60 protein-coding genes (1 of these 60 only partly in view) are annotated in these 57671 nt (G+C 37.9%); 16 read left to right on the forward strand and 44 right to left on the reverse strand.

What is annotated here, in order from left to right:
• The 4 genes from CEQ21_RS26015 to CEQ21_RS26030 all read right to left on the reverse strand — a co-directional run.
• Positions 1-100 carry the start of an RsfA family transcriptional regulator gene (locus CEQ21_RS26015; RefSeq protein WP_185767040.1) on the reverse strand. It extends 464 nt beyond the left edge of the window, so only the first 100 of its 564 coding nucleotides appear in the window; its start codon is at positions 98-100; the stop codon falls past the left edge of the window.
• A 179-nt stretch (positions 101-279) separates the two neighbouring features.
• Positions 280-735 carry a 2-thiouracil desulfurase family protein gene (locus tag CEQ21_RS26020; RefSeq protein WP_185767041.1) on the reverse strand — a complete coding sequence of 152 codons (456 nt, stop codon included), beginning with the start codon at positions 733-735 and terminating at the stop codon, positions 280-282.
• A gap of 125 nt (positions 736-860) precedes the next feature.
• Positions 861-1034 carry a 50S ribosomal protein L32 gene (gene rpmF / locus CEQ21_RS26025; protein ID WP_016200993.1) on the reverse strand — a complete coding sequence of 58 codons (174 nt, stop codon included), beginning with the start codon at positions 1032-1034 and terminating at the stop codon, positions 861-863.
• A gap of 98 nt (positions 1035-1132) precedes the next feature.
• Positions 1133-1642 carry a YceD family protein gene (locus CEQ21_RS26030; protein ID WP_185767042.1) on the reverse strand — a complete coding sequence of 170 codons (510 nt, stop codon included), beginning with the start codon at positions 1640-1642 and terminating at the stop codon, positions 1133-1135.
• 313 nt (positions 1643-1955) lie between these two features.
• On the opposite strand from CEQ21_RS26030, the gene CEQ21_RS26035 reads away from it, so the two are divergent.
• Entirely contained in the window at positions 1956-3164 is a 1209-nt protein-coding gene (locus CEQ21_RS26035) for a nucleotidyltransferase (RefSeq protein ID WP_185767043.1), read from the forward strand.
• Between the two features lie 32 nt (positions 3165-3196).
• Here CEQ21_RS26035 and CEQ21_RS26040 read toward each other — a convergent pair whose 3' ends face one another.
• Positions 3197-3988, reverse strand: a complete 792-nt coding sequence (locus CEQ21_RS26040; RefSeq protein ID WP_185767044.1) for a patatin-like phospholipase family protein — start codon at positions 3986-3988, stop codon at positions 3197-3199.
• 136 nt (positions 3989-4124) lie between these two features.
• Between CEQ21_RS26040 and ylbJ the strand changes: the two genes are divergently transcribed.
• A complete protein-coding gene (ylbJ, locus tag CEQ21_RS26045) occupies positions 4125-5351 on the forward strand; it encodes a sporulation integral membrane protein YlbJ (RefSeq protein WP_185767045.1) in 1227 nt (408 codons plus the stop codon).
• Positions 5352-5391: 40 nt separating this feature from the next.
• Here the strand turns inward: ylbJ and coaD are convergent, their stop codons facing one another.
• The 12 genes from coaD to CEQ21_RS26105 all read right to left on the reverse strand — a co-directional run bounded on the left by coaD (position 5392) and on the right by CEQ21_RS26105 (position 14090).
• Positions 5392-5883, reverse strand: a complete 492-nt coding sequence (gene coaD, locus CEQ21_RS26050; RefSeq protein WP_127734861.1) for a pantetheine-phosphate adenylyltransferase — start codon at positions 5881-5883, stop codon at positions 5392-5394.
• Positions 5884-6456, reverse strand: a complete 573-nt coding sequence (gene rsmD / locus CEQ21_RS26055; protein ID WP_185767429.1) for a 16S rRNA (guanine(966)-N(2))-methyltransferase RsmD — start codon at positions 6454-6456, stop codon at positions 5884-5886.
• A gap of 400 nt (positions 6457-6856) precedes the next feature.
• A complete protein-coding gene (locus CEQ21_RS26060; RefSeq protein WP_127734864.1) occupies positions 6857-7132 on the reverse strand; it encodes a YlbG family protein in 276 nt (91 codons plus the stop codon).
• A 148-nt stretch (positions 7133-7280) separates the two neighbouring features.
• A complete protein-coding gene (locus CEQ21_RS26065) occupies positions 7281-7727 on the reverse strand; it encodes a YlbF/YmcA family competence regulator (RefSeq protein WP_185767046.1) in 447 nt (148 codons plus the stop codon).
• Between the two features lie 92 nt (positions 7728-7819).
• The gene (locus CEQ21_RS26070; protein ID WP_185767047.1) at positions 7820-8224 is read right to left on the reverse strand and encodes a hypothetical protein; all 405 of its coding nucleotides are present in this window, start codon (positions 8222-8224) and stop codon (positions 7820-7822) included.
• Between the two features lie 92 nt (positions 8225-8316).
• Positions 8317-8556, reverse strand: a complete 240-nt coding sequence (locus CEQ21_RS26075) for a YlbE-like family protein (RefSeq protein ID WP_185767048.1) — start codon at positions 8554-8556, stop codon at positions 8317-8319.
• 15 nt (positions 8557-8571) lie between these two features.
• On the reverse strand, positions 8572-8994 hold the full coding sequence (locus tag CEQ21_RS26080; protein WP_185767049.1) for a YlbD family protein: 423 nt from the start codon (positions 8992-8994) through the stop codon (positions 8572-8574).
• A 131-nt stretch (positions 8995-9125) separates the two neighbouring features.
• Positions 9126-10163, reverse strand: a complete 1038-nt coding sequence (locus tag CEQ21_RS26085) for a CAP domain-containing protein (RefSeq protein ID WP_328593495.1) — start codon at positions 10161-10163, stop codon at positions 9126-9128.
• 126 nt (positions 10164-10289) lie between these two features.
• The gene (locus CEQ21_RS26090; protein WP_185767050.1) at positions 10290-10757 is read right to left on the reverse strand and encodes a DUF420 domain-containing protein; all 468 of its coding nucleotides are present in this window, start codon (positions 10755-10757) and stop codon (positions 10290-10292) included.
• Positions 10758-11083: 326 nt separating this feature from the next.
• Positions 11084-12001: a heme o synthase gene (cyoE, locus tag CEQ21_RS26095; RefSeq protein ID WP_185767051.1), complete on the reverse strand. Its 918-nt coding sequence runs from the start codon at positions 11999-12001 to the stop codon at positions 11084-11086.
• Between the two features lie 359 nt (positions 12002-12360).
• Positions 12361-13596: an FtsW/RodA/SpoVE family cell cycle protein gene (locus CEQ21_RS26100; protein ID WP_185767052.1), complete on the reverse strand. Its 1236-nt coding sequence runs from the start codon at positions 13594-13596 to the stop codon at positions 12361-12363.
• 212 nt (positions 13597-13808) lie between these two features.
• Positions 13809-14090, reverse strand: coding sequence for an Fpa/YlaN family protein (locus tag CEQ21_RS26105; RefSeq protein ID WP_127734886.1), 282 nt, complete (start codon positions 14088-14090; stop codon positions 13809-13811).
• A gap of 217 nt (positions 14091-14307) precedes the next feature.
• Between CEQ21_RS26105 and CEQ21_RS26110 the strand changes: the two genes are divergently transcribed.
• Complete coding sequence (locus tag CEQ21_RS26110; RefSeq protein ID WP_185767053.1) at positions 14308-14802, forward strand: peptidyl-prolyl cis-trans isomerase; 495 nt, start codon at positions 14308-14310, stop codon at positions 14800-14802.
• A gap of 134 nt (positions 14803-14936) precedes the next feature.
• Here CEQ21_RS26110 and CEQ21_RS26115 read toward each other — a convergent pair whose 3' ends face one another.
• A complete protein-coding gene (locus tag CEQ21_RS26115; protein ID WP_185767054.1) occupies positions 14937-16277 on the reverse strand; it encodes a PhoH family protein in 1341 nt (446 codons plus the stop codon).
• A gap of 170 nt (positions 16278-16447) precedes the next feature.
• Here CEQ21_RS26115 and CEQ21_RS26120 point away from each other — a divergent pair, with 170 nt between their 5' ends.
• Together CEQ21_RS26120 and CEQ21_RS26125 are read left to right on the forward strand one after the other, a co-directional pair.
• Complete coding sequence (locus CEQ21_RS26120) at positions 16448-17047, forward strand: YhcN/YlaJ family sporulation lipoprotein (RefSeq protein WP_185767055.1); 600 nt, start codon at positions 16448-16450, stop codon at positions 17045-17047.
• A gap of 79 nt (positions 17048-17126) precedes the next feature.
• Positions 17127-17327 (forward strand): YlaI family protein, encoded by a 201-nt coding sequence (locus CEQ21_RS26125; RefSeq protein WP_127734899.1) that lies wholly within the window; start codon positions 17127-17129, stop codon positions 17325-17327.
• Positions 17328-18230: 903 nt separating this feature from the next.
• Here CEQ21_RS26125 and typA read toward each other — a convergent pair.
• The 3 genes from typA to CEQ21_RS26140 all read right to left on the reverse strand — a co-directional run bounded on the left by typA (position 18231) and on the right by CEQ21_RS26140 (position 21447).
• Positions 18231-20066, reverse strand: coding sequence for a translational GTPase TypA (typA, locus tag CEQ21_RS26130; RefSeq protein ID WP_185767056.1), 1836 nt, complete (start codon positions 20064-20066; stop codon positions 18231-18233).
• Positions 20067-20255: 189 nt separating this feature from the next.
• Positions 20256-21056: an inositol monophosphatase family protein gene (locus tag CEQ21_RS26135; protein ID WP_185767057.1), complete on the reverse strand. Its 801-nt coding sequence runs from the start codon at positions 21054-21056 to the stop codon at positions 20256-20258.
• Positions 21057-21252: 196 nt separating this feature from the next.
• Complete coding sequence (locus tag CEQ21_RS26140; protein ID WP_127734908.1) at positions 21253-21447, reverse strand: hypothetical protein; 195 nt, start codon at positions 21445-21447, stop codon at positions 21253-21255.
• 317 nt (positions 21448-21764) lie between these two features.
• On the opposite strand from CEQ21_RS26140, the gene CEQ21_RS26145 reads away from it, so the two are divergent.
• Entirely contained in the window at positions 21765-22379 is a 615-nt protein-coding gene (locus CEQ21_RS26145) for a YktB family protein (protein WP_185767058.1), read from the forward strand.
• A gap of 50 nt (positions 22380-22429) precedes the next feature.
• Here CEQ21_RS26145 and CEQ21_RS26150 read toward each other — a convergent pair whose 3' ends face one another.
• Positions 22430-22702, reverse strand: a complete 273-nt coding sequence (locus CEQ21_RS26150; protein WP_185767059.1) for a UPF0223 family protein — start codon at positions 22700-22702, stop codon at positions 22430-22432.
• 413 nt (positions 22703-23115) lie between these two features.
• Between CEQ21_RS26150 and CEQ21_RS26155 the strand changes: the two genes are divergently transcribed.
• Together CEQ21_RS26155 and CEQ21_RS26160 are read left to right on the forward strand one after the other, a co-directional pair.
• Positions 23116-24585, forward strand: coding sequence for an aminotransferase class I/II-fold pyridoxal phosphate-dependent enzyme (locus CEQ21_RS26155; protein WP_185767060.1), 1470 nt, complete (start codon positions 23116-23118; stop codon positions 24583-24585).
• Positions 24586-24677: 92 nt separating this feature from the next.
• Positions 24678-25040, forward strand: a complete 363-nt coding sequence (locus tag CEQ21_RS26160) for a hypothetical protein (protein WP_185767061.1) — start codon at positions 24678-24680, stop codon at positions 25038-25040.
• A gap of 372 nt (positions 25041-25412) precedes the next feature.
• On the opposite strand, the gene CEQ21_RS26165 is transcribed toward CEQ21_RS26160, so the two are convergent.
• From CEQ21_RS26165 to CEQ21_RS26190, 6 genes are all read right to left on the reverse strand, one after another.
• Positions 25413-25667 (reverse strand): hypothetical protein, encoded by a 255-nt coding sequence (locus tag CEQ21_RS26165; RefSeq protein ID WP_310649059.1) that lies wholly within the window; start codon positions 25665-25667, stop codon positions 25413-25415.
• 200 nt (positions 25668-25867) lie between these two features.
• A complete protein-coding gene (gene lpdA / locus CEQ21_RS26170) occupies positions 25868-27277 on the reverse strand; it encodes a dihydrolipoyl dehydrogenase (RefSeq protein ID WP_185767062.1) in 1410 nt (469 codons plus the stop codon).
• 4 nt (positions 27278-27281) lie between these two features.
• Entirely contained in the window at positions 27282-28601 is a 1320-nt protein-coding gene (locus tag CEQ21_RS26175; protein ID WP_185767063.1) for a dihydrolipoamide acetyltransferase family protein, read from the reverse strand.
• A gap of 68 nt (positions 28602-28669) precedes the next feature.
• Positions 28670-29647 (reverse strand): alpha-ketoacid dehydrogenase subunit beta, encoded by a 978-nt coding sequence (locus tag CEQ21_RS26180; protein ID WP_144452322.1) that lies wholly within the window; start codon positions 29645-29647, stop codon positions 28670-28672.
• Between the two features lie 3 nt (positions 29648-29650).
• Positions 29651-30766 carry a pyruvate dehydrogenase (acetyl-transferring) E1 component subunit alpha gene (pdhA, locus tag CEQ21_RS26185; RefSeq protein WP_185767064.1) on the reverse strand — a complete coding sequence of 372 codons (1116 nt, stop codon included), beginning with the start codon at positions 30764-30766 and terminating at the stop codon, positions 29651-29653.
• Positions 30767-31347: 581 nt separating this feature from the next.
• Positions 31348-32037, reverse strand: a complete 690-nt coding sequence (locus tag CEQ21_RS26190) for a YkyA family protein (RefSeq protein ID WP_235907337.1) — start codon at positions 32035-32037, stop codon at positions 31348-31350.
• A gap of 298 nt (positions 32038-32335) precedes the next feature.
• Here CEQ21_RS26190 and def point away from each other — a divergent pair, with 298 nt between their 5' ends.
• The 3 genes from def (at position 32336) to rnjA (ending at position 35510) form a co-directional block, all read left to right on the forward strand.
• The gene (def, locus tag CEQ21_RS26195; protein WP_185767065.1) at positions 32336-32890 is read left to right on the forward strand and encodes a peptide deformylase; all 555 of its coding nucleotides are present in this window, start codon (positions 32336-32338) and stop codon (positions 32888-32890) included.
• Between the two features lie 740 nt (positions 32891-33630).
• Positions 33631-33843 carry a DNA-dependent RNA polymerase subunit epsilon gene (locus tag CEQ21_RS26200; protein ID WP_185767066.1) on the forward strand — a complete coding sequence of 71 codons (213 nt, stop codon included), beginning with the start codon at positions 33631-33633 and terminating at the stop codon, positions 33841-33843.
• Complete coding sequence (gene rnjA / locus CEQ21_RS26205) at positions 33843-35510, forward strand: ribonuclease J1 (RefSeq protein WP_185767067.1); 1668 nt, start codon at positions 33843-33845, stop codon at positions 35508-35510. The genes CEQ21_RS26200 and rnjA overlap by 1 nt, the downstream gene beginning before the upstream one ends.
• Positions 35511-35546: 36 nt before the next feature.
• On the opposite strand, the gene CEQ21_RS26210 is transcribed toward rnjA, so the two are convergent.
• The 5 genes from CEQ21_RS26210 to CEQ21_RS26230 all read right to left on the reverse strand — a co-directional run bounded on the left by CEQ21_RS26210 (position 35547) and on the right by CEQ21_RS26230 (position 41272).
• Complete coding sequence (locus CEQ21_RS26210; RefSeq protein WP_185767068.1) at positions 35547-36206, reverse strand: potassium channel family protein; 660 nt, start codon at positions 36204-36206, stop codon at positions 35547-35549.
• A gap of 141 nt (positions 36207-36347) precedes the next feature.
• Positions 36348-38174 carry an ABC transporter ATP-binding protein gene (locus CEQ21_RS26215; RefSeq protein WP_185767069.1) on the reverse strand — a complete coding sequence of 609 codons (1827 nt, stop codon included), beginning with the start codon at positions 38172-38174 and terminating at the stop codon, positions 36348-36350.
• A 17-nt stretch (positions 38175-38191) separates the two neighbouring features.
• Positions 38192-39937 (reverse strand): ABC transporter ATP-binding protein, encoded by a 1746-nt coding sequence (locus CEQ21_RS26220; protein WP_185767070.1) that lies wholly within the window; start codon positions 39935-39937, stop codon positions 38192-38194.
• Positions 39938-40200: 263 nt separating this feature from the next.
• Positions 40201-40665, reverse strand: coding sequence for a TlpA family protein disulfide reductase (locus CEQ21_RS26225; protein WP_185767071.1), 465 nt, complete (start codon positions 40663-40665; stop codon positions 40201-40203).
• Between the two features lie 64 nt (positions 40666-40729).
• Positions 40730-41272, reverse strand: a complete 543-nt coding sequence (locus CEQ21_RS26230) for a peroxiredoxin (RefSeq protein ID WP_185767072.1) — start codon at positions 41270-41272, stop codon at positions 40730-40732.
• A gap of 279 nt (positions 41273-41551) precedes the next feature.
• Between CEQ21_RS26230 and CEQ21_RS26235 the strand changes: the two genes are divergently transcribed.
• Entirely contained in the window at positions 41552-42409 is an 858-nt protein-coding gene (locus CEQ21_RS26235) for a mechanosensitive ion channel family protein (protein WP_185767073.1), read from the forward strand.
• Between the two features lie 70 nt (positions 42410-42479).
• Here the strand turns inward: CEQ21_RS26235 and CEQ21_RS26240 are convergent, their stop codons facing one another.
• The 6 genes from CEQ21_RS26240 to CEQ21_RS26265 form a co-directional block, all read right to left on the reverse strand.
• On the reverse strand, positions 42480-43610 hold the full coding sequence (locus CEQ21_RS26240) for an N-acetyldiaminopimelate deacetylase (RefSeq protein WP_185767074.1): 1131 nt from the start codon (positions 43608-43610) through the stop codon (positions 42480-42482).
• 93 nt (positions 43611-43703) lie between these two features.
• Positions 43704-44414: a 2,3,4,5-tetrahydropyridine-2,6-dicarboxylate N-acetyltransferase gene (gene dapD, locus CEQ21_RS26245; RefSeq protein WP_185767075.1), complete on the reverse strand. Its 711-nt coding sequence runs from the start codon at positions 44412-44414 to the stop codon at positions 43704-43706.
• 123 nt (positions 44415-44537) lie between these two features.
• Complete coding sequence (locus tag CEQ21_RS26250; RefSeq protein ID WP_185767076.1) at positions 44538-45434, reverse strand: LysR family transcriptional regulator; 897 nt, start codon at positions 45432-45434, stop codon at positions 44538-44540.
• Positions 45435-45562: 128 nt separating this feature from the next.
• The gene (cbpB, locus tag CEQ21_RS26255) at positions 45563-45997 is read right to left on the reverse strand and encodes a cyclic-di-AMP-binding protein CbpB (protein WP_185767077.1); all 435 of its coding nucleotides are present in this window, start codon (positions 45995-45997) and stop codon (positions 45563-45565) included.
• Positions 45998-46066: 69 nt separating this feature from the next.
• Complete coding sequence (locus CEQ21_RS26260) at positions 46067-46210, reverse strand: hypothetical protein (protein WP_185767078.1); 144 nt, start codon at positions 46208-46210, stop codon at positions 46067-46069.
• 104 nt (positions 46211-46314) lie between these two features.
• Positions 46315-46551, reverse strand: coding sequence for a YkuJ family protein (locus CEQ21_RS26265; protein ID WP_127734982.1), 237 nt, complete (start codon positions 46549-46551; stop codon positions 46315-46317).
• A gap of 242 nt (positions 46552-46793) precedes the next feature.
• On the opposite strand from CEQ21_RS26265, the gene CEQ21_RS26270 reads away from it, so the two are divergent.
• Positions 46794-47027, forward strand: coding sequence for a glutaredoxin family protein (locus CEQ21_RS26270; protein ID WP_127734985.1), 234 nt, complete (start codon positions 46794-46796; stop codon positions 47025-47027).
• A gap of 49 nt (positions 47028-47076) precedes the next feature.
• Here CEQ21_RS26270 and CEQ21_RS26275 read toward each other — a convergent pair whose 3' ends face one another.
• A complete protein-coding gene (locus tag CEQ21_RS26275) occupies positions 47077-47694 on the reverse strand; it encodes a DUF3993 domain-containing protein (RefSeq protein WP_185767079.1) in 618 nt (205 codons plus the stop codon).
• A gap of 170 nt (positions 47695-47864) precedes the next feature.
• Entirely contained in the window at positions 47865-49082 is a 1218-nt protein-coding gene (locus tag CEQ21_RS26280; protein WP_185767080.1) for an EAL domain-containing protein, read from the reverse strand.
• Between the two features lie 210 nt (positions 49083-49292).
• Between CEQ21_RS26280 and CEQ21_RS26285 the strand changes: the two genes are divergently transcribed.
• Positions 49293-50021: a C39 family peptidase gene (locus CEQ21_RS26285; RefSeq protein WP_185767081.1), complete on the forward strand. Its 729-nt coding sequence runs from the start codon at positions 49293-49295 to the stop codon at positions 50019-50021.
• 75 nt (positions 50022-50096) lie between these two features.
• Here CEQ21_RS26285 and CEQ21_RS26290 read toward each other — a convergent pair whose 3' ends face one another.
• Positions 50097-52241, reverse strand: coding sequence for a putative bifunctional diguanylate cyclase/phosphodiesterase (locus tag CEQ21_RS26290; RefSeq protein ID WP_185767082.1), 2145 nt, complete (start codon positions 52239-52241; stop codon positions 50097-50099).
• Between the two features lie 308 nt (positions 52242-52549).
• Here CEQ21_RS26290 and CEQ21_RS26295 point away from each other — a divergent pair, with 308 nt between their 5' ends.
• Both CEQ21_RS26295 and CEQ21_RS26300 read left to right on the forward strand, forming a co-directional pair.
• The gene (locus CEQ21_RS26295; RefSeq protein ID WP_150909393.1) at positions 52550-53017 is read left to right on the forward strand and encodes a YkyB family protein; all 468 of its coding nucleotides are present in this window, start codon (positions 52550-52552) and stop codon (positions 53015-53017) included.
• Positions 53018-53139: 122 nt separating this feature from the next.
• Positions 53140-54531 (forward strand): IS3 family transposase, encoded by a 1392-nt coding sequence (locus CEQ21_RS26300; RefSeq protein WP_185767083.1) that lies wholly within the window; start codon positions 53140-53142, stop codon positions 54529-54531.
• A 62-nt stretch (positions 54532-54593) separates the two neighbouring features.
• On the opposite strand, the gene CEQ21_RS26305 is transcribed toward CEQ21_RS26300, so the two are convergent.
• Both CEQ21_RS26305 and CEQ21_RS26310 read right to left on the reverse strand, forming a co-directional pair.
• On the reverse strand, positions 54594-55499 hold the full coding sequence (locus tag CEQ21_RS26305) for a chemotaxis protein (protein ID WP_185767432.1): 906 nt from the start codon (positions 55497-55499) through the stop codon (positions 54594-54596).
• A gap of 554 nt (positions 55500-56053) precedes the next feature.
• A complete protein-coding gene (locus CEQ21_RS26310; RefSeq protein WP_185767084.1) occupies positions 56054-57358 on the reverse strand; it encodes an MFS transporter in 1305 nt (434 codons plus the stop codon).
• Positions 57359-57671 lie beyond the last annotated feature (313 nt).

Below are 57671 nucleotides of genomic sequence, written 5' to 3' on the forward strand. Positions count from 1 at the left end.
CTTGAAGCTGCGTACCACCCTCTCTAATTAATCGTAGCACTACTTCTGCTAGCAGTATGTCCTCATCCTTTGACCAAGCATCTTGTCTTGTTGTTGTCATCAGTAAATCCCTCCTAGTGTTTTTACCATACATATGCATCTACTAGAAAAGATAGACTGATATTTGCTCTTTTAGAAAAAAAATGTTTAAAATACAGCTAGAAAGATAACTGACATGTCTTAATAGGGCTTGAACTTGCCCCGTTATGCGCTCATATAAGGCAGCTATTCCAAACAAAGCTAGTCTATTAAGGCTAATTCCAGCTCTGATATAACTTGTATTCCTTCTCTTCTTAGCAGCGCTGTTGTAACTCCTGCACCGTTACACTTAATCCCTTCAAAATTACCATTATATATTTGGCTGCTGCCACAGGATGGACTGTTTTCTTTAAGAACAACTGTATTTGCTTGGAGCTGCTGTACGATTTCAAGAGTCTTAAAGGCACCTGCCAAATACAGCTCTGTCACATTAATTCCCTTTTTATCTACTACAGCCGCTGTGCCATCAAGAACATCGTAGCCATTGCCTCCTTTAATTTCAGCAGGCTCCCTTGGTGTCTGAAATCCTCCTAGCAATTCTGGACAAACAGCTACTGCACGTCCGTTTTCGATTAGCTCTGTGATTTTTTCATCAAGACTGTCTGTGCCGTTATATCTTACTTTCATTCCTGCTAAACATGAACTGACTACAATCATACCAGAAAACCCCTCCTGCAATTCGCTACTAGGTATTTCTATTATACATAAAATAACAATAATTTTTTCTTAAAAATCACAAAAAAGCACCAGACTATTGTCCGGTGCTTTTTTGAAAAGGAAAATTAGTTGCTTACAACTTCTTTACCTTTGTATGTTCCGCAAGCGCTACATACGCGGTGAGCAAGTTTCATTTCACCACAGTTAGGGCATTCTACCATACCAGGCACTTGTAATTTAAAATGTGTACGACGTTTTCTTTTTGCAGTTTTAGATGTTCTTCTAAAAGGTACAGCCATTCTTCCCACCTCCTTAAAGAGTATTAAGAAAGTCTTGAGAGCAGATAAATCCATTCTCAGGTTTTCTTTTGTGTCCTTAACCGTTAAGCAAGGACTGGTTACTCATTTTCAAAAAATTTCGCAAGACCAGCAAGCCGCGGATCAACCTTCTCCGTTTGAACCTGCTCGTGGATAACTTCCCAATCCCTTCCGGACTGAGGAGCTCCTTCTTCTGTATCGTCTTCACAGAATACTTGCATTGGTACTTCAAGTAAAAGAATTTCTTCAATAATTGGCAATACGTCAATTACATCGCCTTTTACTTGATGAACTTCCTCTTCTCCTGTTTCATATTCTGAAACATTTAAAAGGAAAGTTTCTGTCGTTTCTACATTAATTGGATAATCCACGTCTACTAAAGTACGAGAGCAAGGTAATACTAAATGACCTTGTATTTTTAAATGAAAAGTCACTTTCTTTGAATCAATATCTGTTCTTCCTGTAATATGCATAGGAGATACACGTCTTATGGAGGAATCAACTTCCTTAATTCCATCCACGTTTATTGTTTCATCAATAGATAATCCCTTACTTCGGTATTTTTGTAACTGGCTTAACGTCCATTTCATATATATCACCCCAAGGCAACAAAGGTAATTATAGCTTTCATATAATTATTTGTCAATATTTTTTCTTTACACTATCTTTTTGTATTTTGCATTTCAAAATGGAATTCAAAAATACTTTTTACAAATAGTATACTGCTGTTTCTATTCTACCTAGAAAAGAAGGAATTGCAACTATTCTGGCTGTAATTTTCACCAGAACAAGATTGTTTATTTTGGAGGTGCTTTGCGCATCCCTTTTATATCATGTATTCTAAAATAAAAATAGTAGGTAAAGCCATTACTTTTTTTGAGAGAACTTTTAAGGAGATTCAAAATGAAAGCTGTTGGTATTATTGTCGAATATAATCCATTTCATAATGGACATTTACATCATATCCAAAAAGCAAAGGAATTATCAAATGCAGATATTGTCATAGCTGTCATGAGCGGGCCGTTCCTGCAGCGTGGTGAGCCTGCCCTGCTGTCAAAATGGCATAGAGCAGAAATGGCCCTTTCTGGCGGAGTTGATCTCGTTATTGAATTACCTTATGCATTCAGCACACAGCATGCAACTATATTTGCACAAGGAGCGGTACAGCTTCTCGACAGTATGGGCTGTGATGCCATCTGTTTTGGAAGTGAATCAGGAGACATTCTAAAATTTATTAATACATATTATCTTTTGACTAAGAACAAGGATGTTTTTAATACAAACATAAAAAAACATCTGCAGGCGGGCTCCAGTTATCCCAAAGCAATGGCGGCAACCTTCACAGAAATGACAAGCACGGAAGATGTCGTTGATTTGACATTACCAAACAATATTTTGGGCTTTGAGTATGTGAAGGCAGTCCTATCACTATCCTTACCAATAGAAATTCATACGGTACAGCGTCTCAATGCTGGGTATCATGATAAGTTTTTCACGTCTGATACAATTGCCAGTGCTACTAGCATACGCAAGGAAATCATCGAAGGAAACAGCCTTGACACTATTACACCGTATATAAATGCTGCTACTTTGAAAATATTACAGGATTATAAACAAAGGTTTGCTACTTTTCACGAATGGGAAAAATACTGGCCATATCTTAAATTCAGACTGATGCAAATGACTTCCACTGAGTTGCAGACCATATATGAAGTGGAAGAAGGAATTGAGAATCGCATTTTGGCTGTCTACGAAAAAGCGAGTTCGTTTCAAGAGTTCATTTCCTTGCTTAAAACAAAACGATACACATGGACTAGGCTGCAGCGCATTTGCGTCCACATTCTCACAAATACAAAAAAAGAAGAAATGAATGCAAACAATACACCAGCCTATCTCCGCTTACTTGGAAGCTCTAAACAAGGGAGAGCCTATTTAAAGGATAGAAAAAAGGCACTGAAGCTGCCGCTTATCAGCAAACTTTCTTCGTTTCAGCATAACCAAATAGACTTGGATATCAGGGCAGCCTCTATTTATACATTAGCTGCACAGACTTCCCATCAAAAAACGCTGTTAGCAATGGAATACAGTCAACCGCCGATTATGAAAAATTAGCCAAAAAGGACAAAAGGAATGCCGAAATACGGTCATTCCTTTTGTCCTTTTTTCCACTTAGCGATTTCTTTTTGAATAGAGCTAATATGATGTCGCGCCTCTTCCTCTCCTCGTTCAATAATTTTCTCTAAATCTGTAAATGCTTTACTGTTAAACATTTCGACTTGTGGTCGTATCATAAAGTCACTTGCTACTTCTCGGTTATTAACAAGCTCCCGCTGCATGATGTCTATACTGCGCATGATGACATCATAAATTGAGCCTATTTCCGCATCATTTGCTACATTTGCTACATCTACAGCAATAATTAAGTCTGCACCCATTTCCTTCACAACGGATACAGGTATTCTGTCAATAACCCCTCCATCCACAAGGAGCCGCCCGTCCATTTTCTCCGGCACAAAAATCCCAGGTATCGAAATACTGGCCCTGACAGCTTCTGCAATCGGTCCCTTCTTAAAGACAACCTTTTCTCCTAACGACAAGTCTGTTGCCACGATAGCGATTGGAATATCCAATTCTTCAATGTTTTTTCCATATGTGAACAGATGAATAAGCTCCTTCACTTTATTACCTGCTATAAATCCCATCCTTGGCAATGTGAAGTCAAGATAGAATTTGCGTTTAAAAAACTTGGAAATAAAATAGAGTCTGTCAATATCACTCCCAGCCGCATACAAGGAAGCAACAATCGCACCAATGCTGCTTCCTGCTATATAATCTATTGGAATATTAGCCTCCTTTAATATTTTTATAACTCCAATATGCGCAAATCCCCTGGCACCGCCGGAACCAAGAGCCAATCCAATTTTTGGTCGCTTCATTGAGGAATACCCTCCAATTATTTAATTTGCTCATAGTAATCTTATGGTCTTTTTTTTCTTCTTATGAGTATATTGTTTGGTAGAGGGCTATGGGACGAGTTTAGAAAAATCATTTTTTAAGGGAGGGAATATATCCTTGTATCGTTCGAGAGTGAAAACCATAATTCTAGCTGGCTCAGCTTCTTTTTTAGCTTTTGCCCTAGTATCATTCCCAGCAACAGCAGTCGAGGCATCAAAGGACGGTTTAAACACATGGTGGACAATCGTGTTCCCATCCTTGCTTCCTTTTCTTATTTTATCTGAAGTGTTGATCGGTTTTGGCGTTGTTCGATTTTTAGGTGTTCTATTAGAGCCTATTATGCGCCCGCTTTTTAAAGTACCAGGTGTCGGAGGGTTTGTGTGGGCTATGGGAATGGTATCTGGTTTCCCGACAGGCGCAAAATTGACCGCTAGATTACGGGAGGAGAAGCAGCTGACGAAGCTAGAGGCTGAACGGCTTGTTTCATTCTCAAACGCATCCAACCCAATGTTCATCATCGGCGCTGTCTCTGCTGCCTTCTTTCATAATCCAAAGCTTGGCTTCCTGCTTGCAGCAACACACTATTTGGCGAATTTCACTGTTGGTCTCTGCATGAGGTTTTATGGATCTGACGAGAAGCCGACACATAAAAGAAAAGAAACATCCATCCCGTCTTTAAAGCGTGCAATGCGGGAGCTTCATCATACTCGCTTAAAGGATAAGCGTCCATTAGGTAAGCTTCTTGGTGATGCTGTAACATCTTCTATACAGTCTCTTTTAATGATAGGCGGCTTTATCATTTTATTTTCCGTTATCAACCGTTTGTTATTTCACTTACAAGTGACATCCCTTTTAGCAGGTGGTGTGGAGAAATTTTTTGATCTCTTTTCCTTCTCGAGCGCCTTGTCGATTCCGTTCATTGCAGGTATATTTGAAATCACGCTTGGAAGCAAATTGACAAGCGGTGTGGAAACGAGCACATTAATGCATCAGGCCATTGTAACAAGCATGATTCTTGGTTTTTGTGGCTTAAGTGTGCAAGCACAGGTTGCCAGCATCCTGGCACAAACAGACATCAGCTTTAAACCATTCTTTTTCGCAAGGATACTACAGGCATTGTTCGCAAGCATCTATACTTACTTGTTCTGGGACGTATTCAGCAGCCGTTTCCTTGAAGACAATAAGCCTGCTTTTGCGATGCCTGACTTTATAAATGATACTAGTTGGCTTGCTGCAGCAACAGAAAAATGGATGGAGGCGGGTCCCGCATTCACCATCATCTGTTTATCGATATATGTAGTTGTATTATTTATTAGACTTCCATGGAGAAAGCGGACTATTTAAATAAAAAAAGGCTTGTGAAGATCCTTCACAAGCCTTTTGTCTATCCTTTTAACTGACGGAATTTTTCCTTCAATGCGCTTTCCACAGTTGGCGGCACAAGTTCAGATATATCCCCATCATATTTACTGACCTCTTTCACAATACTTGAACTCAAGAAGGAATATTGATTATTAGTCATAACAAAAAATGTTTCAATTTCATCTGACAATACTCTATTCATTGACGTGATTTGCATTTCGTATTCAAAGTCAGAAACAGCACGAAGGCCACGAATAATTGCAGTTGCGTTAACGCTCTTCGCATATTCAATAAGAAGGCCTTCATAGGAGGAGACGGTAACATTCGGAATGTCCTTTGTTACTTCCTTTATTAGCTCCAGTCTTTCCTGCACAGAGAAAAACGGTTTTTTCGATGAATTGTTTAATACACATACATAAATTTGATCAAAAACCTTTGCCCCTCGTTTAATTATATCAATATGACCGTTTGTTATTGGGTCAAAGCTGCCAGGACATACTGCAATACTAGCCATTTATGTATATTCCTCCACATCTGTTTGTTTTGAATAGATAGAAACGGCAATAATCCCATACTTTTCATGCTTAACTTGTTCAAGATTACCAATCTTGTCTGGAAGACTGATTTCAGATCCGTGCTCACACACAATTACACCATCGTTTGCAAGCAGCCCTTCTCCATCAATAGTTGTCACTAGTTTTTCCAATTGCTGTTTTTTATATGGCGGATCTAAAAATATGTAATCAAAAACAGCCTCTCTTTTTATGAGTGCCTTAATCGCCCTCTCTGCATCATTGCGATAAACCTCAGAATTGTCTTCCAATCTGCAAGCAGCAATATTTGTCTTAATCGTATGTATTGCTTTGCCATCTTTATCTACAAAAATGATTTTGTCTAGCCCTCTGCTTAATGCTTCAATACCTAGCCCGCCACTTCCAGCAAAAAGGTCGAGCCCGACTCCGCCCTCAAAATAAGGACCAATCATATTAAAAATCGCTTCTTTTACTTTATCCGTAGTCGGTCTTGTCGAATTCCCAGGCACCGCCTTTAAAGAAATGCCCTTATTTATTCCTGAAACGACTCTCATCATACATCACCACTGAATTATTAGTTGTTATAACTTTACCAAGACTATCCTAACATAAACATTTCTGTGATTCCATATCACAAGCATTCTATATCATAAATTACATATAAAAAATGCTGTGCATTCACATTTTTTCTCTTCTTGCTCTCCTTTAACTAAAAAAAAAACAATCTGTTATGTATAAGGTGAGCATCCTTGGCAATACTGTAATTAACAGCATCTATTCGAGGATGTTGTTGCCAACCGCGGAGAAGACTTACGTTTCCCCATAAGTTCTTCCTCCGGTTTCTCCTCTCCCTTTACCTTCTTTCCTAAAAAGGATATAGAAGGAGCCTGCAAGCCGCTCGCTTGCAGGTTTTTTTTTCAAATAAAAAAAACTAAGAATTATTCTCAGTTTTTTTTATATACCCATCTTATAATCATACTCTTTCGCTTTATCCGGTTTGGAATTTTCAAACTCCATTTTCAAGAATGGTTTATAGGAAGGCTCCACTTTTTTTACAAAAGAGAAGGAGTTTAGCTTTTCCATTAATGCTTCTGCTTCATTTAAATTAGTGTAAAGCACCACATACTTTAATCTTTTGGATATATAGTGGACATTCCCATATCTGCGCAGCATTTTCGCCTGCTTCAACGAATAAAGGTAAACGACCAATCCTTGCCTCTGCCCTAGCATGGAATCCCCCCACTTCAATTTTTTTTATTTTAGCATAGCAATGTGAAAAAACATACTGAGTTATGCCATTTTCCAAAAAGGACAACATCACTAATGAATAATACATAAAAAGGCGATGAAGCTTAGATGTCATCATCGCCTTCCATCATTATGCTGAACAACTGCAGCTTCCTCCACTGCCGCAGCCTCCGCTGCAGCCTGAAAGCTCATCAAAGAATGGATTGCCTGTCGGAACTTTAACAAATTCAGAAACAGACTTACCAATGATGACACTTACTTCATCGAGCAATTTTTGCAAGTTGTTTTCCGCTATTTTAAATGCAGCTACATTTTCATCCATATCCATTTCCCTTTTGAGCTGTCTGATTTCCATCATGACCCGCTTATATTCAGGATGATATTTGCCGAAACGCTGCACTTCTTCATATAGTTCTTTCATTTCATTAAAAGAAATGATTTTGCTCTGTGTTTCTTTATCGGTGTAGAGGTTTGCCACACTCATTCGATATTGTTCTGCCACATCTGATTCCAATATCATTTCGGCAATGGACTCTGCCTCTTCTTGTATCATAATCATTTCGGTTGTAGCAAGCACTATTAGCTCACCTCCAATTCTCATTTTAACTGATAAGTGTGAGAAAAGAAAGCAATCTGTGCGAAAACAAGATGATAGCCTGCTATAAGTAATTAATTAACTACCACGTTAAACTCTTTTTCAAACACGTTTGTCCCTTTGCTGTTAACTATCTTAAAGCGTGCAAGATGCTGACCAGTTGCCACATTTCTGACGACAAATGCTGCACTGTTAAACACACCAGCTGGTTTCCCATCCAATGAAAGCATGATTTTCCCTGTTTCCTTGTCACTGTCTTCACGAAAGGAAATAGATGCTGCTTTACAATCAACATAAAGATTATTTCCTTTAACAAGATATTGGACAGTAACATCCTGTGGCATAGCAGCAGCATAAACCGTTTCATTCTTTAAGACTTGGGCTTGTCCCTCTACCCTAACTTTAGGATCTGGGACGTCATTATTACAGCCATTTAAAAGGAATAGAGCAGGAATACAAAACAATAGTATTTTTCTCATAAGGAACAGCTCCCTGACTAAGTACTTTTCGTTTAGTATTCGCTGCCACCACTCTTTTTACTCTATATAAATTATTTAGTTAGTTGAAAGTATCATGATTGAGCATTCATTGCTTGAAACATACTGAACATCATCGATGCCATCTGAACACCATTAGAGAATTTTTCCACACGGTGAGGAATTGTTTTTTTGTAATAATGCATGGAAGCAATTTCAAACCCTTGCAAATCACTTGGATTCCTGGATAATTCTCGGTACCAAAGAGGCTGTTCACGAATGAACTGCTGTAACTCTCTATTTTGCTCAATATATTCCTTTACGTTCTTTCTCATCTAAGTCCCCCACCTCTAGTCTTTTCGAAATGAAAAAGGTCCTGTTGGCTGTTGTGTTGTTTTCGTGCTTGTATTTTGAGAGCCTCCGCTGCTCGGAGAAAATTGCGAAATAACACCTTGTAATGTGCCAAGTGCCTGACTAATGTTAGCAATATAGCCTTGAACCTGGTTTTGATCCATGTTTTTCAAGGAATTCATCACTGTAGACATCCACACTGATTTGCTCGAATCAGTACCAGACTCTTCCTGCTTTCCTGCCTCCTGCCCTGCTGATAGAGTGCTGCTAAAGCGAGTATCTTCTTCTCCAAGCAAGTACCAATCTTCAAACAATCTTTGCCAAGTCGTGTCTCCCCTTCTTACTTCCTGTATAAGGTGGGGCTGTGTCTTAACGAAATCTTTGAATTGCTGAACAGAAGGATGTAGTTGCTTTTCTGACATGATCTTCACCTCTTTTACGTTACATATGCCTAACATACTATATGTATAGGCGCTCAAAAGGTGTCTTGCCTGCAAAATATTTTGGTCAAAAAAAAACACCCCAATTCCTTGACATTGGAGTGTTTAAAAGTTTACCATTTTTCAATAAAGTTTTGCGTATAGTATTTATTGTATACACCAACACCTAAATGGGTGAATTTCTCATTTAGAAGGCATTCTCTATGGCCTTTACTGTTGAGCCAGCCTTCCATGACAGCTGCGGCGTCAGTATAGCCTGCCGCTATATTTTCCCCTGCAAGCTGATAAAAGACATCTCCAGCCTTAAGCCTTTCCTCCAAGTCTCCGTTTTCAGCAGAAGTATGAGAAAAATCCTTTGTATCATACATATCAACACTATGTCCTAACGCAACATTTGCTGTATCTTCATCCCATTTAACTGAAGCTAATTTAAATCTGCTTCTAATAACGTTTGTAATATCTAATATTTGCCGTTCATTGCCATCCTCAACTGCTTCATTTTCCTTTACTTCAGATGCCGCTTCTAACAGCTCTCCTCTGTAAACAAGTTCATATGGTCTGATTTGAAGCAATGTCCTCGCATCCATATAACGTACACTTGATAACGTTCCTGTAAACTTATCGAAGTATAGCTGCATATAATAATCGCCCATTTTCACAAGTGGCCGGTTATTTATCTCGTCTTCTGAAAGTTCAAACCGATAGGAGGAGTCTTCATAATTTAAGCTGATATTCGTTTCAATTGGAGTCTTTTCATAAATATCGCCTACTTCTTCACCAATCTTATAAGGAGATATGTCGACATCTTGTCCGATTGCAAAAATCGTTACCACTTTATCATCAAGCACACCAACCTGAAAATATTTGGAGGAATCTTTATTGTAAATCCACCATTCATATTCATAATTGGATGGATCTTTTCTAGTTGGTTCTCCATATTTCTTAACAAGCTCCTTAGCAGTGCTGCCAATCATACTGCCAAGCCCTTCCTTCGGCACTGATATGGATGAGTCTTCGGAAGCTTCCTCTGACAAACCCTCATCCACCTTTGCAGAGTTCTTACCTTCATCTACAAGAGCATCAGAGCTATCGCGCGTTTCCGTAATACTTAAATAAAACCAGAATGCAAGCAATATAGAAATAATAATCACAATCCTGATTATCGTTTTCAGAGGCTGAACCCCCTCTCTACCATCATTTCTATCATTATATGTTTGCTACTTACTAAATAGTATAGCATTTCTCAAATAAAAATTGATAGACAATGGCTTTCTGTCTTAAAACCCTAGTATTGCTTTAATAACGGAAGTAGTCTCACCGCCATGATATATTACATATAGAAGCACATATACAGCAACACCTGTTATCGCTGTAAAAAACCATATAATGCTTGTGGTCGGTCCAAGTTTGCGATGGATATCATAGCGTTTTCTGTAGCCTGTTACGAGCATAGTGATGCCAAGTACTGCTCCCGTTGTCGCTAATGTTATATGGAAAATCAAAAATATGGTGTAATATATTTTGATATCATCTGGTCCGCCAAACGCTGTATTTCCAATAAAAATTGTTCTTGAAGCATAAATAATAAAGAAAACAACCGCACATACAGCTGCAATAAGCATTACTTTTTGGTGTGCTTCTATTTTCCTTTTTATTATCAAACCCCAACCGATTGCGACAAAAATCGCACTAAGTACAATGAAAGTAGTGCTAATAGTAGGTAAAACTGGTAGTGAATAGTTCATTTTCAAACCCTCTCTAATCAAATGTTATATCATTCAAGCCTCAAGACAGCCGTTTTTTCAAAAGCGTACCTTCTCACATAAAAAAATATGTACAATTTGACTGACTTATTTTGTCAAAAAAAAAGATATTCCAGCAATGGATAAACACGCTTGCATCTTGCCATCTCATCAAAGCCTGTCTCTCTCTTTATCTTAACGGCATCCCCAAGCAAGAATCAAGCTGCATTCCTGACTTTGCGAATAATTGTTAATGAGACAAAACAGACAGTAATGAAATGTTGAATTATCGTGTCCATCCAAAGATAGAATATCCTCTTATCTTAAGTTTATATAAATGTAACAATGACCATCGCAACGAAAAGGATTGTCATGTATTGAAGAGAATATACGAACATGGCAGTCGCCCATTTAATCTCGTCCTTTTTCTTACTTGCCAAAATACCTGTAATAATCCAGCCGATATTAAGCAATGTTGCCAAAATTAAGAATGGTACACCAAGCTTCATTAATAGGAATGGCAGTGGAAAAAGAGCAATAATCCAGCCATACGTATGTTTCTTCGTTACTTCAAAACCTTTAACTACAGGCAGCATTGGAACGCCTGCTGCACGGTATTCCTCTACTCTTCTAATTGCCAATGCATAGAAATGCGGTGGCTGCCAGAAGAACATAATTAAGAATAAGCTCCATGCCATAATATCAAGGTTTGGATCAATTGCAGCCCAGCCGATTAATGGTGGAACAGCGCCTGAAAAGCTGCCGATTACTGTATTCGAAACAAGTCTGCGCTTAGACCACATTGTGTAAACGACCACGTAGCTAAAAGCACCAACTAGTGCAATAACTGTTGCGGAAATTGTTGTAAGCAACATGAAGAATGTTCCGATTGCCAGAAGACCGAACCCTAATATCGCAACCTTTTTTGGTGTTACTTTTCCTGTAACAGTTGGTCTTTCCTTTGTTCTTTCCATCAGTGGATCAATGTCCATGTCAATAAAATTATTAAGTGCACATGAACCTGCAATAATTAATGCTGAGCCTATTAATGTATACAGGACTGTGTCAATATTCATTAAAAATTTCTCTCCAGAAAAATGCAGCGCCAGCCACAAGCCTGTAAAGACTGTAATCAGGTTAGAGTTTACAATACCTATTTTTATCAGCGCTAAAAAATCCTTCCACGCCGATGTTTTTGGCAGTTCTCCGTCCACTTGAGCTTCAGGATACGCTCTATAATTTGCCATAGATGTTTCCTCCCTTATTTTAACCAAAATCTCTATGCTTTTTTATGAAAAACTTGATCGTTGGAGCAGACAATAGTTTGTTTGTTCACCGAAATCGTTTGTGCCTCATTTCACAATGTTTTCAACATCCATACAATGAAAAAAGGCCCTTTTACTATTAAAACATATTTACTGCTTTTTTTCTGCACTTTTTTACAAAAAAATAAAAGTATCCCTAAACGATGAGATTCCTTCGAGCCAAGTTCTATTATAAATCTATTTGTTCCAATAGCCAAATAAAATAACCGAAATGGATATACTTCACTTACATAGGAAAATTAAAGAAGATGCCCACTAATATTAGCGGACATCTTCTTTGGCTAGAACCTTTCATTTTGCGCAAATCTTTTTCTTCTTATTGATTTTGGCATAGAAGGAATGGTATCTTCTTCTTTGTTTTTATAAACTCTTTCATATTTTGTAAACATGGATACATTCAACAGTATCCCCATGCCGATAGCAAGCTGTACGAGTGATGAACCGCCATAGCTGACAAATGGAAGCGGCACACCTGTTAGCGGGATTACTCCTGAGACACCGCCAATATTAATAAATGACTGAATGCCGATCATGCTTGATATTCCAATTGCAAGCAAGCTGCCAAATGGATCTCTGCACTTCAACCCGATATATATCCCTCGTAAAACGATATAGCTTAAACATACTACGACAAAGCCGACTCCAAAAATGCCGAGCTCTTCTGCAATAACAGCCATAATAAAATCGGTATGACCGTCCGTTAAATACCCAAGCTTCTGGATACCTTGCCCAAGGCCAAGACCTTTTAAGCCTCCTCCGCCTATTGCAAGGAGCGAGTTGCTCATTTGATAACCGCTGCCTTGGACCATATCTTCAGAGAAAGGCGAATCTAGAAACACAAAAATCCTGTTCAACTGCTTTGCCGTCAGTACACCTTTCCCAAGAAGTTGCATAACGATAGCCAAAAATCCGCCAACAGCAAGACCTATGCCGGCAAGCTTCATTAAATTCTTCATGTTCATGCCGGAGCAGACGATAATTGTAGCTGCAATCATGAAAATAATGGCTGCTGTCCCAAAGTCAGGCTGAAGCCCAACAAGTGCACATACGAGCAAAAGGTATGCAAGTGGAGGTGCAACGCCTCTGTTAAATTCATTTATGTAAGATTGTTTTTTCGCATATATTGCCGAAAGATAAATAATGACAGACAGTTTGACGAATTCCGCAGGCTGCAAGCTTGCTGTACCAACTCTGTACCAGCTTTGTGCGTTTCCTGCTACGTGTCCAAGTAAAAAAACTCCAAAAAGACCGATTACGGACACAAAAACCATCGGAACAAGGAATCTGTTGCTCATAAATGCCTTATATGGAAAAAGCGCGACAAAAATAAAAGCAACTCCTGCCACAAGCAAGTTAATGATCTGTTTTTTATAATAATAACTGCTGCTGTCATGACCATAATACTGGACAGATGATACCATACTAGCACTGTATATCATGATAATTCCAAATAGTGATAGTAAGACCATTGCAACAATCAGTGTATAATCATACGATTTTAAGATTTTTTTTAACATCTGCTGCTACCCCTTACTCATTCTTAGCAATGACAATATATTCGCTGTCATTTATTTCAATTCCTGCCTGATTCGCTCATAAGATATTTCATTTGCTGCTTTCTAATATTCTATCATGTTATCAGAATTATAACATTGATTTCTTTTTTCAGCTAAAATAATGGCAAACAAAAAAACTCAAACAATAGAGTTCGTTTGTTTGAGTTCGTTTATTATTTTCTTATAGATGCTTCATGCAATACTGAAAGTTCTTTCTCCAATTCATCTAGTATCTTCTTGCCGACACTTTCTTCCACTAACCCTAGACGGATGGCAAAATCTATCTCTTTAGATAATCCAAACATTTGTGTATCCAAAACTTCCTCATATAAAGGACATTGTGGCATTGTTAAGTTATCCATTTGAACTTTTATAAGCTTTAGTATTTTTTCAGCATCTGCTTTTAACAGTGCACTTGCTTTCTCTTTATGATTTATGATCATATCAGAAGTCAACCCTATCCCCCCGTTTCCGAGCGATTATCCTATCTATAAAGTTTAAACTCAACATAGCAAAATTGCAAGAACTATCATAAGAAAGTTATTTGCCAATTTTCAAATACTGGAAATCTCTTATTAATATAAAATTGAAAACTGACAAAGCTGTATGGAAAAGATATACTAATTACATACATATTTTTTTCAAACAGCTTTTTAGACTGGAGAGATATTTATGAGCCAAATTATCCAAGTAAAAGGGTTAGTCACTTTTCCGATTACAATTGATCCAAGCGTTTGGATTTTTGATGACCGTAAAAAAACTAGTGAGGAAATATTCGCTCCTAGCCAAGCAAAATCTGAATTGGAGGCATATACGAAAGAGGTATCAAAACACTGGGATCGCGAATTGCTTGAAGGCGCTCGTTTACCTGAAAAACAGCCAGAAGCAAAAAAATACAAAAAGCAAGAAATCCTGTCAGGCACTTTCTACATGCCGCTTGCTCCTTTTATTAAAAACGCTGAACCATTACAAGATGCACAGCAAATTGTCATTCATTCAGCAAACAAGGAACATGTTTTCCCTCTTTCAATCGTGGATGAGATGGTTCTGCTTTTCTGTAGAGACGGTAAGCCAATTCTTGATGATGGTCCCATTTACTTATATTTCCAAAGCAAGGGTTCAGACGAGTCGCCAATAAAATCTATTACAGGGTTTGAACTGAGGTAAGAAAATTATTCTCCTTATTAAAAAAAAAGTGCATCATTACAAACTTAACTAAGTGCTGTGTAAACAAGTATGTTGCGCATTTTGACTAGATGCTAAAGACAGCATCTAGTCAAAAATAGCGCACATGCCTTTGCTTACAGCAGATCTGCAGCTAATTGTGCTAAACCAGAGCGTTCTCCCTTTACAAGCTTGACATGACCAGCAATTTGCTGATCTTTAAAACGCTCAACCACATAGGTTAACCCATTGTTAAAGGCATCTAAATATGGATGGTCAATTTGTTCAGGGTCACCCATAAGGACAATTTTACTTCCTTCCCCAACTCGAGTTAGGATTGTTTTTACTTCATGCTTAGATAAGTTTTGCGCTTCATCAATGATAATAAATTGATCAGGTATGCTTCTTCCTCTTATATAAGTCAGTGCCTCTACCTCTATAGATCCCATGCCGGCAAGGATTGCTTCTAGTTCTCCCGGCTTTTTCGTATTGAAAAGATACTCCAGATTATCAAAGATCGGCTGCATCCAAGGTCTCAGCTTTTCCTCCTTTTCACCTGGAAGATATCCTAAGTCTTTCCCCATTGGTACAATCGGTCTTGCGACAAGCAGTTTTTTATAATCTCCATAATCCTCTGTTTGCATAAGCCCTGATGCTAATGCAAGCAATGTTTTCCCAGTTCCTGCTTTACCTATTAATGTAACTAACGGCAAATCTTTTTTTAGCAGCAATTCGATTGCCATTGTCTGCTGTACATTTCTTGGACGAATTCCCCAAATATGTTCATGATCAAAGATTAGCTTCTTCACATATTTTCGCGATGCGTCTACCATTGCCAACGCCGAGGAGGAGGATCCAAGCACGTCCTTAAGTAGGATGAATTGATTCGGATAAAAAGCTCCTGTATTATACCCAGCCCCCAATTCAGATATGAGCAGCTGACCTTTTTCGTAAAACTTATTCAAAATATCTAAGGTTACTTGTACATCTGTAAACCCAGTATATAGATGATCATTTTCTACCACCCTGTCGCTCAAGAAATCTTCTGATACAAGGCCGATTGCATCTGCCTTAACACGTACAAGTGTATCCTTGCTGACAAGTATGACAGTTCGTCCATCCACTTTTTTCTCTTCCTCAAGAGACAAATTTTTAGCAACAGCTAAAATTCGGTTATCATTTGTTTTCTCCACGAAAATTTCCTGCAGCTGATGAAAGGATCGATGGTTCAATTCGATTCGTAATGTACCGCCATTTTCGAGTGGTATTTTTTCATGCAGTTTTCCTGATTCTCTTAGATTGTCAATTAGTCTTGATATTTGTCTTGCATTCCTCCCTATTTCGTCCATGTAGCGTTTTTTGCTGTCTACTTCTTCTAAAACTACTGCTGGGATAACTACATCATTGTCTTCAAAAGAAAAAATGGAATAAGGGTCTTGTAACAAGACATTTGTATCTAAAACGTAAATTTTACTCAAACTGTTGCCTCCTGCTCTAAAAACGTCATAAGTTGCCAACTCTCCGATATCGGAAAGAACCTTGATAAAATATATGTTTTACCGAATAAAGATAGAAGATATTTTGCACAATAAACATTGGAAGCGTAAAAAAATTTTAGAGGAATCATCATATAAGGAGGTAATCCTGCATGAAAAGAGGTATTTTATGCACTTGTCTTATACTGCTGCTTGCTGGCTGTTCAGCAAATGGTGATAACGAAGCTCAAAATCACGAAACGGACAATCATATAGCAAATGTTAAAAATTCAACAATAAATGAAGTAAATCGAAAATCCGGCCAGGAAATTTCCGAGCGTCTCGTAACTTTAGCCACAAGCATCCCAAATGTTAATGATGCCACAGCAGTAGTTATCGGCAGATATGCCATCGTTGGAATTGACATTAAAGCGAACTTGGACCGCTCAGAAGTGGGTTCGATTAAGTACGCAGTAGCCGAAAGCCTTAAAAATGACCCATATGGCGCAAATTCCATGATTATCGCAGATCCAGATATTAATGCTCGCCTGGCAGAAATTGCAGATGACATCAAAGACGGAGAACCCATCCAGGGCATTTTCAATGAATTAGCAGACATAACAGGCAGAGTAATCCCAGAATTGCCTGCAGACGTCATTAATAACGACCCAGGCAGCAACCTGAAGGTGCCAGACAGTAAATTAAACGAAAACGAAAAGAACCAACTAAAAGAAGACCAAGACGAACAATCCAACAACCACCTGAAAGACTAAAATTCGATTCCAAGCCACTTTTATATTATAATAAGCCTATAATCAAATAAATACAGAACATTGATTAGAGGTGCACGTATTGAAAGTGAAATGTGTTATATGCGATAAAATAGAAGATATTGAAGAAAACTCCTTTCAGGCAAAACGACTAAGAAACAGACCCATTCACACATACATGTGCAAAGAATGCGAAACAAGAATAACCCAAAACACCCAAAAACGAATCGACACCGGAAACTTCGTACTCTACAAAAGCAAAATAAAAGAAGAAGAATGGTAACCAGAAAAGCGCAGGGCGGCGTTTAGCGGCGACCAGCATAAGCCAAATAAGCCAACGAGGTGCGCTTTTCACCTCATTGGCTTATTTGGCTTATGACCTCGAGCAGCTGCCGACCGGAGCTAGACAAACAGAAAAGCGCAGGGCGGCCGTTTAGCGGCGGAGAAAACTGGAGGGCCTCGACTGAGATAAAGGAAACACGCTGAACGATAGTAAAGCGATGTTGACTTATCTCAGGGAGAGGACCGAAGTTTCGCAGACGCTGGCCGACCGGAGCTAGACAAACAGAAAAGCGCAGGGCGGCGTTTAGCGGCGACCAGCATAAGACGAATAAGCCAACGAGGTGCGCTTTTCACCTCATTGGCTTATTTGGCTTATGACCTCGAGCAGCTGCCGACCGGAGCTAGACATTACGAAAAGCGCAGGGCGCCCGTTTAGCGGCGGAGTAACTGGAGGGCCTCGACTGAGATAAAGGAAACACGCTGAACGATAGTGAAGTGATGTTGACTTATCTCAGGGAGAGGACCGAAGTTTCGCAGACGCTGGCCGACCGGAGCTAGACAAACAGAAAAGCGCAGGGCGGCGTTTAGCTGCGACCAGCATAAGACAAGGTGACCAGTGAGGGGCGTCTTTTCCCCTCATTGGACAGCTTGTCTTATGACCTCGAGCAGCTGCCGACCGGAGCTAGACAAACAAAAAAGCCTAGTGCACCCGTTTACCAACGCCCCTGCAAAAACAAATAAGCCAAGGAGATAAGCTATTCCATCTCCTTGGCTTATTCTAATCATTCACTAAACAGTCCACCAAAGCCCAAAAACAGCCATAATCCTTCCCTTCCTGCGACCCTTTAATTCCTTTAAAACACAAAAAGGACTGTCCCAAAACGGAACAGTCCTTTTTTATATATTATTGATCAGCAAGCTTTTTCTTTTTAGTTACACGCTCACGTTCTGATTTATCCAGAATCTTCTTACGAAGGCGGATCGATTCAGGAGTTACTTCACAATACTCATCTTCATTCAAGTATTCTAAAGATTCCTCAAGTGTCATGATTCTTGGTTTTTTCATTGTTGATGTTTGGTCTTTGTTAGCAGAACGGATGTTTGTCGCTTGTTTCACTTTTGTGATATTAACAGTGATGTCATTTTCACGAGTGTGTTCTCCGACAATCATACCCTCATAGATTTCTGTACCAGATTCTACGAAGATGATTCCGCGGTCTTCTACTTGCATGATACCGTAAGTAGATGCTTTACCTGATTCCATACTTACAAGAACACCTTGACGTCTTCCGCCGACTTGGCCTGATGCCATTGGCTGGTAGCTGTCAAATGTATGGTTAATGATTCCGTAACCGCGAGTAAGTGTTAAGAACTCAGTTGTATAACCGATTAATCCACGTGCAGGCACGTTGAAGATCAAACGAACTTGACCGTTACCGTTGTTAATCATATCAAGCATTTCACCTTTACGGGCACCGATTGATTCCATTACGCTTCCAGTATGCTCTTCAGGTACATCGATTTGTACGCGCTCGATTGGCTCACAACGAACACCATCAATAGTACGAACGATAACTTCTGGTTTAGAAACTTGAAGCTCATAACCTTCACGACGCATGTTTTCAATAAGGATTGACAAATGCAATTCACCACGGCCAGATACAGTCCAAGCGTCAGGAGAATCTGTGTTTTCTACACGTAAGCTAACATCAGTTTCCAATTGTGCACGTAGTCTTTCTTCAATTTTTCTTGAAGTTAGGTATTTACCTTCTCTACCAGCAAATGGGCTGTTGTTAACAAGGAATGTCATTTGCAATGTTGGCTCATCAATGCGCAATACTGGCAATGCTTCTTGATGCTCAACAGGACAAACTGTTTCCCCAACGTTGATGTCTTCCATTCCGGAAACGGCGATTAGATCACCAGCATAAGCTTCTTCTACTTCTTGTCTTTTCAGACCGAAGAAACCGAAAATTTTCGTTACACGGAATTGTTTTACAGATCCATCAAGCTTCATTAAAGCAACTTGCTGACCTACTTTCATTGTTCCGCGGAATACACGGCCAATTCCGATACGTCCAACATAGTCGTTATAGTCAAGAAGAGATACTTGGAATTGAAGCGGCTCATCTCTGTTATCAATTGGAGCTGGAATATGCTCAACAACTGCATCATATAATGATTGCATGTTTTCATCTTGTTTCTCATGGTTTGTGCTAGCGGTTCCGTTAATAGCAGAAGCATAGATAACTGGGAACTCAAGTTGCTCTTCTGAAGCATCAAGCTCGATGAACAAGTCAAGCACTTCGTCGATAACTTCTGTTGGACGCGCGAAATCACGGTCAATTTTGTTAACGACAACGATTGGTGTTAAGTTTTGCTCAAGAGCTTTTTTAAGCACGAAACGTGTTTGTGGCATACAGCCTTCATATGCATCAACAACAAGAAGTACACCGTCAACCATTTTCATGATACGTTCTACTTCTCCACCGAAGTCAGCATGTCCTGGAGTATCCAAGATGTTGATTCGTGTATCTTTATATTGAATGGCAGTATTTTTTGCAAGGATTGTAATACCGCGTTCTCTTTCTAGATCGTTTGAATCCATTGCACGCTCATCTACATGTTCATTTGTACGAAATGTACCAGATTGTTTTAACAATTGGTCAACTAGTGTTGTTTTCCCATGGTCAACGTGGGCAATAATAGCGATATTACGAATATCTTCTCTAATCTTCAAAAATTTCACTCCTACCTGAAATGTCTATCTCGTTTATCATTAGTTTACACATTATAACTGAGTCATTATACCATAGAAAATGTGATAAACCTAAAGTGTTTTTCGCTTTAATAAAAAAAAAATAGCAAAAAAACATATGTAAACGGAAACATTTTTTACAAATGAAAAAGACAGCAAAGAATTGCTGTCTTACCATTGTCCATTTTCCAAATATTTCTGGAGGATCTCTTCATGCAGTTCTGGTTTTGAGGCAAAAAATGAATTTTGTGTTAGCATATCGAGCTTTTCATTTCGAAGACTTGTGACTTTCCCGCCAAGCTCCTCTACCATGATTTTTCCTGCTGCGTAATCCCACGGAGACAGTCTAAGCGTTATATAGGCATCCATTCGCCCTGCTGCTATATAGGCAAGCTCCAGACAAGCAGATCCAAAAGAACGAGTGCCTCTTGCATCCTTCGTTAGTGGCGAAAGATACTTCGGGTCGATTCTTTTGTTTGCGGTTACCCATGTTGCATTTAAACCGATAATTGCTTCTTCTACTTTAACAGGCACTAACGGCTTCAATTTCGTTTCGTTCATATATACGCCTTGTCCTTTTTTGACGTGGTATAGCTCGTCTGCGACAACATCGTAAATGAGACCAATTTGACCGACGCCATTCTCATAAATTCCGATGGATATGGCAAAATCTCTTTGCATGTGGACAAAATTCATTGTTCCATCAATCGGATCAATAATCCAAACTACCCCATCAAGATTCTCAACTCTTGAAGACATGCCTTCTTCTCCGAGAATATGATGATTTGGATATACCTCTTTTATTTTCGTTATAAAGAATTGTTCTGTTCCTTTATCTATTTCCGTCACCAAATCATTCTTATTAGACTTTGTTTCAACAACAAAGTCTTCGGAAAAGGATTTCTTAATTCTCTCTCCAGCTTCTTTAATCCAAAGTTTCGCATATGTATCGACTTCTTCCCAATTTGTCATCCAACTCATCCTTCTAAATTTAGTAACAAACCATCAGCATTTTTTAACAGCTTACCTATCCCATGTGCTTTTCTTTTATTTTTGCTTATCGCTATTTTATCATGCATGAAGAAATAAATTCCAATAATAGCTAAAGACGAAAAAATCATAAATAAAACCGGGAGAAGGGTTTTATTTATGATTTTTAAATGGTGTTTTATAGTGCCTTAAGTCTCAGAAGCTCCTGTCTAATCTTTTCAAGCTTTTGTTTGCTAGCTTTCTTTTGCATTTCATTGTTTTCATTGATTGCATCAAATAATGTAGCAAGCTCATAATCCATCTCTAATCTCAAAACGGCTTTTTTCTCATTTTCAAGTTTATTTTTTTTAGATGAATTTATTAATTGTTTCACTGGACAGTACACCCCTTCCATCGACTTTGAATCTTTTATTTCTTATATATTATGTCGCTCTCCTTATCATTGGAACAAATATGTGCTATAACCTAGCCCCAGTCCAAAATCTTTCTCCAGCAGCAATATGTATGCTAAAATACGAATAGGTGGTACAAACAGCAGGATTATAATAAACAGGAAGATCGGATAAGAAAAGCGGTTACAAAGCAGTTTTTCAATTACAACAACGCTCTCTAACTAAGCTGCTTCCCTGCTATAATCTGTTTACCCTAAATGATAAGATATAAACGAGCAAAGGAGTTTCAGGAAAAACAATGAAATTTAACGGTTTTAATCAAAATGATTTCGAAACATTTACAATAGATGGATTGGAAGAAAGAATGGAAGCAATCCAAACTCGTATCCAGCCTAAATTCAAAGAAATTGGACAGGAGCTGACAGACAGCCTGTCTGCAAAAATCGGCAGTGAAATGCATCTCCATATTGCCAAGCACGCACGCCGCACTGTTAACCCGCCAAAAGATACTTGGCTTGCAATTGCAGGAAATAAACGCGGGTATAAGCAGCATCCTCATTTTCAGTTAGGCTTATTTGATGATCATGTGTTTATATGGCTTGCTTATATTTATGAGCTACCGCACAAAAGCAGCATTGCAACTACTTTTTTAAAAAACATCGATCAGTTCTCCACTGATATTCCTAATGATTTCGTTGTATCAATGGATCATATGAAAAAAGAGTCCTCTCCTATTTCGGAAATTGACTTGGAGAAAACGTTAGTAAGGTTTAGAGATGTTAAGAAGGCAGAATTTCTTGTTGGAAAACAAATCGCTGCAAATGACCCAATATTAAAAGACGGACCAAGGTTTGCTGAATTGGTGGAAAGCACCTATGAAACATTGCTGCCATTTTATAAACTGTCCTTCTAACGAAAAGAGGAAGAAAAACAATTTGTTTTTCTTCCTCTTTTCATTAGGCTTTAAGGCATTTTTATTTTTGCTCCAGCCTCTGCTTCCTTCGCCTTTTTTATAGTACGGTATGTAGAATAGCCGCTGCTTTCCTCAAATTCATCACACACATTCTTCTCTTGCGCTTTACCTGGTACAATTTTTTTGAAAACCTTGTATTGCTCCATAAGTGCATCCTTTTCAATGCCCTTTTCATAAGCCAATTCTATACATTCAAAAAACTTTACGACGTCCACTATTTCTTCAGTTGTCCAATCAAGATCAATCGGGTATTGGTATTCCATATATACTCTCTCAACTTTCTATAATAATTTACTGGTTCTTTGCCTTATTTTAGAGGAATGAAACTAAAATGTAAAATTCCTGTTTATTGTAAGTATTATCAATGCTTTATCAAGGAAAATAACCGTATTTTTTTGAGTCCATTTCCCCTACAAAACAAGAATTATTTGGGCATTATTTATAATTTATGAAATCCTTACAATAATTCTTCTCTTTATAGTTAAAACTAATTGTATGCAAAAAAAATAAAAAGTGCTATAATTCTTTTGTTTTCTGATTTTAATAAGTTATATAGGGTAAAACCTAATATCCATTGTTTTTACAAACAGTGAAAAAAACTTCTATTTTTAGGAGGATCAAAATCCGTTATGAAAACGGCAAACAAAATACTAACTTAAAGAGGTGTGGTAATAAATTGTCACAATACGAAACACCGTTATACCACGGTTTATTGGAACATGCAAAAAAAAATCCTGTTCAGTTTCATATTCCTGGACATAAAAAAGGAAATGGAATGGATCCTGAGTTTAGAGAATTTATCGGGGAAAATGCTCTCTCCATCGATTTAATAAACATTGGTCCACTTGATGATCTTCATCAACCGAAAGGAATTATTAAACAAGCGCAAGAATTGGCAGCGGAAGCATTTGGTGCTGATTATACCTTTTTCTCGGTACAAGGAACCAGCGGCGCCATCATGACCATGATTATGAGCGTTTGTGGTCCAGGAGATAAAATAATCGTACCAAGAAATGTTCATAAATCTATTATGTCTGCCATTGTGTTTGCTGGTGCAATTCCAATATTCATCCACCCAGAAGTGGATAAAGAGCTTGGCATTTCGCATGGTATAACAGTGGAAGCTGTTCAGCATGCCCTAGATTTACATCCAGATGCAAAAGGTTTATTAGTGATAAACCCTACTTACTTTGGCATTGCTGCAGACTTGAAAAAAATTGTGGACTTAGCACATTCTTATAATATACCAGTACTGGTCGATGAGGCTCATGGCGTTCATATCCACTTCCATGAGGATCTTCCAATGTCAGCTATGCAGGCTGGTGCAGATATCGCTGCAACAAGTGTGCATAAGCTAGGCGGATCAATGACACAAAGCTCTATTCTGAATATGAGAGGCAATCTTGTTAATTATAAGCGTGTTCAAGCAATCATGAGCATGCTGACTACAACGAGCACATCATACTTATTGCTCGCATCACTTGATGTGGCAAGAAAACGTTTAGCAACAGAAGGCAAAAAGCTTCTTGATAACACTATTGAGCTTGCGCAAACCATTCGCAGACGCGTAAATGACATTGAACATCTATATTGCTTAGGCGAAGATATCGTTGGCTCCTCCATGGCCTATGACTTCGACCCGACAAAATTAGTTATTTCTGTTAAGGATTTAGGTTTGACAGGTCATGCAGTGGAAGAATGGCTTCGTAAGCATTATAATATAGAAGTAGAGATGTCTGATTTATACAATATCCTTTGTATTGTAACACCTGGAGATACAGAAAAAGAGGCAGATACACTTATACATGCTTTAGGAGACCTTGCTAAAGAATTTAAAGATAAAGCAGGCAAGGTGGAAGCACAAGTTATGCTCCCTAATATTCCTTTGCTTGCCGTTACTCCACGCGACGCTTTTTATTCGGAAACGGAGCTTGTCGACTTTGATGATTCTGTCGGACGGGTTATCGCAGAATTTATCATGGTATATCCTCCAGGAATACCGATTTTCATTCCTGGTGAGATTATTTCAGAGGACAATCTGGAATATATTCGCAAGAACATGGAAGCTGGACTTCCAGTGCAGGGACCTGAGGATTATGATTTCAAAAAACTGCGCGTCATAAAAGAACATAAAGCCATCCGCTAAAAAGCTGCTGGCATAAAAGTGTACGGATGCTACTAAAAAAGCATCCGTATACGTTTGTTATAAAGGAAGAAAATAGATAGGAGATTTATATATTGAAGAGAGTTATATATGTTTTAATCATCAGTATAATTATTAGCTTATGCTCCCCATTTGTCTTTCATAATTACTTAGAAAAAAAACCATTAGAACTGAAGGATACACTAACTTTCGGTGGCCCTATACCTTTTGCTGAACAAAAGGTGCAATTACCTGAAAAGGATAATGAATATCCAGCTGAATTCAGCTTTACATCTCCTCTTGAAACGGAAACAAAGTTTCACATAATACCCTTCCTGTTTACATTACTCTGCTATTTCTTGTTAATATTCAGTGTTTATACTGTTGTAGCAAGCTATAGTAAAAAAGCAATTGATCGAAATGGTCGTAAAAAAGGAAAAAAAGACGACGAACTTTAACTAATAAATGTAGCTATACTAAAACTGATAAAAAAGGATTTATATATTAATCCTCTACTCATTACATCTGTAGTTTGATAAGAATTAAATTATTATGCGGATTTCTAGAAACTTTCGCATAATAGTTTGGTTTTTTTTTATGTGCTGGTTTAAGTTAATGAAGATAAAACATTAGTGGAATAAGTTAGAGGATATTCGACTCTGCAGGAACAAAAAGAAAGCAAGAGTAGAGCGCAATGAAATTAAAGTATCGATTATAGTCTATTGATTGGTTAAGTTTGATATACAGAAGGATTAAACAGCCATAGTGACTCTTATACAGCTCTTAATTAGAACTTAAATAGAATCCCTTCACCTCTTCCTATTCTCCCCTTAAACAACCGCTATGATGGTCATTATCATTTGAAAGGAACCATAAATGGAAAGGCTTATTGCTGTCGCAAGCATCGTTTTCCTTTGAGACCTTATAACATAATTACCTAGGATAACAGCCAAATACAAAAAAACACCAAACATTACTAACTTATAAACGAAAAGATCATGTTCAGACAGCCATTCAATGATTGAATATCCACTCCATAGCATCAACTGTAAAAGAATCGTCGTATAAATCTTCAAGGAAAACACCACCTTTTCCATTTTTTCATGTAACCAATCATATAACTATATTTTATGCATGTCCTACTTAATCATTCCGTAATTAAGTGAGTATCGTCTTACTTCCATTATAGAATTCCCATAAAACCTTATTCCATCCACTTTAGGCAAATGAAGAATACGTAGAAAATAAAAAAACCTCTCTTTAACAAGAGAGGTTTTTTCTAATATTACTTAATGATGTGAATTGGGCTACCAATTGCAACTTCAGCAGCTTCCATCGTGATCTCTCCCAAAGTTGGGTGAGCGTGGATAGTCATTGCTAGGTCTTCAGCAGTCATACCTGCTTCAATTGCCAAGCCAAGTTCAGCGATCATGTCAGAAGCGTTAGCTCCAGCGATTTGAGCACCGATTACTAAGCCATCCTCTTTACGAGTAACAAGCTTCATGAAACCTTCGCTTTGGTTAAGTGCAAGTGCACGACCGTTAGCAGCGAATGGGAATTTAGCAGCTGTAACTGCGATTCCAGCTTCTTTAGCAGAAGCTTCTGTATGTCCAACTGTAGCCAATTCTGGCTCAGCGAATACAACAGCAGGAATTCCAAGATAATCGATTTCAGAATTGTGGCCACCGATAACTTCTGCAGCAATTTTACCTTCGTAAGAAGCTTTGTGTGCAAGTGGTGGTCCTTCAATGATATCACCGATTGCAAAGATATTGCTTACAGTAGTTCTGCATTGCTTATCAGTTTTGATAAGTCCGCGTTCAGCAAGCTCAATTCCTACTTGCTCAAGACCAAGTTCGTCTGTGTTTGGTTTTCTTCCAACCATTACGAATACATAGTCAGCTTCGATCTTTTGTTCTTGACCTTTTGCTTCATATGTTACAGTAACGCCAGTGTCAGTTTCTACGACACCTTTAGCCATTGCTTTTGTAATGATCTCCGCACCTTTTTTCTTCAAGTTGCGTACTACCAATGAAGACATTTGCTTTTCGAAACCGTTAAGGATATCGTCAGCACCTTCAAGGATAGTTACTTGAGTTCCAAAGCTTGCGTATGCTCCACCAAGCTCAGTACCTACATAGCCTCCACCGATAACAACGATTTTCTCTGGAATTTCTTGAAGAGCAAGTGCACCAGTAGAATCAAGAACACGTTTAGAGTATTTGAATGCAGGAATTTCAATTGGACGAGATCCAGTTGCAATAATTGCATTTTTGAAAGTGTAAGTTTGAGATGACTTATCATCCATAACTTTAAGTGTGTTAGCATCAACGAAGTATGCTTCGCCATAAGCGATGTCAACTTTATTTCCTTTAAGAAGACCTTCTACACCGCCAGTAAGCTTATTAACAACACTTGCTTTCCACTCTTGAACTTTTGAGAAATCTACTTTTACATTTTCAGCAGTAATCCCAATATCGTCAGAATGCTTAGCAGTCTCAAAACGATGACCTGCTGTGATTAATGCTTTAGATGGGATACAGCCTACGTTTAAGCAAACTCCGCCCAATACATTTTTCTCAACGATTGTTACTTTTTGTCCTAGTTGTGCTGCACGAATTGCCGCTACATAACCACCAGGGCCTGCACCAATGACTATAGTATCTGTTTCAATAGGAAAATCTCCAACTACCATGTTTTTACGCCTCCATTAACAATAGTTCTGGATCGTTCAACAAACGCTTAATGTGATTCATTGCATTTTGAGCAGTAGCTCCATCGATCATGCGGTGATCGAAGCTTAGAGAAAGAGCTAATACTGGAGCAGCAACGATTTCGCCGTCTTTAACGATCGCTTTTTCTGCAATACGTCCAATTCCAAGGATAGCCACTTCTGGGTGGTTAATAACTGGAGTGAACCATTGTCCGCCAGCTGATCCAATGTTTGAAATTGTGCAAGAAGCACCTTTCATTTCAGTTGGAGCTAGTTTACCGTCTCTAGCTTTACCAGCAAGTTCATTGATTTCGTTAGAAATATTGAAAATTCCTTTACGATCAGCATTTTTAACAACAGGAACTAGAAGTCCTTTTTCAGTATCAGCAGCGATACCGATGTTGTAGTAGTGCTTATGAACGATTTCACTTGTAGCATCATCTAAAGAAGTGTTAAGTGCTGGGAATTCTTTTAATGCGCTTGTCAATGCTTTAACAACATATGGCAAGAACGTTAACTTAATGCCTTTAGCAGCAGCAACTTCTTTATATTTCTTACGGTGAGCAACAAGGTTTGAAACTTCTACTTCATCCATAAGTGTTACGTGTGGAGCTGTATGCTTAGAGTTAACCATCGCTTTAGCGATTGCTTTTCTGATACCGCTCATTTTCTCGCGAGTTTCTGGGAAGTCGCCTTCTGGAATCGCAAGTGGTTTTGGTGCTTCTTGTTCTGCAGCTGGAGTAGCTTCAGCAGCTTCTGTTGCAGCAGGTGCCGCAGCTCCACCGTTCAAGAATGCATCGATATCTTCTTTTGAGATACGACCGTTTTTGCCAGTACCAGATACTGTGCGGATGTCCACACCTTTATCACGAGCATATTTACGTACAGATGGCATTGCGATAATACGTCTGCTTGGATCCACTTCTTCTGCAGCTGCAGGAGTTTGAACAGGTTCTTTAGCAACCGCATCGCCAGCTTCTGCTGTGCCTTGTACTTGTGCTTCTGTTTTAGCTTCTTCTTTAGGAGCGTCATGACCATGGTCGCCCTTAAATTGAATATCCTCGTAGCCAGGAGCGTCAAAAGTGATTAGGATATCACCAACAACTGCTACTGTACCTTCTTCTACAAGAACTTCTTCAACTGTACCGTCAACTGGAGACGGAATTTCTACTACTGCTTTATCGTTTTGTACTTCACACAAAACGTCGTCTTCTTGAACTTTATCGCCTGGTTTAACAAACCATTTTACGATTTCACCTTCGTGGATACCTTCACCGATATCCGGTAATCTGAATTGAAAAGACAAAGTAATTCAACCTCCTACATTTCCATTATTTCGTTGCTTTTTATTATCCCTGACTAATAACTACTTTATTAGAAAGTAAGGACTTTTTTAGCTGTTTCAATGATATCTTTGTAATTTGGAAGCCAAATGTTCTCAGCTTGTGTAAATGCATAAACAGTATCAGGAGCAGCTACACGCAATACAGGAGCTTCTAGGCTAAGAATAGCGCGCTCGTTGATTTCTGCGATAACATTTGCAGCGATACCTGCTTGTCTTTGTGCCTCTTGAACAACAACAGCTCTTCCTGTTTTTTCAACAGAAGCAACGATTGTTTCAACATCCAATGGGCTGATTGTACGCAAGTCAACAACTTCTACAGAGTATCCTTCTTTTTCTAACTCTTCAGCAGCTTTGATTGATTCGTGAACCATTGCACCGTAAGCAATCAATGAAAGGTCTTTACCTTCACGTTTAACATCTGCTTTACCGATTTCGATTGTGTACGCTTCTTCAGGTACCTCTTCACGGAATGAACGGTATAATTTCAAATGCTCAAGGAATACAACTGGGTCATTGTCTCTGATTGCAGCAATCAATAGACCTTTTGCATCGTAAGGTGTTGATGGAACAACAACTTTCAAACCAGGTTGAGTTGTTACAAGTGCTTCTAAGCTGTCAGAGTGAAGCTCAGGAGTATGAACGCCGCCACCGAATGGAGAACGGATTGTAACTGGTGAGTTGTAACGTCCACCTGAACGGTAACGCATACGCGCCATTTGTCCGTTAATGCTGTCCATTACTTCGTAAACGAAACCAAAGAATTGGATTTCTGGAACTGGACGGAAGCCTTGAAGTCCAAGACCTACTGCCAAACCACCAATACCTGATTCAGCTAACGGAGTATCGAATACACGATCTTCACCGAATTCTTTTTGAAGTCCTTCCGTTGCACGGAATACACCGCCGTTAACACCAACGTCTTCACCGAATACTAAAACGTTCGGATCATTACGTAATTCTGTGCGTAACGCATCAGTGATTGCTTGGATCATTGTCATTTGCGCCATGGCTTATTTCGACTCCTTTGCTGCATAGATTTCATATTGTTCTTTCAAGTTATTAGGAAGCTCTTCAAACATGTTGTTGATCAAGTCAGTAACTTTTTGCTGTGGTTCAGCATCAGCAAGTTTGATTGCTTCTTTAATTTCGTCTTTAGCACGAGCAATTACTTCGTTTTCTTTTTCTTCGTTCCAGATTCCTTTGTTTTCTAGGAATTTACGGAAGCGAACCAATGGATCTTTCTTTTCCCACTCGCTGTCTAACTCAGAAGTACGGTAGCGTGTTGGGTCATCTCCAGCCATTGTATGTGGACCATATCTATAAGTAAGTGTTTCGATCAATGTAGGACCTTCACCATTAACAGCTCTGTCACGAGCATCTTTAACAGCAGCATAAACAGCTAATGCGTCCATACCGTCTACTTGAATACCTGGGATACCTGCAGCAACTGCTTTTTGTGCAATTGTTTTTGCAGCAGATTGCTTCTCAACAGGAGTAGAGATAGCGAAACGGTTGTTTTGTACGATAAAGATTGCAGGAGCTTTGAATGCACCAGCAAAGTTGATTCCTTCATAGAAGTCACCTTGTGAAGCACCGCCATCACCTGTGTAAGTGATTGCTACTGATTTTGCTCCGCGTTTTTTCATTCCAAGTGCTACACCAGCTGTTTGGATGTATTGTGCACCAATGATGATTTGTGGTGAAATTACGTTAACACCTTCAGGCATTTGGTTACCTTTGAAATGTCCGCGAGAGAATAAGAATGCTTGGTATAAAGGAAGTCCGTGCCAGATTAACTGTGGAACATCACGATATCCTGGAAGAATGAAATCCTCTTTCTCCAATGCAAATTGTGAAGCTAACTGAGAAGCTTCTTGACCTGCAGTTGGTGCATAGAAACCAAGACGACCTTGTCTGTTAAGAGAAATAGAACGTTGGTCAAGAATACGAGTGTATACCATGCGAGTCATCAATTCTTGTAATTGCTCATCGCTTAAATCAGGCATTGCAGATTCATTTACAACTTCGCCCTCTTCATTTAGGATCTGAAGTGTTTGAAATTGGTTTTCTACTTGTTCAAGCTGTGCTTGCACATCTAATTGAGCCTTCTTTGTTTTAGAAGCCATTAAAGCCACCCTTTCCTTTCTTTTTAAAAAGACGTATCGATAATCTAACGTATTTCCTTCGTTGTTTCATGGTAATAAGTGTGTTGTATCTAGTTAGACAGCGCTTTCTAGTCTATCATCCACACTTTTTTAGCAACCTAAAAAAAACCATACTTATACAGTTTTCCACAAAAACCGCTAGAAAAAACGTCTTTATAAATAATTCGGTATCCGTATGTTCTGTATCAATAAGTACGATAAGATATATTAATACAACTTTTTAATACATGTATAAGTTTAATATACATAATTATTATCCGTCAATCTTAAAGTACTATGTTTTTTGTGTATTTTTTTATTTTTGTAAAAAAAATTTAAACAAACTGTATTATCAGCTGTTTTATATCTGTACTATAAAAATATCACTAACGGAAACTGTATTATAATATCAACTTTATTTTCCAGCTTAAAATTTTGTCGAAAGTAACTTGTAAAAACGTATGTACATAAAAAGCGCCCTAGTGTAATGATTGCCCATATAGACAAATGAATATACATCATTTGTCCTTTGAGACAGCCATATCACTCGGACGCTGAATAATTTATTTCGCCTGTTTATCTTCCACTTTAACTTCCACACCAGCTTTTTCGTAGAAATCAATTTTCAAGTCATTGTATTGCTTCGTTAATTTATTGAATTCTTCATTATTATCGAGCACCTTCTGGTAAACCTCGTTGATCTTTTGAATTTGTTCTTCTAAAGCATCTATCTTTACATCCTTGTTTTTAAACATCTCATAAAGCTCATTATCATACTTCAAACCAGTCGTATAATTAGCATATAGTTTGTCATGAACCTTATACCTGTCCATCATTACATCGTATAGTTTTTCAGCTTGGCTTTTTAGATCTTTTTCATCCTCGCCGTCCATATCTTCCATAATTGGTTTCACTTTCTCAAATGCTTCCTTTGATTTTTGAATGCTTTCTTCTTCTTTATCTATATATTCCTTCCTTTTGGCAACAGAGGCAAGCGCTTCATCGGACAGAGTTTTTATTTCATCCATTTTCTCAAGTCCTAAGGAAATAATTTTAGCATATATCTCTTGTTCGTTTTTTTCTAATTTAACTAGCGGATCCTGCTGTTTTTCGAACTCACTTTCTAATTCTACTACATCCTCTAGCCTATCATGCATCTTTTCCCCTGATGACTCAAAGCCCTTGCAAGCGGACAAGCTGGTTATAATTAAAATGATAAGTACTGTTGCTGCCAGTCTTTTCGCTATTTTCAATGATATCCTCCTCACTCTCTCTTCTAAATCCCTTAAATCTATTGTTGTTTTGTCGTATTTTCGGTAGACCTACTCTATTCTGCCATTTGTGAAACAAGTGAGCAAATTCTACTTGCACCACAAATACTATGTCTATTAAAAGTTATTCACAATTCTTCTTTTATATTACTAATTCTAGCATTTTATTTTTCCACTATTGTTTTTAGAAGACAGGCTGAGGATTAACTTTTTATAATTTGTCTGTTAGACTTAGTATCGTATTTAATCATAATGTAGAAGCAAAAAGGAAGTGATCTGTTTGATAACGATGAAGGACATCATTCGCGACGGTCATCCGACATTACGTAAAGTAGCGGAAGAGGTTTCCATTCCTGCAAGCAAGGAAGACAAACAAATATTAGAAGGCATGATGGAATATTTAATAAACAGCCAAGATCCGGAAAAAGCGGAAAAATATGAGCTTAGAGGCGGAGTGGGATTGGCAGCACCACAAATTAATGTACAAAAGCGTATGATTGCTGTCCATGCAAAGGACGAAAACGGCAAGCAATTCAGCTACGCATTGTTCAACCCTAAAATCATCAGTCATTCCATTGAAAAATCTTATTTGACTGGCGGGGAAGGCTGTTTGTCAGTTGATGAAGCAATACCTGGTTTTGTACCAAGAAATGCAAGAATCACTGTTAAAGGCATTGATCTTGACAACAATGAAGTAAAGCTAAGACTCAAAGGGCTAATGGCTATCATTTTCCAGCATGAAATTGACCATCTGAATGGTGTCATGTTCTATGATCATATTAATACTGAAGCACCATATACACCTGTTGAAAATGCCATACCTATTGATAGATGATACGTTTTAAAAAAACCCGAACTTCTTATGTGAAAAGTTCGGGTTTTTGTTTGCTGTTTTCACATGACAGCTTAGTGACATGGAGTCGAATAGGGCTATTTTGCTTTCATTTACTGTTCGCCTATTTTTCTAAAACTTCTATTATATGTAAGAAACATTGCTAGTGTCACATATACTAACAGTATAAGTACAAGTGAATTTCCTCCTTTATATCTTCCAAATGACATAATTTTCTCTTTTCCGGACAAAATACACCATATAATCAAAGGAAAGCTTTACTTTGTACAAGAATGGTTTAAAATAGGAAATAAGGAGATGATCCACTATGTTAAAAAAGCTTCGTCAAAAGCTTCGTAGACAGTGGAAAGATTTGTTGCGTAAAAAAACAATTGCTTAAAACAAAACTGATTGTTCCATTAGGGTCTGACCTCAATTTGCCAACACGCATATTAAGTGCCTTTTAAGGGTATCTATGTGCATGTATATTGCCAGAGGGTTGGGCCTTTTGTTTATTTTTAGAAAAGTGTACCCTATACCCCCTCCAAAAACTTATTATTTATGGCATAGTATGCTATTATACGATTATCTGGATTTAATAAGCACTTGCAATAAATCCTTATTTTCATCACAATATGTTTACATATCTTTACAATAAAGCGATTTCTATATAGAAATACATGAAAAACATGTTAATTTTTTATATAATATAAATTAGATACTATTTTTAAGGAGCGATTCACATGGTCTACAAAGTATACTACCAAGAATTAAAAACAGAGGTACCAGTAAGAGAAAAAACAAAAACAATATACGTAGAAGGCGTATCAGAAAGAGATGTCCGGACTAAACTAGGGGAAAAACCATATAATATTGAATTTGTATGCCCAGTAGCTGGAGCATTTTTAGATTATGAAAAACAAAATGAAGATTTCACAGTATTGGAGATTGAATAATGAAATTTGTTAAAAACGATCAAACAGCTGTATTTGCTCTAGGAGGACTAGGGGAAATCGGAAAAAACACATACGGTGTGCAATTCCAAGATGAGATCATTTTAATCGATGCAGGGATCAAGTTTCCGGAGGACGAGCTCCTCGGTATCGATTATGTGATACCTGATTATAGTTTTCTTGTAAAAAATGCAGATAAAATTAAAGGTTTATTTATCACACACGGACATGAAGACCATATCGGGGGCATTCCTTATTTGTTAAGACAAGTAAATATCCCTCTATATGGCGGAAAGCTTGCACTTGCACTTGTGCGCAACAAGTTAGAAGAACATGGATTATTAAGACAAACAACCATGCACGAAATTAATGAAGATGATGTTATTAAATTTAGAAAAACATCTGTTTCCTTCTTTAAAACAACGCATAGTATACCTGATTCATACGGTATTGTTGTCAAGACTCCTCCAGGCCAAATTGTTCATACAGGAGATTTTAAGTTTGACTTTACACCTGTTGGCGAGCCTGCGAACTTGACGAAGATGGCAGAAATCGGAAAAGAAGGAGTGCTTTGCCTGCTTTCTGACAGCACAAACAGTGAAGTGCCTAACTTTACTATGTCTGAACGAAAAGTCGGTGAAAGCATCCAGGATATTTTCAGAAAAGCGGACGGACGTCTTATTTTCGCTACTTTCGCATCTAATATATACAGACTTCAGCAAGTCACAGATGCTGCCGTAGAATTCGGACGTAAGGTTGCCGTATTTGGGCGAAGCATGGAAGCTGCCATTAATATTGGTCTTGAGCTTGGATTTATTAAAGCTCCGAAAGAAACGTTTATTGAACCACATCATATTAATCGTTTACCTGCAAATCAAGTAACGATTCTATGTACAGGAAGCCAAGGAGAACCGATGGCAGCAATGTCCAGAATTGCTAACGGCACACATCGCCAAATCCAGATTATCCCTGGAGATACGGTTGTCTTCTCGTCTTCACCAATTCCTGGTAATACATTAAGTGTCAATAAAACAATTAATCAGCTTTACCGCGCTGGTGCTGAAGTTATTCACGGACCATTAAATAATATTCATACATCAGGTCACGGTGGACAGCAAGAGCAAAAGCTTATGCTGCGATTAATAAAGCCAAAATTCTTCATGCCAATACACGGAGAATTCAGAATGCAAAAAATCCATACACAAACAGCAATTGACTGTGGTGTGGAAGAAGAAAATTGCTTTATTATGGACAATGGAGAAGTATTGGCTCTATCCAGTGATACAGCACAAGTTGCAGGAAAAATCCCTTCTGGTTCTGTTTATATTGACGGCAGCGGAATCGGTGATATCGGTAATATTGTATTACGCGACCGCCGCATCTTGTCAGAAGAAGGACTTGTTGTTGTTGTTGTCAGCATCAACATGAAGGATTTTAAGGTTTCAGCTGGACCTGACCTTATTTCAAGAGGATTTGTGTATATGCGTGAATCAGGTGACTTAATCAATGATGCTCAATCATTAATTAACAAGCATCTGAACAAAGTAATGGAGCGCAAAACTACACAATGGTCTGAAATTAAGAATGAGATTATCGACACACTTTCTCCATTCTTATATGAAAAAACAAAAAGAAGACCGATGATACTTCCTATCATCATGGAAGTTTAATAAACGAAAAGGCTCAGCTGCTGCTGAGCCTTTTCTTTATGACATCACTTTCTTTTCAAATCGATTAATATCAGAATCTGCACCTATAACAATCAAGATATCATTCTCTTCAATCGGCTCATTTGCTTGTGGTGAAACAATAATATCATTTACCCTTTTAATCGCCACAATGGTAATCCCATAACGGGCCCGAATGTCTAAATCGACCATGGTACGCCCTGCTAAACGGCTACTTGCTTTGATTTCGACAATACTATGTTCATCAGAAAGCTCCAGATAGTCAAGAACATTATTTGACACGATATTGTGGGCAATTCTTTTCCCCATATCCCTTTCAGGATGGATAATGGAATCTGCACCGATTTTTTTTAGAACTTTCTCATGATAATCATTTTGTGCCTTTACAGTAATATTATTAACACCCATTTCTTTAAGAATAAGTGTCGTTAATATACTTGCTTGAATATCATCACCTATTGCCACAATAACATGCTCGAAGTTCCTAATTCCGAGGCTTTTAAGTACATTTTCATCCACTGAGTTACCAACCACTGCATGTGACACTATATTTGCATACTCATTGACACGCTCCTCATTTTTGTCAATGACCATCACTTCCATGCCAAGTTCCATCAATTCTTTACATATGCTTCCGCCAAAACGGCCAAGTCCGATTACTGCAAATTCCTTCTTCATATGTTTCCTCCAGTGTAGTTACCTTACCTTATCTTCTTATCTTATAATAATAAAGGAATAGCTCACAATTTTCCAGCAAGACCAATACTATAAAAAAAACAAAAAACACTGTCTTAGCAAGTAAGACAGTGTTTAACAAAGCTATACAGCATTCAGCATCTTAAACTGCGCTTCGACCAAATGATAATAAATACCCTTTTGCTCTATCAATTGATCATGCGACCCTTGCTCCATTATGCTTCCATGATCTAGAACCACTATTTTATCCGCATCCCTGATCGTGGATAGCCGGTGTGCAATCATGATTGCAGTCCTTCCCTTAAGTAGCGTTCGCAATGCTTCTTGAATCTTCAGTTCTGTTTCTGTGTCAATACTCGCTGTCGCCTCATCAAGAATTAGTATGCGCGGGTTTGCCAATAATGCTCTTGAAAAGGATAATAACTGTCTTTGCCCAACAGATAGAATATTCCCCCGCTCTTCCACCTCTGTTCGATATTTATTTGGCAGTGCCTCAATGAAGGTATGTGCACCAATCGCTTTTGCTGAGGCAATCACTTCCTCATCTGTTGCATCCGGCCTTCCAAAACGTATATTCTCCATGATTGTACCAGAAAAAATAAATGTATCCTGAAGGACAATACTAATTTGCTTTCGCAACGATTGCAACGAAATATCTTTCATTTCAATTCCGTCTACCGTAATTTCTCCTTTAGTAGGATCGTAAAAGCGGCTTATTAAATTAGCAATCGTTGTTTTTCCAGAACCAGTATGACCAACAAGGGCAACAGTCTCTCCAGCTCCAATTGTCAGATCAACTCCGTTTAAAGCCTTCCGCTTGCTCGTATAAGCAAATTCAACGCCTTTAAAGCAAACCTGCCCTTTCATTTCCTGAACAATAACTGGATTATCTATTTCTGATACATTAGGTTTTTCATCTAAAAACTCGAAAATCCGCTCAGATGATGCCATGCCCATCAGCAGCTGGTTATACACCATGCCAAGCCTTGAGATTGGTTCCCAAAACATTCCTAAATAAAAGGCAAAGGAAACAAATACACCAATCGTCATACCATGCTGAATTAAGTAAGCACCATACCAAATTAGTACGGCTGTTCCGATTGCATTTGTTATTTCTACAAATGGGCGAAACATAGCATTTTGTTTTGACGCATTCTTCCAGCTATCAAAATTCTCTTTGTTTAACCCGTTAAAAAACATCATATTTGGCTTTTCCTGTGTAGCAGCCTGAGTAACTCGTATCCCTTGAATGCTTTCATTTAAATGTGAGTTAAGCTTTGATTGCTTCAGTCTCACTACCTGCCACGATTTCCTGATTTTACGCCGTAATGCAGTTGAAATAAAGAACATCACTGGGATAATAACTAATACGGCTAAAGCCAATTCAGGGCTTAAGGAAAGGAGAATAGCAAATATGCCGATCAGCAGAATAATATCCATTAGTAAATTGATAACACCATTTGTAAACAGCTCTTGCAGAGAATTAATATCATTTAATATTCTAACTAAGATGGACCCTGCAGATCGTTCATCAAAAAAACGGTGTGACAGCTTTTGAACATGTGTAAAAAGATGCTTACGCAAATCATAAATCACATTTTGACCAAGTGTATTCATCCATTTAATACGATAGAAGTTGGCAGCATAGGACGCCCCATACATTGCCCCTATCAGCAACACCAACATTGTCAGCTGACTTCCATCCTTGTTGATGATCGCTTGGTCTAATACGTAAACACCAATTAATATTGGAATAATCAGCCTAACTGCTGTCGTAATAAGAACTGTGATAATCGACAATGGCAACAAATTCTTTTGATATGGTTTCATATAGCTAAGCAAACGCCACATTTGCTTCCAGTTAAACGGTTTCTCAATTACCTCTTCTGTCGTGTATTTAAACCTGTTTAAAATTAGGGCATCCTTGCTTTCGTTTTTTGGCTTACTCATTTTATCCCCCCTGTTCTTTAAGCATTTAGTATCTTTTTCTGATCTTGGAACTGGATATCGTAAATTCTCCGGTAAGGACCATTTTGAGTAATCAGCTCTGCGTGGCATCCTCTTTCCACGATACGTCCTTCGTCAAGGACTAGTATTTCATCAGCATGTTTAATAGATGAAATACGATGGGCAATTATGAACGTTGTTTTATTTTCCATGATTGCATGTAATTCTTTTTGTATTGTAAATTCTGTCTGCATATCTACGGCACTTGTGGCATCATCAAGAATCAGAATACTTGGGTTAATACAAATAGCTCGAGCGATGGCAATCCTTTGCTTTTGTCCTCCAGACAGCCCTAAGCCGCGTTCGCCAAGCATTGTGTCATACCCATCAGGCAGCTCCATAATAAACTCATGTGCTTGAGCACGCTTTGCGGCATGAATAATTTCCTCCATCGTACTTTCAGGCTTGCCATAAGCTATATTGCTTCTTATGGAGGATGAAAATAAAAACGATTCCTGTGACACTAATCCGATATTACCGCGAAGAGATTCAATCTCGTAATCCTCTACATTATGTCCGTCAATAAGCACTGCACCGTCTGACGCTTCATAAAATCTTGTCAGCAGCTGCGTTATACTTGTTTTTCCAGATCCAGTACCGCCAATTAAACCAATGGTCTTGCCTGGTTGTGCGTAAAAACTAATTGTATTAAGGGCATAGCCCTCTTTTGTTGCATATTTAAGACTTACATCACAAAATTCTACTTCTCCCTCAAGCTTCTTCGCATGTTTAGCATCTAACTTATCTGCAATCAAATAATCCTTTTCTAAAATTTCCAAAAGTCTTTCTCCAGATGCCTTTGCCTGGGAGAACTGATTGACGACGAAGCCTAGGTTCATGATTGGCCACATAATATAGCCAAGCAAGCTGTAAAATGCAACAAGTTCACCAGGCTGCAGACTGTCATTAATCACCAAGTATCCACCATAGGCAACCAAAAGCAAAACGCTTACATTTCCTAAAAACTCCATTAACGGAAAGTACTTAGACCAAATACTTGATGTAAATAAATATTGATCCTTATAATCTCCGTTTGCTTTATTAAACTTTCTAACTTCGAAATCCTCTCTTGATAGAGATTTCACTGTATTAATACCGCTAATATTTTCTTGCACCTTTGTATTAAGTACTCCAAAGGACTTTCTTATTCCTCTGAATGCTGGATGGACAGCTTTGTCAAACTTATATGTAACGACAGCTAAAAAGGGAATCGTCACAAGCGTGACCAATGTCAGCGAAACAGAGTAATTTAACATAACCGCAAAGCTGACAGCAATCAACAGCACAAACCGGATCAATTCAGAAAAGCCTGCAGATAAAAAAAAGCGAAAACCTTCGACATCTGCAGTAAGCCTTGACATCAGATCGCCTGTTTTTGCATTATCATAATAAGAAAACGGCAAATACTGCAGCTTTTTGTATAGTCCATTTCGTAATAAATAAACAGAGCTGATGCCAAACATATCACCTGTATATTGGTATATGTAAGTCGCAACCCCCTTTATCAGCATGACAGCAATAAAGCCGATGGATAAATACGGTATCCATCCATATTCACCTTTTAAAACAACTTCATCGATGGTGAGCTGCAATATAATCGGATAAACAACCGTAATACCTGTTACTACAATTAAAAAAAGAATGGAAATAATAAAATACTTCTTAAATGGTAAATAGTATGACTTTAACTTTTGAAATGTTTCCAAGACCTTGCTCCCCCTCTACCTACATCATTGCACCCCAGAGATAAGTTAAAAGCAAAAAAAGTTGCACTATTAATATAACGGTTTTCGAAATATTAATCTACAGGTTTCGGAAGATAATTATAGAAATTTTTTGAAATAAAAGTTATTTTCATTTACTGAACAATTTAGTGTCATCGTTTATAGTAATGCTGGTTTTATTTAAGCATAAAAAAACAACCTCCTATTTGAGATTGTCTCTCTAGCCACAATACAAAATTATATCATTATTCTTTTTCAGCAGGCTTTACTGGTTCATCAAGCACTCGATTAACCCGCTTTTCAAGCAGCTTTACTCCGCTTCCGCCAGCTTGATAATGTCTCAGCTGACCTGTCTTATCAAAAACATAATAGGCTGGTACATATTCGTTTTCAAATGCTTCTGTCAACTTATGCTCACTGTCGACAAAAATAGGCTGAGTAATTCCAAGCTCTTCAGCAGTCGCTTTTATCTTATCATAATTCAAATCTGCTTCTGATCTTGGCATATGTACCGTCATAAAATTCAGCTTTTCGCTGTATTCATCTCTAAAAATATTAATTTGCGGCATAGATTCTTTACATAAATAGCAGCTTATAGACCAGAAATGAATTAAGGTCGGTTTTTCACCAAGCAACTCGTTTTTTGCTACTTCTCCGTTCAGCCATGCTGTTGCTCCTGTCAATTCAGGCATTTGCTCACGCAATTTCATTTTTTACCCTCCTTTATTTCCGTTAATCTGCTAATTCACTATTTAAGTTCCGCTTGTCTGCAAATCATAATGTAGCTTGGCCTGGCTTCCAGTTAGCAGGACAAAGTCCACCAGTTTGAAGTGCTTGAAGAACACGCAATGTTTCATCAACATCACGACCAATATTATTATGATTAATAACGGAATACATTAATTCCCCTTCAGGGCTGATAATGAATAGACCACGAAGCGCAATTCCTTCCTCTTCAATCAGAACACCATATTCTCTTGATACTACATGGTTTGTATCTGCGGCAAGTGGATAATTCAATTCACCAAGACCATTTTCTTTACGGTTCGTTTTAATCCATGCTAAATGTGTGTGAATGGTGTCTGTAGAAACACCAATTACCTCCGCATCAAGATCTTCAAATTCATCATAGCGGTCTGACAATGAGATAATTTCTGTCGGACAAACAGACGTGAAGTCCATTGGATAAAAAAATAATACAGTCCATTTCGTGTTTTTCATATTTTCTTCTAGGCTAACTATACCGAATTCTTTATTTGCTAAAACTGCTTCCATCTCAAATTTAGGTGCTTGCTTACCTACCATCCGTTCTGGCATTACCAATTACCTCCCGAAAAATGATTTAATTGAGAATATATCAAGTCTAAATTCTATATTTTTCTTATATTTCCTATTATAGTTATTATATATTTTGTCGTCAACGCTACATAATAATAAGTTCTAAAAGCTAATGATTATTAATAATATTTTTATCACCATTGGGGAAAATACCTATATTGCCAACTGTGTATCTCTTTATACGTTTATCTGTGCTATATTAGGGAATAAGTTAAAAAGCTTTTAACTCGTAATACATAAATAAAGGACGTGCAGTAAATGAACAGTATTTCTGATATTCAAAGTTATTTTGAAAACTTTAATTATGCAGGCTTGCTTGTTAGTGTAGGATTAGTCCTGCTAAAGCTCCTGCTGATTTTTTGTATCTATTTTATTATCAAAAAAATTAGTGTCGTATTTATTTCAAAGCTTTTTGAGACATATACGAAAAAGCATGCCATTTCATCTGGACGTGCCTATACTTTAGAAAGTCTAACCAAAAATATTCTGTCCTATCTTTTTATTTTTATTTTGGCTGTCACCGTCCTCCAAACATTTGGTATTGATGCTACCGCTATTCTTGCTGGTGCTGGTATAGTTGGTCTTGCAGTAGGATTTGGGGCACAAGGTCTTGTTAGTGATATAGTAACAGGTTTTTTTCTGCTGTTAGAAAAACAGTTGGATGTAGGGGATTCCATAACAACTAGCACCTTTTCAGGAACAGTTGAGCAGGTAGGGCTTCGAACGACACAATTGCGCTCTGCAGATGGGACACTTCATTTCATCCCAAACAGAGAAATTAAAACATTGAGCAACCATTCCCGCGGAGACATGCAAGCACTTGTGGACGTCATCATTTCTAATGACAATAACATCCCGCAGGTTTTGCAAACCTTCCAGGAAGAGTGCGATAAAATTCGTGAGGAAAGCAATGTTATCACAGACGGTCCAAATGTTATCGGTATTCAGTCCTTTGCAAGTACAAGTCTGACCATCCGCATTGTTACGAAAACACTGAACAATGAACAATGGGGTATGGAAAGGCTGATTCGTCAAAGAATGCAGGAAACTATTGATGATAAACAAATCAAGCTGCCGTCCCCAGCAACTCTCGCATTGGAAAAAGGCAATAAATAAATAAATAAATAAATAAAACCATCCCCAAGCTGTTAATGAGAGACAGTCATGAGGATGGTTTTTCTTATAATTACTTGTTATTCCCTTTAAATTGTATATAAGAAGTAATCATATTAATAGCAGTCTCTAATGCTTCTTCATCTGGATTAAGCTTGCTGTGATGCAAGCCGTAAGGAGAATTGACACCAAGCCAAAACATAAATCCTGGGATTTCCTTTAACATATAGCCAAAGTCTTCTCCTGTCATCGCTTCCTTACATTCAATTAGCTCGATATTCGTTTCGCTTCGTATAAAGTCCATAAATTCAGCAGTTATTGCTTCTTCATTATAAACCTGATAATAACCACTACCGAAATCTATCGTACATTCGCATTCATAGCCAGCTTCTATTCCTTTGACAAGAGCTTTTACCCTATCCTTTACCTTTGCCATAGATTCAGCCGAAAGTGTACGCATTGTTCCTTCCAATCTTGCAGTTTCTGCGATAACGTTTTGAACAGTACCACCAGTTATTTTTCCAATCGTAACAACAGCACTGTCAAGAGGATCAATATTTCTTGACACAATGGTTTGGAGCTGTGCTACTAAATTACATGCAGCCACGACCATATCATTCGTTTGGTGCGGATAAGCAGCATGTCCACCTTTACCTTTCAAGTCGATGAATAGTTCTGACGTATTGGCAAAAAGCAGGCCAGGCTTCACTGCGACTGTCCCAACAGGATATTCAGGAGCGACATGGAGGGCTATAATAATATCTGGCTTCCATTCCTGCATGATGTCACTTTTTAACATTGGTTCCGCACCGCCTGGACCTTCTTCTGCGGGCTGGAAAACAAAAAGCATATCATCATCAATCGGATTTTCTACGATATTAGTTAATACACCAAGGGCAATTGTCATATGAAAATCATGACCGCAAGCATGCATTTCCTGTTCATGATTAGAGGAGAACGGCAGTCCTGTCTCTTCTTTAATTGGAAGCCCGTCAATATCTGCTCGATAGCCGATAAGTCTGCCAGATTTTCTGCCGAGCACCTTAACAAAAATTCCTGTTTTCCATTGTTTAATTTCAATACGGTCACTAGATAATGAACGAATATAATCTAACAGATAAGCCTGTGTTTTATATTCTTGAAATCCTAATTCAGGAATTTGGTGCAATTCACGTCTAATTTGTATATAATCGGTTTTTGCCACCTTTTTCTCCTCCAGCTTATCGGTATTAGTTTAATTTAAAGAACCTTATTAAAAGGAAAAGCGCGGAAGTAAGTTCCCACGCTTTTGTCTTTATTATAATTTACGAAGCTCTTGCATAATTTCTGTTTTGGATTTTGTCTTTTCATCAATTTCTTTGATGATGCGTGCTGGAGCACCTGCAACCAATGTGTTTGGCGGTACATCTTCAAGAACGATCGCACCTGCCGCAACAACAGCACCTTTACCAACAGTAACACCTTCAACAACAACAGCATTTGCACCGATAAGAACATCGTCTTCCACGATAACTGGTTTAGCAGAAGGTGGCTCGATAACACCTGCAAGGACTGCGCCTGCACCTACATGGCTGTTTTTACCAACAGTAGCTCGTCCACCAAGAATCGCACCCATATCGATCATTGTGCCTTCGCCGATGCTTGCACCGATATTAATAACAGCACCCATCATGATAACGGCATTGTCACCAATTTCCACTTGGTCACGAATAATAGCTCCTGGCTCAATACGAGCTTTGATGTTCTTCATGTCCAATAGAGGAATAGCTGAGTTTCTGCGATCATTTTCAACTACATAATCAGTGAATTTTTCTTTATTAGCTTCCATTACTTCACTAATATCAGACCATTCACCAAATACAACACCAGCATCTCCGCTAACAAAAGATTGGATTTTCTCACCGAAGTTAACTTCAGATAAGCTACCTTTAACATATACCTTTACAGGTGTTGATTTTGTACTATTTGCAATAAATGAAATAATTTCATTTGCATCCATCATTTTCATCTTGTTTACCTCCAATATGTATATATAACACTAAGCATTACTTTACCAAACAAAAGCATAGAAGACAAGCAAAAAACAAACATCAGCCTTGAATCTATGCTATCAATTCAAGGGTTTAAAACCCTATTTCTGCTGACAACTATTCTCCCCTGCCACATATTCATCGATAATATCAAGAAATGCCTGCACTTGCTTCAATTGAAATGCAGCCTCATAGCCAATAAGCCATGTACTCCGGTAAATTGGGGCATTCCGCTCATCTTGAAGAGGAACTTGAAAGAGGTTTTCACTTGCACCCTTAAGTGCAATGCCAGGTAAAATACTGTAGCCAATTCCGTTAAAGGTTAATTGCTTGCATGTTTCGATTTGGTCAACATAAATGGTATTTTTAGGGGGTGCAGGGAATTGCCTGTGCCACCATTCTTGAATTTCCTCATAATAGCTTGAATCGCTTTTAAATTGTATAAATGGTCTGTCTGTATCCATCAGCTGATCAAGGCTTGAAATCTTACTGTCCACTAAATAGAGAGGATCGTCAAACAAATGCTTTTTAGCACCTTTCCAATCAGATCCTCCTCTTATTATTCCAAGGTGAATGCTGCCATCAGCCATTGATTTCAATATTTCACTGCTCCAGCCAGTTATTAAGGATACTTTCGCTCTTGGGTAGCTTTTTATAAATTCCTTTAGCGCCCCTGGCAGCCAATTCTGGCCGACAATACTTGCTGCAGCAATACTTAATGTCCCATGAACTTCGCCTCTTAATGCGTGAATCGCTTCTTTCACCTTTTCTTCGTTGCTGATTGTGTCAACTGCAAATTGCGCAACAAGCTCACCGGCTGCTGTCAATGAAAGCCCTCGTTGTGACCTGATAAACAGTTTGGCACCCCATTCCTTCTCAATGTTCTGCAAACGCTGGGAGAGGGCTGGCTGAGATACAAACAGTTTTTCTGCCGCTTTTCTCATATTCATCTCTTGGGCTAAAACCTTTAACAATTGCAGCTCAGATATTGTTGACATAATGTACCTCTCTTTGTTCCTGCTGATATTGGCTTGAAAAAACGCTTCATTAGTCGATGGATAATGCAGATATGCCTTATAGGGGAATAACTTTAGGGAAGCCTGATGAAACGAAGCTTGCTCAAAGTTTATATTTCCAAAAATGTATTCAGTCTTGCTAGGACAGACCTTCTAGTCAAAATACCATCAAAAAATCCTTCATCATCCTCAAGGCAGATAAAAGGATTATCAGTTAACATTTCCATCATGTCTTTAAATGCAGTATTTGTATTTGCTCTAGGAACAATCGTATTCATAATCGTTTCTACTTTAATGCTATCTAATTTTTCAAATTCAATGCGCTCTAGCCCGAGGATACTTTCCATAATAATGGGCGTGCTGAGCAAGCCATGGAGCTTATAGGAAGGATCTAGTACTGGTATGGAAGAATAGCCGCTTTTCGTCAGCACTAAAAGAGCATGCTCTAAATTATTACCAACTTGCACATGGGCAACACGTTCAGAAGGAATCATTAATTCTTTCACTGTAATGTCTAAAAATTCTCCGTTGTGTATGCTGGTCATAGCCGAAAACTCCTCAATAGTTTATTTTCTACTCCACTATCTTACCATAATTTTCGGCCATTTGCTCATTTAACCCTTGCTCGTTTCAATGTTACGCTGATTGTAGCCACAATTTGGACAAGTGTAGATAACATTCTGATTGGACTGTGCTGTCAGGACATTTTCTAATGATTCCTGCTCCTGGCATTTTGGACAAGTCACTGTTATTTGCATGTAATTTCATCTCCCTTCAATATTAGACTGTTGCATTACGGCGCAATTATGCAAGGTTAATGACACAAAAAAGAGCCGTAAAAAATACGGCTCTTTTTAAGTGATTATTGAATAAGATCGAAAATTTCAATTGTAATCATATCAATATTGTCGAATTGATATCTTTTTGGCTTTTCTTTATCGTTGTATACTTCCAACTCGTATGTTTCTGTTTTTGGATGGAATGTAACTTGGCATTTTCTTTCGCCGTTCACCTCAAAAAAACGTTGGGATGGTTCTCCCCCTGTTGATTGTTCTTGTAAATTTTTCAAACGTGTTAATATGCCTTGAAGCTGTGACATGCTCTCTCTCCTTTCAAACAAACCCATATACTTTATAGGTTTAACTATTAGCATGTTTCTATACACTTTCCCTTTAAATTAAAGCAAGCTTTCTTGCTTTGTGTAAATGCCAATAATAACAGAATAAAATATTGCGGGGTGTTTGTCCAAGTAAAATTGAAGAATGAGCAAATCTTTTTTTTAATGACCATATAATATGCTATGATAAAACAATATATCTACACTAGATGGAGGCAGTTTTTTTGAAAAAAATAACAATGTATACACAACCGGATTGTCCGCCATGTGAATATGCAAAAACATTTTTAAAGGAAAAAGGATTTGAACTGGACTTAAGGGATATCCAAAAGGATGCTCGTGCAAGAAAAGAACTTGTGCAAAAATATCAATGCTATTCTACTCCAACTTTTATCATTGGCGAAACAGTCATCGCTGGCTTTGACCATGATAAGCTGCAGGAGGTTCTTGGCTTTTAAGAGCAGCTACCTTAACTTATGGTATACCTCTTACTAAGAATGTAGAATATTAATATTTTGCAAAAGGAGTGCTGAGAGAAATCTGAAATTCAGCAAAAATTTCTTTTCCCCAATTTATATTCGACAATGACAGCATACCGTTCTGATGCTTGCTGTCATTTTCTTTTTCTGCTTTTAGATATTCCACAATTTCCTCATTTGTAAGCTGGCTTGATACCTTCCATTTGTCATTTACTTTCTTCAAAAGCAATCCCTCATAATGGTTTTCATAGTATAAAGGACCGTCCTCTGGAGCTTCAAAAAATTCGTATACATAAATCTTATCTTGCTGAATATCGATTTCTGTTTTTTCCGAAAACTGAAAAAACGGAATATAGTATGGAGCAAAATCACTGCCGAATGTAATGAATTTACCATTTTCCGTCACGAGGTTTGCTTCAAGAAAACTGTCCTTATATTCGTTAGAAAAATACGGTGTTAAAAGGGAGTCTACCTCTTCCATTTCTCTATACCTTTCACTTAATGATACTTGGGCTGTAAATGCATCTTCCAAAAATTGCAGGACTTCTCCTCTTGTTGACAACTCTTCTTTTTCCTTAGCTAGTGATGGATGTGCAAATGCAAGGGCTAGTACTAAAACAAAAATACTGATCATCGTCTTTTTCATTTGCCCTCTCCCCTTTCTCTATGTTAATGATAACAATAATTCCTTGGCTGTATTCCTATTTTCGTTCGTAAAATTCCGAACTGGTTTGACAAAATTCTCTCTTATAAGACGTATACCCCAAAATAGGGGAATATAACGTTAAACAAAAAAAAGACCCTAATATAAGGGTCTTAATTAAGCAGTACTTCCATCTTATCCAAGAAGTTATAGGAAAGATCGATAAAAAGAAATTCATTAGCATCAAGTGGATAGGAAAATGTCCTAACGGTTCCGCCTGTTTCAATATCGCTGTATAAATCAGACAAAATGCCTTTTTTTTCATTTTGCATCCTGATAATATTTTCTAGGAAATACGGGCGCCAGCTCCAGTTTTTATTTACATACTCATCCTGCAGAACCCAAATGTTGTTGTCATAAAAGATATTTGCTGATTTTTGAAAGCCATCTTCATCACATACATACATTCGAAAGGCAACATCTGTCAGTTCATTTGACAGGCACTTCAACAGTTCTTCAAAGCTGCTGTATTTACGGTATTTCTGCAATAATTCAGTGAGCTCAATTTGAAATTTTGCTGTTAACTGAAGAATAGATGTCAGCTTTTTCTTTTCATATGAGATAAATTCATGAAACTCAGCCCCTAATTGACCTTTACGAATTGCTGGGTCAATAAAATATTCTTCAGGATGATGCAAGTAAAAGCCTTGATAAAATCTACCGCCATTTTTCCAAGCAAATTGAAGCTGGTGTACCATTTCAATATTTTCAAACAAGAGGTTTGCGCCTATTTTTCTGGCAAGCATGGACAGAGAATAAAGAACATTTTGATACATATGAGAAGTAGATGTGGAACGAAGCGCTAATAGATCGATTTTCATAATATCTGGAGCTAATTCTCCAATGCGATCAATATAGCTGCTTTCACTTCCCATTTTATCAATCGCAATCTTTATGCCAAATGTACGATAATAAACAAGCAAATGATCAAGATGTTGAGATTGACCAGTATAATTCCGTTCTGATATTTCGAGTACAATTCGTTTTAAATCCATGCCCCGCTCTTCGTATGACATAAGCATTTGCAGAAATTCCTCGCCGTCATCATACATCAGGAGATCAGCATCGCGATTGATAAAAAGCAGGAAATCTCCCTTAACTTCTGTCGCTTTATCCAGTGCCTTTGTCAATACTGCCTTGTCAACTTCATTTTTATATTCCTCTGGTATTGACTCATCTAGAAAAAACGGACCTAAGCTTTCTATCCCATTTATCCCGTTATATCTTCCTAATACTTCATATCCAATTACTTTATGTTCATCAGCACTAAAAATAGCTTGGAAATAAGGGATGACATTTTCTAGATCTGTCAAAATATCTAATGCGTCCATATTTTGATCAGCCTCCCCATAAATAATGACTTATTATACCATACAATGTCGTGCTATTTCCCTTTAATAGACCTGTAACACTATATTTATTTTGAATATTTAGCCTATAATCATTAATTCACCTTTATTGGAAATTATCTATCCTCATAAACAACCTGAAAACTCATATCCTATATGTTATAGGAGTCGGCAATCGAAAGTAGGTTGCCTATGAGTTATTTCAAATTGATTTTTCTAATGGTGCTTCTAATAACTTCCTTGAAGCCAGATACTAGGTTAGATATAGCTTCCATTGCCTCTGCCGAAGGTGCTCAAGCAATTCCTGCAGCCTCTCCTCAAACTGGAAGGCCTATCAGGCTTAATGTACCATTAATTAAGCAGAATCCAGACTTAAAGTATGGCTGTGAGGTCACTAGTTTGGCTATGGTCCTGCAATATGCAGGAGTTAAGGTCACAAAAATGGATTTATATAAAAAAGTAGCCAAGGATTCTGACCCTCTTGTCAAAAAACATGGAGATATTATTAGCTGGGGTGACCCTGCAGTCGGGTTTGTTGGAGATATGACAGGCCGAAGCAGCGGCTATGCTGTTTTTGATCAACCAATTGAAGATTTAGTGAATCATTATTTGCCTGAGAGAGCCGTTAATTTAACCAATCTTTCTTTCTCCGCTGTCGAAAAGCATGTATCTGATGGTTTTCCTGTTGTAGTTTGGACAACTGGCGACTATAGGCTTCCAGACAGATGGGAATCTTGGGAACATAAAGGAAGAACCATTAAAACACCACTTGACCTGCATGCCGTTGTACTTGTTGGTTATGACAATAATTATGTTTATCTTAATGATCCGCTGTCAGGAAGAAAGAATGTAAAGGTAAATAAAACGCGTTTTATTAAATCATGGGCAGCTTTAAAAAATCGGGCTGTCAGCTATAGATAAATGTTGCCATCCTTGGATATCTTCAAGGATGGCAATTTTAATTGAGGAAGGCATGAAATCTTCATACCCTTTTGTTTAATTTATTCCATTATCCGTTTTTTCATTCCTATTTCCAAAGTTGGCACGGGACATTAAAAACTTCTCCACTTCACTCGCTGGAAGTGGTCTGGAATAATAAAAGCCTTGTGCCTTATGGCAATTAGCGGCTATCAGAATATCTGCCTGCTCCTGGCATTCTACCCCTTCGGCAATGACGTCCATCCCTAGGTTTTTTCCTAAGTGAATGATGGTTGTAATAATCGCTGCATCCTTAACATTTTCCAATACATCTCTGACAAATGATTGATCAATTTTTAGAATGTCGATTGGAAATTGCTTAATATAGCTTAACGAAGAATACCCTGTCCCAAAATCATCAACAGATATGATAACACCAAGCTCCTTCAATTTCCTTAATACAGGAATTGCCTCCTTTGAATTATGCATGGCGCCTTCTGTTATTTCGATTTCAAGCAAGTTTGCCGGTATATCATTTTTAATAATTGCTGACTTAATGATATCTACAAAGTTAGGTTGTTCGAATTGCTTTGGAGAGATATTGACTGCAATGCGGATGCCATTGCCAAATGCCTGCAGCCAGCTGCTGATTTGCTTACATGCTGTTTCAATAACCCAGTTTCCAATTGGAATGATAAGGCCTGTATCCTCTGCAAGGGGAATAAATTCTCCGGGAGAAATGAACCCTAATGTTGGACATTCCCATCTGAGCAGTGCTTCTACGCTCTTAATTGTCTTGTCTTTCAAGTCAATTTGTGGCTGATAAAATAAGGTCAGTTCCTCATTTTGGACAGCTTTCCGTAAATTCGTCTCCATTGTCACAATGTTTGTTAAGGTAATATTCATATCAGATCGATAAAATTGATAATGAGCCTTGCCTCTTTCCTTCACTCTGAATAAAGCTTCATCTGCATTTTTGATGAGCGTGCCTTCGTCCTTCCCATCATTCGGATACATACTTATGCCTATGCTTGGGGTAATATAGTATTCCTGTGAATCTAGGTAAAAGGAGCTTGCAAATCTTGACAGGATTGCTTGAGCAAAAGAGGTTGCCTTTTGCCTTGTGATGTTAGCAAGTACAATAATGAACTCATCCCCGCCTTGCCTATACACATGACAATCCATATTATTAAATTCTAACAGCCTGTCTGCAACCTTTATCAATATTTGGTCGCCTATGATATGACCAAAGGTGTCATTAATATATTTAAACCTGTCAAGGTCAATTGTGAGCAGTGCAATTTCTGTGCCATTTTCTGTCGCTTTTTTTATTTCCATATTTAAATCTTCCAGCAATGCTCTTCTGTTATACAGTCCTGTGAGCTGATCATGGAAAGCCATATATCTGATTTTTTCCGCTGTTTCTTTTTTCTCTGACATATCTCTAAGTATGATATACATTCCTTGTGCACTATTATTAACAATGATAGGAATAATTTTAATATGGAGATTAAGGACATGACCATTCTTCATTTTTAACACACTGTCAATGGACTGGGACAAATGTGTCAACCGGCATTTTCTGATTTGATCCTTAAAGTATGTGAGACTGTCTTCATCAATCAATTCAAAAATAGACCTGTTCAGAATCTTTTCTAACGTGTATCCTGTCAGCTTTTCCCCGGCTGGATTCACCGTATAAATGGAGCCACTTAAATCGATTCCAAGAACGGCATCAAGATTGTGGTCGACAATGGAGCGAATTTGCTGTTCTCTCTCAATGAGTCTCTGTTTTTCTTCCTGTAGTTTTGTTACATCTCTTGTCACAGAAACAATAAATTTCACATTCCCGTCTGTATCCAAAATAGGTGTCAAAACAGACTCCCCATAGCGCTTGATTCCTTCTGGCAAAATGACTTCATCAGAAAAAACACGCATTTCTTTCGCGTCATAAACCATACCATATTCTTGCTGAAGAGCCTCGGCTAAACTTGGTAGAAGAACCTCCTGCAGCGGTTTCCCAATGTAGTTTGGGGCGAGCTTCGCATGGGCATATCCTGCCTCATTTGCAAAAACATAAGTAAAAAGCGGTCCAGGTTCTGCCTTCATAATGTAAACCATATCATTGATATGCTTAAAAATGATTTCAAATATGATTCTCTCAATGCGCGTGTGTATATTTTTATGCTTTTCATCATTTAGGATCTCATATAATCCATTCATTTGTATCATCCTTATTCTACTTCTCTCAGTGCCACTAACTGTTAATTGTTCTCAAATGTATAAAGTAAAAGCTTAATGGTTAATATAATTGAATACTAAAACTATTTATATATACATCTTTTCATGCGAGATTCTTCATCTCGTTTATCTTAGTATAAATATCGGCGCATATAGTCGATTGTTTATATTCTCCTCGTAAAAATAAACTGACAATTATTCACTATTGATTTTAGAAAGGATTTCTTTTCTTTTGGAAAAATAGTATAATAGCTTGTATTCATACTCTACTAGAAAGGAGTTCAAAGATTATGCATAAGCATCCGTCAAAAATGCCGCAATTGAACCCAACGATTGACAACCTCTCACAGTCCATTTCAGTAGTTAATCGCCATGCTAAAACAGCAACAGATCCAAAATTTCTTTACAAGCTAAAACAAGCTAGTCTGCAAAAACTGCTGATTGAAGGTAAAGCAAAAAAAATCGGACTTCATTTTTCAGGCAATCCAAGAAACAGCCAGCAGCAATCTGATATATTGGTACAATGTGGAGAATATACCTTCCACCTACCTCCAACAAAAAAAGATTTTGAAGAACTGCCCCATCTTGGCTCCTTAAACCAAAATGTCAGGAATCCGAAATCGACCATTTCCCTTAATCAGGCAAAAAAACTGCTCATTGCCTATACTGGATTAAAAGAAGACAAGCCGGATCAAAACAAGCCGCAGAACAAGCGTTATGTTAAGCCTGTTTTTAAAAAGCTCGGTGAAAGCTATTAAATAATTAAGCAGAAGTACTTAGCCTGTGTTTCTCTATGATAAATAAAAAGTCTGCATCGACACGGAAAAGGTGCTGCACCCCAAAAGTTAGAGTTGAAATCTAACTTTTGGGGTGTTTTTTTATGGCTAAATATAGTGGGAATTTCAAACTAAAAATTGTTCAAGAGTATTTGAAAAGTGCTTTAAGTTATGACCGATTGGCGCAAAAATACAGTATTCCATCTTCTTCACCAATTAAGAATTGGGTAAGTGCTTATAAAGCTTTTGGCGAAAAAGGGTTACAACGGAAAATAGCTAATGAGGAATACCCTGTTCAATTCAAATTGGATGTATTACACTTTAGGAAACAAACAGGTGCTTCTTTTCAAGAGACAGCAATTCAATTTAGGATAAATAATCCGAGTTTAATCGCCAATTGGAACAGTAAATTAGAAAAAGAAGGAATAGAGGGCCTGCAACAAAAAGCAAAGGGGCGCCCGTCTATGTCTAAAAAACCAAAAACAACAGCGAATAAACAGAATAAACCAATGTCACGTGAGGAACAGTTAGAACGTGAAAATGAAATGCTTCGATTAGAGGTTGCCTATTTAAAAAAGTTGAAGGCTTTTCGAGAGAATCCGGATGCCTTCCTCGAAAAAGCACAAGCAGCCATCGCCTTCGAACTTAAAGAAGAAGGATTCCGATTAAAAGATGTCTTAACACAAGTGGAAATTCCAGAGGCAACGTATCATTATCAAATCAAACAGATGAAACAAAAGGATCCAAATGAAACGTGGGAAACGTTGATTTTAGAGACGTTTGAGAAGCATAAAGGCAGATATGGTTATCGTCGTATTCATGCGGAATTGAAAATGCAAGGTTACCCCGTTAACCATAAGAAAGTACAACGTATCATGAAGAAGCTAGGTTTGAAATGCGAAAAATTCGTGCGTAAATCACGCTACAAATCGTATAAAGGTACGGTTGGGAAAGTGGCGAAAAATCGTTTGAACCGTCGTTTCCACACACCACATACCCTTCAAAAAGTTGTGACCGACGTAACGGAATTCAAATGTACAAATGATGAGAAGTTGTATTTAAGCCCTATCATGGATTTATATAACGGGGAAATTATTGGGTTTAGTATGTCTAAAAGTCCAACGCTGGAATTTGTGATGGATTCATTAAAACAGGTGCTTCCTATTATTCAAGAGCGTGCCAAATATCGAACAACCATTCACTCCGATCAAGGCTGGCACTATCAGCACTACAAATGGGTACAAACATTGAAAGAAAATAAGATGTACCAAAGCATGTCTCGCAAAGCAACATGTGCAGACAATGCAGCAATGGAGAACTTCTTTGGCTTACTGAAGCAGGAAATGTATTACGGAGAACAATTAATTTCTTACGAAACATTGAATATGAAGATTGAGAAGTACATCCATTACTATAACAACGATCGAATTAAACAAAAACTGGCCGGCATGAGTCCGGTAAAATTCCGAACTCATGCCAGCCAATTAGCTGCATAATAAAAACTCTAACTTTAAGGGGTCACTACCAAAGCTTCCGTTTCGTGCAGACTTTTTTGTTTTTAAAGAATATGCTCATCAACAAGCAGGATTAATTCAGCGATTTCTGGTTTGCTGACTTGGGCGTTTGCTCCAACTCGTTTGCCTTTATGTCTCAAATCTTCTGTAATTAAGGAGGAGAAAATGATAACCGGCAATTGTCCCAGCTTCGCATCCTCTTTGATTTTTCTTGTTAAATGATGGCCATCCATTTGCGGCATTTCAATATCTGTAATAACAAGCTGAACAATATCTTCTATGCTTTTGTTTGACTCATTAACTCCTTGCAAATAATCATATGCTTCTCGGCCGTTTTCAAAGAATTGCACCTTATCATACCCTGCCTCTGACAGCGTATCCTCTAGCAGTTTTCTTAATAATGGTGAATCCTCCACAACGATAAGCTGCTTATTGCTTCTTTCACGAGCACCCAATCTTTTCACTTGCTGCACATTAATGCCTGATTCCGGATTAATGTCTACAACAATACGCTCAAAATCAAGCAACAAAATCATTTCCCCGTTCAGCTTAATAACACCAATGATTTGGCTTTCAGCTCCCTGGTACATTTCAGATGGCTTTTCAATGTCTTCCCATGAGATACGATGTATCTGGGAGACATTATGTACATGAAAGATAATTTTTGTTTTATTAAACTCCGATACAATAAACTTATCTTTCTCTGGCTCCTCTGAAGGCGGTAAGCCAAGAGCATTTGCCAAGTTGACTACAGGCAGAACCTCGCCTCTCAACTCCATGATACCCTCTACATTAGGATGGGCATGGGGAATAGTTGTTATCGGCACTGGGTTAATGATTTCTTTTACTTTGATAACATTAATTCCAAATTTATTCTTTCCTACCCCAAATTCCACAATTTCTAATTCATTTGTTCCAGTTTCTAACAAAATGCCTTTATCATTGTTCATCATTCTCGTCCTTCCTACTTGAGCATAATCTTCCTATACGTTATATCGTTGCTATTAAGTGTAAACTTAATCAATTATTTTATAATTGGCAAAAGTTTTTATCTGTGTTTACCTTGAATCTCTCTTTATATCGGCTGTTTTTTGGTACTGTGAAGACTGTGGTTAAAATAATTTCAATCCTTTTACCAAAAGCATCATCACTCTTTAAAAAAGCAAAGAAAAAGAGGCTAGGACAAAATAAAAGATAACTTCTCTAAAAACGATTAATAGAATTACAAATAAATTTGAAAAATGAAGGTTGTGTCTAAATAGAATTTGGAGTTAAAGTTAGTTCGTTTCATTGCGCGCTCGTCCTCGCCTGCGGGGTCTAAAGCGTCCTCTATTTCTCACAGGAGTCAAGGGGCCTCCGCTCCATTCCACTAAAATTTCTAATTTTTTGTATTAAAACTAAAAAACAAAAAAACGAACTATTTAATCAATAGTTGATTAAGTAGTTCGGTCTTTACGCAGGTTCACATACTTATGTCCCAGCCTCTTTTCTTAGGGTAAACTATTTAATTCACACTCTTTTGCACCTTCCCATGAATGATTAGGCCGATGACAGTTAAGATAATCAATGAGCCTAATGCCATTCTGCTTGCAGTATTGCCTAAATCAGCAAATATAAGGGTAATGCTACCATATAAAAGTGGTCCGACAATAGATGACACCTTACCTGAGAAGGCGAATAGTCCAAAGAATTGGCCACGTTTTTCTTCTGGTGTTATTTCAACAATATAAGCCCTTGATGTAACCCACATACTGCCAAGCGCAATACCAAACATGCTTCCTGCAATCCAAAACAGTAATTCGTTCCAGGCAACTGCTGCGATAATTAATGCAACCACAAGAAGAACCCCAACAATTCGGATTGATTTGTAAGCACCTATTTTCTTGGCAATATAACCGAAAATAAACGACCCGATAATGCTTGATAAGGTAGAGACCAAATATAAAATGATAAACTTTCCTGCCGAAATACCAACTACCGTATTTGCATAAACCGCCATTACAGCAATGGTTGTTGCAACTGCATCATTTAAAAAGAAATAGGCAATCATGAATGTGAAGATTTCACGGTACTTCCGAGCCTGTTTAAACGTTTCAAATATTTCCTTATAGCCTGATAGAAAGGATTGCTTTTCAGTAGTCTGTTTTGGAGTATCCTTAATAATAAAGAAAAGCGGTAAAGACAATAAGAGAAACAGCAGGCCTGTTGGAATAAAGGAGCGATAGTAATCACCGTCTCCGACAAACAGGTAGACTGCAAGGCCAATTAATGTTCCCATATAGCCAACAGCTACACCGAATCCCGAAATAAGTGGCATTTGCTCTTTTGTTCCTAAATCAGAGATCATCGTATCATAAAACACAAGACTAGAATGATAGGCAAACTTAGCAAAAACAAATAATAATATGACAAAAAATAATGACATTGGAATACCCATTATAGAATCCTCGAAGGTTATCCCCCCAACAACTCCCATAAGAATCGTACCAAGAACAGTAAGAATGGTGAATATGATAATATATTTCTTTTTTCTGCCGGTCCTATCCATCAAAACGCCAAATAATGGCGAAAATAAAACTAACAAAAAGCTTGCTACTGCATTAGAATACGTTATTACAGTACTAGCTATTTGCTCTTGAACTTTATCTGTACCGATGATTTCTTGTAAATATAATGGGAAAAATATCGTATTAATGTTGGAAGAAAATATCGTATTTGCCGCATCATATAGGGCCCAAGCGAGTATTGGCAAGGAAAAATATAGTGCTGTACCACGTAATTTCTGTGATTGAGTTTTTGATTGTTCCATAAAACTATTTTGACCTCCTTCGTTTCAAAAAAAATTTGTTTGATCATTTACATGCAGACGGAGATCCTTTGTTTCAACCATCAATTTCATACCCTATACATTTTTGGGAATTCTCCCCTCCTTTTCCATCATATCTGCTGCAATGTGCGTAAACAACCCTTTTTATGTAAAAAAGTTGTAATAATCCCCATTAATTCTTCATAATCAGAGGCAATAAATGTATCATCTTTGTGAACATCGAGCTAAAATCTAATCGGATTTCCTATTAGTGAATAAACTATTTCTATAAGGATTTTATAGAAGAAGGGGGTTG

The organism is Niallia circulans, assembly GCF_007273535.1.
Classification (GTDB): Bacteria; Bacillota; Bacilli; order Bacillales; family Cytobacillaceae; genus Niallia; species Niallia circulans_B.

Coding starts and splice junctions, on each gene's coding strand:
- CEQ21_RS26210 (WP_185767068.1), bottom strand. CDS start 36,206: ATGAAGAAGGAATTTGCAGTAATCGGACTTGGCCGTTTTGGCGGAAGC.
- rnjA (WP_185767067.1), top strand. CDS start 33,843: ATGAAATTTGTTAAAAACGATCAAACAGCTGTATTTGCTCTAGGAGGA.
- CEQ21_RS26075 (WP_185767048.1), bottom strand. CDS start 8,556: ATGAGAAAGAACGTAAAGGAATATATTGAGCAAAATAGAGAGTTACAG.
- CEQ21_RS26250 (WP_185767076.1), bottom strand. CDS start 45,434: ATGTCAACAATATCTGAGCTGCAATTGTTAAAGGTTTTAGCCCAAGAG.
- CEQ21_RS26040 (WP_185767044.1), bottom strand. CDS start 3,988: ATGAAGCGACCAAAAATTGGATTGGCTCTTGGTTCCGGCGGTGCCAGG.
- CEQ21_RS26120 (WP_185767055.1), top strand. CDS start 16,448: ATGAAAAGAGGTATTTTATGCACTTGTCTTATACTGCTGCTTGCTGGC.
- cbpB (WP_185767077.1), bottom strand. CDS start 45,997: ATGACCAGCATACACAACGGAGAATTTTTAGACATTACAGTGAAAGAA.
- cyoE (WP_185767051.1), bottom strand. CDS start 12,001: ATGGCAAATTATAGAGCGTATCCTGAAGCTCAAGTGGACGGAGAACTG.
- CEQ21_RS26180 (WP_144452322.1), bottom strand. CDS start 29,647: ATGGCGCAAATGACAATGATCCAAGCAATCACTGATGCGTTACGCACA.
- CEQ21_RS26310 (WP_185767084.1), bottom strand. CDS start 57,358: ATGGAACAATCAAAAACTCAATCACAGAAATTACGTGGTACAGCACTA.
- CEQ21_RS26230 (WP_185767072.1), bottom strand. CDS start 41,272: ATGCCAGAACGGATGGTAGGTAAGCAAGCACCTAAATTTGAGATGGAA.
- coaD (WP_127734861.1), bottom strand. CDS start 5,883: ATGGCTAGTATTGCAGTATGTCCTGGCAGCTTTGACCCAATAACAAAC.
- CEQ21_RS26200 (WP_185767066.1), top strand. CDS start 33,631: ATGGTCTACAAAGTATACTACCAAGAATTAAAAACAGAGGTACCAGTA.
- CEQ21_RS26215 (WP_185767069.1), bottom strand. CDS start 38,174: ATGAGTAAGCCAAAAAACGAAAGCAAGGATGCCCTAATTTTAAACAGG.
- rpmF (WP_016200993.1), bottom strand. CDS start 1,034: ATGGCTGTACCTTTTAGAAGAACATCTAAAACTGCAAAAAGAAAACGT.
- CEQ21_RS26265 (WP_127734982.1), bottom strand. CDS start 46,551: ATGTCACAGCTTCAAGGCATATTAACACGTTTGAAAAATTTACAAGAA.
- CEQ21_RS26110 (WP_185767053.1), top strand. CDS start 14,308: ATGAGCCAAATTATCCAAGTAAAAGGGTTAGTCACTTTTCCGATTACA.
- CEQ21_RS26035 (WP_185767043.1), top strand. CDS start 1,956: ATGAAAGCTGTTGGTATTATTGTCGAATATAATCCATTTCATAATGGA.
- CEQ21_RS26260 (WP_185767078.1), bottom strand. CDS start 46,210: ATGCAAATAACAGTGACTTGTCCAAAATGCCAGGAGCAGGAATCATTA.
- CEQ21_RS26080 (WP_185767049.1), bottom strand. CDS start 8,994: ATGTCAGAAAAGCAACTACATCCTTCTGTTCAGCAATTCAAAGATTTC.
- CEQ21_RS26225 (WP_185767071.1), bottom strand. CDS start 40,665: ATGAAATTGCGTGAGCAAATGCCTGAATTGACAGGAGCAACAGCATGG.
- CEQ21_RS26275 (WP_185767079.1), bottom strand. CDS start 47,694: ATGAAAAAGACGATGATCAGTATTTTTGTTTTAGTACTAGCCCTTGCA.
- CEQ21_RS26070 (WP_185767047.1), bottom strand. CDS start 8,224: ATGAGAAAAATACTATTGTTTTGTATTCCTGCTCTATTCCTTTTAAAT.
- CEQ21_RS26020 (WP_185767041.1), bottom strand. CDS start 735: ATGATTGTAGTCAGTTCATGTTTAGCAGGAATGAAAGTAAGATATAAC.
- CEQ21_RS26060 (WP_127734864.1), bottom strand. CDS start 7,132: ATGCTAGGGCAGAGGCAAGGATTGGTCGTTTACCTTTATTCGTTGAAG.
- CEQ21_RS26300 (WP_185767083.1), top strand. CDS start 53,140: ATGGCTAAATATAGTGGGAATTTCAAACTAAAAATTGTTCAAGAGTAT.
- CEQ21_RS26280 (WP_185767080.1), bottom strand. CDS start 49,082: ATGGACGCATTAGATATTTTGACAGATCTAGAAAATGTCATCCCTTAT.
- CEQ21_RS26295 (WP_150909393.1), top strand. CDS start 52,550: ATGCATAAGCATCCGTCAAAAATGCCGCAATTGAACCCAACGATTGAC.
- pdhA (WP_185767064.1), bottom strand. CDS start 30,766: ATGGCTTCTAAAACAAAGAAGGCTCAATTAGATGTGCAAGCACAGCTT.
- CEQ21_RS26285 (WP_185767081.1), top strand. CDS start 49,293: ATGAGTTATTTCAAATTGATTTTTCTAATGGTGCTTCTAATAACTTCC.
- CEQ21_RS26235 (WP_185767073.1), top strand. CDS start 41,552: ATGAACAGTATTTCTGATATTCAAAGTTATTTTGAAAACTTTAATTAT.
- CEQ21_RS26150 (WP_185767059.1), bottom strand. CDS start 22,702: ATGGAATACCAATACCCGATTGATCTTGATTGGACAACTGAAGAAATA.
- CEQ21_RS26145 (WP_185767058.1), top strand. CDS start 21,765: ATGAAATTTAACGGTTTTAATCAAAATGATTTCGAAACATTTACAATA.
- dapD (WP_185767075.1), bottom strand. CDS start 44,414: ATGAAAATGATGGATGCAAATGAAATTATTTCATTTATTGCAAATAGT.
- lpdA (WP_185767062.1), bottom strand. CDS start 27,277: ATGGTAGTTGGAGATTTTCCTATTGAAACAGATACTATAGTCATTGGT.
- CEQ21_RS26100 (WP_185767052.1), bottom strand. CDS start 13,596: ATGTTAAAAAAAATCTTAAAATCGTATGATTATACACTGATTGTTGCA.
- rsmD (WP_185767429.1), bottom strand. CDS start 6,456: ATGAGAGTCGTTTCAGGAATAAATAAGGGCATTTCTTTAAAGGCGGTG.
- CEQ21_RS26135 (WP_185767057.1), bottom strand. CDS start 21,056: ATGACAAATTGGGAAGAAGTCGATACATATGCGAAACTTTGGATTAAA.
- CEQ21_RS26030 (WP_185767042.1), bottom strand. CDS start 1,642: ATGAAATGGACGTTAAGCCAGTTACAAAAATACCGAAGTAAGGGATTA.
- CEQ21_RS26090 (WP_185767050.1), bottom strand. CDS start 10,757: ATGAACTATTCACTACCAGTTTTACCTACTATTAGCACTACTTTCATT.
- CEQ21_RS26290 (WP_185767082.1), bottom strand. CDS start 52,241: ATGAATGGATTATATGAGATCCTAAATGATGAAAAGCATAAAAATATA.
- CEQ21_RS26305 (WP_185767432.1), bottom strand. CDS start 55,499: ATGAACAATGATAAAGGCATTTTGTTAGAAACTGGAACAAATGAATTA.